The 55,060-nt window shown below is 69.3% G+C and carries 58 protein-coding genes and 1 pseudogene (1 of these 59 running past the window's edge); 38 read left to right on the top strand and 21 right to left on the bottom strand.

Annotated features, from left to right (window positions below; genetic code table 11):
- The first annotated feature begins 635 nt into the window (after positions 1–635).
- Positions 636–1,076 (top strand): CBS domain-containing protein, encoded by a 441-nt coding sequence (locus ACZ7MY_RS27520; protein WP_499605785.1) that lies wholly within the window; start codon positions 636–638, stop codon positions 1,074–1,076.
- 577 nt (positions 1,077–1,653) lie between these two features.
- A complete protein-coding gene (locus ACZ7MY_RS27525; protein WP_499605786.1) occupies positions 1,654–2,109 on the top strand; it encodes an HD domain-containing protein in 456 nt (151 codons plus the stop codon).
- A gap of 77 nt (positions 2,110–2,186) precedes the next feature.
- On the opposite strand, the gene ACZ7MY_RS27530 is transcribed toward ACZ7MY_RS27525, so the two are convergent.
- Together ACZ7MY_RS27530 and ACZ7MY_RS27535 are read right to left on the bottom strand one after the other, a co-directional pair.
- Positions 2,187–2,783, bottom strand: a complete 597-nt coding sequence (locus ACZ7MY_RS27530) for a hypothetical protein (RefSeq protein ID WP_499605787.1) — start codon at positions 2,781–2,783, stop codon at positions 2,187–2,189.
- Positions 2,746–3,282 (bottom strand): PP2C family protein-serine/threonine phosphatase, encoded by a 537-nt coding sequence (locus tag ACZ7MY_RS27535; RefSeq protein WP_499606025.1) that lies wholly within the window; start codon positions 3,280–3,282, stop codon positions 2,746–2,748. The genes ACZ7MY_RS27530 and ACZ7MY_RS27535 overlap by 38 nt, the downstream gene beginning before the upstream one ends.
- 265 nt (positions 3,283–3,547) lie before the next feature.
- Between ACZ7MY_RS27535 and ACZ7MY_RS27540 the strand changes: the two genes are divergently transcribed.
- Positions 3,548–4,480, top strand: coding sequence for an alpha/beta fold hydrolase (locus ACZ7MY_RS27540; RefSeq protein ID WP_499605788.1), 933 nt, complete (start codon positions 3,548–3,550; stop codon positions 4,478–4,480).
- Positions 4,481–4,508: 28 nt separating this feature from the next.
- Here the strand turns inward: ACZ7MY_RS27540 and ACZ7MY_RS27545 are convergent, their stop codons facing one another.
- Complete coding sequence (locus tag ACZ7MY_RS27545) at positions 4,509–5,282, bottom strand: PP2C family protein-serine/threonine phosphatase (RefSeq protein ID WP_499605789.1); 774 nt, start codon at positions 5,280–5,282, stop codon at positions 4,509–4,511.
- Between the two features lie 478 nt (positions 5,283–5,760).
- Here ACZ7MY_RS27545 and ACZ7MY_RS27550 point away from each other — a divergent pair, with 478 nt between their 5' ends.
- Positions 5,761–6,045, top strand: a complete 285-nt coding sequence (locus ACZ7MY_RS27550; protein ID WP_499605791.1) for a hypothetical protein — start codon at positions 5,761–5,763, stop codon at positions 6,043–6,045.
- Between the two features lie 82 nt (positions 6,046–6,127).
- Here the strand turns inward: ACZ7MY_RS27550 and ACZ7MY_RS27555 are convergent, their stop codons facing one another.
- Positions 6,128–6,757, bottom strand: a complete 630-nt coding sequence (locus ACZ7MY_RS27555; RefSeq protein ID WP_499605793.1) for a TetR/AcrR family transcriptional regulator — start codon at positions 6,755–6,757, stop codon at positions 6,128–6,130.
- Between the two features lie 526 nt (positions 6,758–7,283).
- Between ACZ7MY_RS27555 and ACZ7MY_RS27560 the strand changes: the two genes are divergently transcribed.
- The 5 genes from ACZ7MY_RS27560 to ACZ7MY_RS27580 all read left to right on the top strand — a co-directional run bounded on the left by ACZ7MY_RS27560 (position 7,284) and on the right by ACZ7MY_RS27580 (position 11,355).
- The gene (locus tag ACZ7MY_RS27560; protein WP_499605796.1) at positions 7,284–8,327 is read left to right on the top strand and encodes a zinc-binding dehydrogenase; all 1,044 of its coding nucleotides are present in this window, start codon (positions 7,284–7,286) and stop codon (positions 8,325–8,327) included.
- A gap of 257 nt (positions 8,328–8,584) precedes the next feature.
- Complete coding sequence (locus ACZ7MY_RS27565) at positions 8,585–9,499, top strand: NADP-dependent oxidoreductase (protein ID WP_499605798.1); 915 nt, start codon at positions 8,585–8,587, stop codon at positions 9,497–9,499.
- 99 nt (positions 9,500–9,598) lie between these two features.
- On the top strand, positions 9,599–9,940 hold the full coding sequence (locus ACZ7MY_RS27570; protein ID WP_499605799.1) for a GNAT family N-acetyltransferase: 342 nt from the start codon (positions 9,599–9,601) through the stop codon (positions 9,938–9,940).
- Positions 9,941–9,953: 13 nt separating this feature from the next.
- Entirely contained in the window at positions 9,954–10,583 is a 630-nt protein-coding gene (locus ACZ7MY_RS27575; RefSeq protein WP_499605802.1) for a TetR/AcrR family transcriptional regulator, read from the top strand.
- Between the two features lie 385 nt (positions 10,584–10,968).
- Positions 10,969–11,355, top strand: a complete 387-nt coding sequence (locus ACZ7MY_RS27580) for a nuclear transport factor 2 family protein (RefSeq protein ID WP_499605803.1) — start codon at positions 10,969–10,971, stop codon at positions 11,353–11,355.
- A gap of 66 nt (positions 11,356–11,421) precedes the next feature.
- On the opposite strand, the gene ACZ7MY_RS27585 is transcribed toward ACZ7MY_RS27580, so the two are convergent.
- Positions 11,422–12,168, bottom strand: a complete 747-nt coding sequence (locus tag ACZ7MY_RS27585; protein WP_499605805.1) for an SDR family oxidoreductase — start codon at positions 12,166–12,168, stop codon at positions 11,422–11,424.
- 359 nt (positions 12,169–12,527) lie between these two features.
- Here ACZ7MY_RS27585 and ACZ7MY_RS27590 point away from each other — a divergent pair, with 359 nt between their 5' ends.
- Positions 12,528–13,193 (top strand): GntR family transcriptional regulator, encoded by a 666-nt coding sequence (locus ACZ7MY_RS27590; protein WP_499605807.1) that lies wholly within the window; start codon positions 12,528–12,530, stop codon positions 13,191–13,193.
- 22 nt (positions 13,194–13,215) lie between these two features.
- Here ACZ7MY_RS27590 and ACZ7MY_RS27595 read toward each other — a convergent pair whose 3' ends face one another.
- Positions 13,216–14,265 carry a nucleotidyl transferase AbiEii/AbiGii toxin family protein gene (locus tag ACZ7MY_RS27595; protein WP_499605809.1) on the bottom strand — a complete coding sequence of 350 codons (1,050 nt, stop codon included), beginning with the start codon at positions 14,263–14,265 and terminating at the stop codon, positions 13,216–13,218.
- Positions 14,262–14,921 carry a hypothetical protein gene (locus ACZ7MY_RS27600; protein ID WP_499605810.1) on the bottom strand — a complete coding sequence of 220 codons (660 nt, stop codon included), beginning with the start codon at positions 14,919–14,921 and terminating at the stop codon, positions 14,262–14,264. Before ACZ7MY_RS27600 ends, ACZ7MY_RS27595 begins: the two co-directional genes overlap by 4 nt.
- Positions 14,922–15,137: 216 nt before the next feature.
- On the opposite strand from ACZ7MY_RS27600, the gene ACZ7MY_RS27605 reads away from it, so the two are divergent.
- On the top strand, positions 15,138–15,410 hold the full coding sequence (locus tag ACZ7MY_RS27605) for a Cif family virulence factor (protein ID WP_499605812.1): 273 nt from the start codon (positions 15,138–15,140) through the stop codon (positions 15,408–15,410).
- 117 nt (positions 15,411–15,527) lie between these two features.
- On the opposite strand, the gene ACZ7MY_RS27610 is transcribed toward ACZ7MY_RS27605, so the two are convergent.
- The 10 genes and pseudogenes from ACZ7MY_RS27610 to ACZ7MY_RS27655 form a co-directional block, all read right to left on the bottom strand.
- Positions 15,528–16,085: a hypothetical protein gene (locus ACZ7MY_RS27610; RefSeq protein ID WP_499605813.1), complete on the bottom strand. Its 558-nt coding sequence runs from the start codon at positions 16,083–16,085 to the stop codon at positions 15,528–15,530.
- 175 nt (positions 16,086–16,260) lie between these two features.
- On the bottom strand, positions 16,261–17,019 hold the full coding sequence (locus ACZ7MY_RS27615; RefSeq protein WP_499605815.1) for an SDR family NAD(P)-dependent oxidoreductase: 759 nt from the start codon (positions 17,017–17,019) through the stop codon (positions 16,261–16,263).
- 65 nt (positions 17,020–17,084) lie between these two features.
- Positions 17,085–18,434, bottom strand: a complete 1,350-nt coding sequence (locus ACZ7MY_RS27620; protein WP_499605817.1) for an MFS transporter — start codon at positions 18,432–18,434, stop codon at positions 17,085–17,087.
- A 115-nt stretch (positions 18,435–18,549) separates the two neighbouring features.
- The gene (locus ACZ7MY_RS27625) at positions 18,550–19,134 is read right to left on the bottom strand and encodes a TetR/AcrR family transcriptional regulator (protein WP_499605818.1); all 585 of its coding nucleotides are present in this window, start codon (positions 19,132–19,134) and stop codon (positions 18,550–18,552) included.
- 268 nt (positions 19,135–19,402) lie between these two features.
- Positions 19,403–21,034 (bottom strand): ABC-F family ATP-binding cassette domain-containing protein, encoded by a 1,632-nt coding sequence (locus tag ACZ7MY_RS27630; RefSeq protein WP_499605820.1) that lies wholly within the window; start codon positions 21,032–21,034, stop codon positions 19,403–19,405.
- A gap of 551 nt (positions 21,035–21,585) precedes the next feature.
- Complete coding sequence (locus ACZ7MY_RS27635) at positions 21,586–21,831, bottom strand: DUF2283 domain-containing protein (RefSeq protein ID WP_499605822.1); 246 nt, start codon at positions 21,829–21,831, stop codon at positions 21,586–21,588.
- A 23-nt stretch (positions 21,832–21,854) separates the two neighbouring features.
- Positions 21,855–22,130, bottom strand: a pseudogene (locus ACZ7MY_RS27640) (hypothetical protein); the annotation flags it as partial.
- Positions 22,131–22,164: 34 nt separating this feature from the next.
- Complete coding sequence (locus ACZ7MY_RS27645) at positions 22,165–22,728, bottom strand: GNAT family N-acetyltransferase (protein WP_499605824.1); 564 nt, start codon at positions 22,726–22,728, stop codon at positions 22,165–22,167.
- A 99-nt stretch (positions 22,729–22,827) separates the two neighbouring features.
- Positions 22,828–24,930, bottom strand: a complete 2,103-nt coding sequence (locus tag ACZ7MY_RS27650) for a glycosyltransferase (RefSeq protein ID WP_499605825.1) — start codon at positions 24,928–24,930, stop codon at positions 22,828–22,830.
- Positions 24,931–25,374: 444 nt separating this feature from the next.
- Positions 25,375–25,920 (bottom strand): hypothetical protein, encoded by a 546-nt coding sequence (locus tag ACZ7MY_RS27655; RefSeq protein WP_499605827.1) that lies wholly within the window; start codon positions 25,918–25,920, stop codon positions 25,375–25,377.
- A 332-nt stretch (positions 25,921–26,252) separates the two neighbouring features.
- Between ACZ7MY_RS27655 and ACZ7MY_RS27660 the strand changes: the two genes are divergently transcribed.
- Both ACZ7MY_RS27660 and ACZ7MY_RS27665 read left to right on the top strand, forming a co-directional pair.
- A complete protein-coding gene (locus ACZ7MY_RS27660; RefSeq protein WP_499605828.1) occupies positions 26,253–27,611 on the top strand; it encodes a helix-turn-helix domain-containing protein in 1,359 nt (452 codons plus the stop codon).
- A gap of 92 nt (positions 27,612–27,703) precedes the next feature.
- Complete coding sequence (locus tag ACZ7MY_RS27665; protein WP_499605830.1) at positions 27,704–28,297, top strand: hypothetical protein; 594 nt, start codon at positions 27,704–27,706, stop codon at positions 28,295–28,297.
- A 181-nt stretch (positions 28,298–28,478) separates the two neighbouring features.
- On the opposite strand, the gene ACZ7MY_RS27670 is transcribed toward ACZ7MY_RS27665, so the two are convergent.
- Entirely contained in the window at positions 28,479–29,318 is an 840-nt protein-coding gene (locus ACZ7MY_RS27670) for an SMI1/KNR4 family protein (RefSeq protein WP_499605831.1), read from the bottom strand.
- Between the two features lie 147 nt (positions 29,319–29,465).
- Here ACZ7MY_RS27670 and ACZ7MY_RS27675 point away from each other — a divergent pair, with 147 nt between their 5' ends.
- The 10 genes from ACZ7MY_RS27675 (at position 29,466) to ACZ7MY_RS27720 (ending at position 36,555) form a co-directional block, all read left to right on the top strand.
- Entirely contained in the window at positions 29,466–29,684 is a 219-nt protein-coding gene (locus ACZ7MY_RS27675) for a hypothetical protein (RefSeq protein ID WP_499605833.1), read from the top strand.
- Positions 29,668–30,039, top strand: coding sequence for a fic family toxin-antitoxin system, toxin component (locus ACZ7MY_RS27680; protein ID WP_499605835.1), 372 nt, complete (start codon positions 29,668–29,670; stop codon positions 30,037–30,039). Before ACZ7MY_RS27675 ends, ACZ7MY_RS27680 begins: the two co-directional genes overlap by 17 nt.
- A 183-nt stretch (positions 30,040–30,222) precedes the next feature.
- A complete protein-coding gene (locus tag ACZ7MY_RS27685) occupies positions 30,223–30,414 on the top strand; it encodes a hypothetical protein (protein WP_499605836.1) in 192 nt (63 codons plus the stop codon).
- Positions 30,415–30,562: 148 nt separating this feature from the next.
- Positions 30,563–31,000 carry a hypothetical protein gene (locus ACZ7MY_RS27690; RefSeq protein WP_499605838.1) on the top strand — a complete coding sequence of 146 codons (438 nt, stop codon included), beginning with the start codon at positions 30,563–30,565 and terminating at the stop codon, positions 30,998–31,000.
- 130 nt (positions 31,001–31,130) lie between these two features.
- Complete coding sequence (locus ACZ7MY_RS27695) at positions 31,131–31,724, top strand: SMI1/KNR4 family protein (protein ID WP_499605839.1); 594 nt, start codon at positions 31,131–31,133, stop codon at positions 31,722–31,724.
- 221 nt (positions 31,725–31,945) lie between these two features.
- On the top strand, positions 31,946–32,575 hold the full coding sequence (locus ACZ7MY_RS27700; protein WP_499605840.1) for a cysteine hydrolase family protein: 630 nt from the start codon (positions 31,946–31,948) through the stop codon (positions 32,573–32,575).
- Between the two features lie 19 nt (positions 32,576–32,594).
- Positions 32,595–34,865, top strand: coding sequence for an FUSC family protein (locus ACZ7MY_RS27705; protein ID WP_499605842.1), 2,271 nt, complete (start codon positions 32,595–32,597; stop codon positions 34,863–34,865).
- Between the two features lie 193 nt (positions 34,866–35,058).
- A complete protein-coding gene (locus ACZ7MY_RS27710) occupies positions 35,059–35,427 on the top strand; it encodes a GNAT family N-acetyltransferase (protein ID WP_499605844.1) in 369 nt (122 codons plus the stop codon).
- A gap of 259 nt (positions 35,428–35,686) precedes the next feature.
- Positions 35,687–35,992 (top strand): DUF427 domain-containing protein, encoded by a 306-nt coding sequence (locus ACZ7MY_RS27715; RefSeq protein ID WP_499605845.1) that lies wholly within the window; start codon positions 35,687–35,689, stop codon positions 35,990–35,992.
- An 89-nt stretch (positions 35,993–36,081) separates the two neighbouring features.
- Entirely contained in the window at positions 36,082–36,555 is a 474-nt protein-coding gene (locus ACZ7MY_RS27720) for a GNAT family N-acetyltransferase (protein ID WP_499605846.1), read from the top strand.
- A 72-nt stretch (positions 36,556–36,627) separates the two neighbouring features.
- Here the strand turns inward: ACZ7MY_RS27720 and pdxR are convergent, their stop codons facing one another.
- The gene (pdxR, locus tag ACZ7MY_RS27725; protein WP_499605848.1) at positions 36,628–38,025 is read right to left on the bottom strand and encodes a MocR-like pyridoxine biosynthesis transcription factor PdxR; all 1,398 of its coding nucleotides are present in this window, start codon (positions 38,023–38,025) and stop codon (positions 36,628–36,630) included.
- A gap of 550 nt (positions 38,026–38,575) precedes the next feature.
- On the opposite strand from pdxR, the gene ACZ7MY_RS27730 reads away from it, so the two are divergent.
- The 12 genes from ACZ7MY_RS27730 to ACZ7MY_RS27785 all read left to right on the top strand — a co-directional run bounded on the left by ACZ7MY_RS27730 (position 38,576) and on the right by ACZ7MY_RS27785 (position 50,637).
- Positions 38,576–39,814: an MFS transporter gene (locus ACZ7MY_RS27730; protein WP_499605850.1), complete on the top strand. Its 1,239-nt coding sequence runs from the start codon at positions 38,576–38,578 to the stop codon at positions 39,812–39,814.
- A 276-nt stretch (positions 39,815–40,090) separates the two neighbouring features.
- The gene (locus tag ACZ7MY_RS27735) at positions 40,091–41,941 is read left to right on the top strand and encodes an AfsR/SARP family transcriptional regulator (RefSeq protein WP_499605852.1); all 1,851 of its coding nucleotides are present in this window, start codon (positions 40,091–40,093) and stop codon (positions 41,939–41,941) included.
- Positions 41,942–42,071: 130 nt separating this feature from the next.
- Entirely contained in the window at positions 42,072–42,566 is a 495-nt protein-coding gene (locus ACZ7MY_RS27740; protein WP_499605854.1) for a DUF5709 domain-containing protein, read from the top strand.
- A 296-nt stretch (positions 42,567–42,862) separates the two neighbouring features.
- A complete protein-coding gene (locus ACZ7MY_RS27745) occupies positions 42,863–43,486 on the top strand; it encodes an RNA polymerase sigma factor (RefSeq protein ID WP_499605856.1) in 624 nt (207 codons plus the stop codon).
- 113 nt (positions 43,487–43,599) lie between these two features.
- On the top strand, positions 43,600–44,517 hold the full coding sequence (locus ACZ7MY_RS27750) for an NADP-dependent oxidoreductase (protein ID WP_499606027.1): 918 nt from the start codon (positions 43,600–43,602) through the stop codon (positions 44,515–44,517).
- 131 nt (positions 44,518–44,648) lie between these two features.
- Complete coding sequence (locus tag ACZ7MY_RS27755) at positions 44,649–45,032, top strand: MmcQ/YjbR family DNA-binding protein (RefSeq protein WP_499605858.1); 384 nt, start codon at positions 44,649–44,651, stop codon at positions 45,030–45,032.
- Between the two features lie 52 nt (positions 45,033–45,084).
- Complete coding sequence (locus tag ACZ7MY_RS27760) at positions 45,085–45,972, top strand: SDR family oxidoreductase (RefSeq protein WP_499605860.1); 888 nt, start codon at positions 45,085–45,087, stop codon at positions 45,970–45,972.
- 516 nt (positions 45,973–46,488) lie between these two features.
- On the top strand, positions 46,489–47,043 hold the full coding sequence (locus tag ACZ7MY_RS27765; protein ID WP_499605862.1) for a carboxymuconolactone decarboxylase family protein: 555 nt from the start codon (positions 46,489–46,491) through the stop codon (positions 47,041–47,043).
- A 114-nt stretch (positions 47,044–47,157) separates the two neighbouring features.
- Positions 47,158–47,982 carry an isocitrate lyase/PEP mutase family protein gene (locus ACZ7MY_RS27770; protein WP_499605864.1) on the top strand — a complete coding sequence of 275 codons (825 nt, stop codon included), beginning with the start codon at positions 47,158–47,160 and terminating at the stop codon, positions 47,980–47,982.
- A 58-nt stretch (positions 47,983–48,040) separates the two neighbouring features.
- On the top strand, positions 48,041–48,688 hold the full coding sequence (locus ACZ7MY_RS27775) for a nitroreductase family protein (RefSeq protein ID WP_499605866.1): 648 nt from the start codon (positions 48,041–48,043) through the stop codon (positions 48,686–48,688).
- 201 nt (positions 48,689–48,889) lie between these two features.
- Positions 48,890–50,275, top strand: a complete 1,386-nt coding sequence (gene lpdA, locus ACZ7MY_RS27780) for a dihydrolipoyl dehydrogenase (RefSeq protein ID WP_499605868.1) — start codon at positions 48,890–48,892, stop codon at positions 50,273–50,275.
- A 131-nt stretch (positions 50,276–50,406) separates the two neighbouring features.
- A complete protein-coding gene (locus ACZ7MY_RS27785) occupies positions 50,407–50,637 on the top strand; it encodes a hypothetical protein (RefSeq protein ID WP_499605870.1) in 231 nt (76 codons plus the stop codon).
- Between the two features lie 91 nt (positions 50,638–50,728).
- Here ACZ7MY_RS27785 and ACZ7MY_RS27790 read toward each other — a convergent pair whose 3' ends face one another.
- Complete coding sequence (locus ACZ7MY_RS27790; protein WP_499605872.1) at positions 50,729–51,868, bottom strand: NADAR family protein; 1,140 nt, start codon at positions 51,866–51,868, stop codon at positions 50,729–50,731.
- 220 nt (positions 51,869–52,088) lie between these two features.
- Between ACZ7MY_RS27790 and ACZ7MY_RS27795 the strand changes: the two genes are divergently transcribed.
- The 3 genes from ACZ7MY_RS27795 to ACZ7MY_RS27805 all read left to right on the top strand — a co-directional run bounded on the left by ACZ7MY_RS27795 (position 52,089) and on the right by ACZ7MY_RS27805 (position 54,428).
- Entirely contained in the window at positions 52,089–53,024 is a 936-nt protein-coding gene (locus tag ACZ7MY_RS27795) for an SDR family NAD(P)-dependent oxidoreductase (RefSeq protein WP_499605874.1), read from the top strand.
- Positions 53,025–53,222: 198 nt separating this feature from the next.
- Positions 53,223–53,888, top strand: coding sequence for a TetR/AcrR family transcriptional regulator (locus ACZ7MY_RS27800; RefSeq protein WP_499605876.1), 666 nt, complete (start codon positions 53,223–53,225; stop codon positions 53,886–53,888).
- A gap of 150 nt (positions 53,889–54,038) precedes the next feature.
- On the top strand, positions 54,039–54,428 hold the full coding sequence (locus ACZ7MY_RS27805; RefSeq protein ID WP_499605878.1) for a hypothetical protein: 390 nt from the start codon (positions 54,039–54,041) through the stop codon (positions 54,426–54,428).
- Positions 54,429–54,553: 125 nt separating this feature from the next.
- On the opposite strand, the gene ACZ7MY_RS27810 is transcribed toward ACZ7MY_RS27805, so the two are convergent.
- On the bottom strand, positions 54,554–55,060 hold the 3' end of the coding sequence (locus tag ACZ7MY_RS27810; RefSeq protein ID WP_499605880.1) for an ROK family protein. 660 nt of this gene lie beyond the right edge of the window; only the last 507 of its 1,167 coding nucleotides appear in the window; its start codon lies off the right edge, out of view; the stop codon is at positions 54,554–54,556.

Genomic DNA, 55,060 nt, shown 5'->3' on the forward strand with positions numbered 1-55,060 from the left:
GGCGACGACGATGCGCGCGGGCGTGAGCGGACGAGTCGTTGTGCATCGAACCGGCACGTTGACTGGGCCGCACCCAGCGCAGTCTCGTGTGACAGGTCAGATTGCGGCGATGACCGTTGCTTTCGCTGCGAACGTGGATTGATCGCCAGGGGGGTGCGCTCCTGCGGCTGGGTCAGGAAAACTCCGCGGTCGGGTCGAGGGAGTAGCAGGCGCCGGGCCCTGCGAGCTGCACTTGGCGGCAACGGACGCCCGTGCGCCAGGCAATGGCGGAGCGGCTGCGCCGGCGCTGGCAGCGGACCTGCCCGACAGCGCCGTCGCGCTGACCATCAGGCGCTTGGCGACCACCGGCCGGCCGCTCCGCGTCAAGTACGGCTGACGGCCTGACGTCCCTGGCATCTCCTGTAGATGCGGGCCGCGGGTACGAAGCCGATCCTGGATAGAGGGGGATGCCCTACAGGGCGCCCTTTGCAACAACGACAGGTCGCAACGGGCCAGGTACACGCTGGGGCGCCGAAACGATCGACGAGTCTTTCGGCACCCTCGCAAGCATTCGCTCTCGCACCCGACCCGGCAGCCAGAACCGCAGGCACCTCCAGCCCGAAGCACGGGCCGCCAGCAGGTGAAGGAGAGAATCTATGACGAGCAAGGACAAACTCACGGCGAGGGACATCATGTCGAGCGGAGTCCAGTGCGTTGGCGCGCACCAGTCGCTCAAGGAGGCGGCTGTGATGATGCGCGATCTGAACGTCGGATGTCTGCCCATTTGCGGGGACGACAACAGGCTCACCGGACTGATCACCGATCGCGACATCGTGGTCCAGTGCGACGCAGAAGGCATCGACCCCGCCACGGTACAAGCAGGGACACTTGCCGGTGACCTGCAATGGATCGACGCCAGCGCCGGTGCCGATGAGGCACTGCGGTTGATGGAACAGCATCAGATCAAGCGCCTGCCGGTGATCGACACCGAGCAAGGCCATCAACTGGTCGGCATGATCAGCGAAGCCGACCTCGCACGTAACCTCACGGACACCCAGATAGCCGAATTCGTGACCCGCGTGTACGTCCACTCCTGAAGCGGGCGGCCGCTGACTCCGCACTGGACCTTCGAAGTCCCCGAGTGGATCGCCCTGGGGAGGAGGGGCACGCCGGCGTGAAGGCTGCCGCACGTCACGCCGGCGTGTGAGTCAGCGCCTGGCCCCGGCTGTGCCCAGCCTCGTGGGTGCGTGGATACGAGCCCTTGAAGCCACCTACTCAAGGCGCGACTTGGACCGAGCCGGGGCATTCTGGGTGAGTCGAATGATTCTCCCACCGCCTTCGATGAGCGGCGGCCGCAGCGCCCGAGCAGCCACGGAGGATGGCCCCCTCCAGTGAAGCGAGCGCACCGGCCGGAGGAAAGAGGCAGGCCCCCGTCGCTTCGCCGCGGCGGGTGCTTCCGAGATGGGTTGGACCGCATTACGTGCCCAAGGCCGGAGGGTCCGTCCAACGATCGACTCCGATGCGTAATCGATGGTCGCGCTGAGTGTCGATTACTGGAGAAGGCCGTGTAGACGGTCCATAAGAAGCTCGCAAACCGGCACGTGCCGTTGGCGGGGGACAGGCGGGCGCGTTGTCCTCGGGCATCCCTGGCCCGGTGCTCGTAGAGTCGTACATATGCCGGACCTTACGCTCGAGCAGATCGAGGGGATCGCCCGCGAAGCCCACGCCCAGCAGAAGGACAAGTCGGGACGGCCCTATCTGGAACATGTGCAGGCGGTGGTCGCCGGAGTACGGGAGCGGGGCGGCTCGGAAGAACAAATCGCCGCCGCCTGGCTGCACGACACGATCGAAGATGAGAAGCTCTCGTGGGGATGGCTTGCCTCTGCGGAGCTTCCTCAGCATGTGAAGGACTTGGTCGATGCCATGACCAAGCGACCGGGGGAAAGCGACGAAGCCTACACGCAGCGGATCCTCGCAGTGTCGGGTGCTCGCCTCATCAAGGAAGCCGACCTCGCGCACAACGCTGATCCGGACCGGCTCGCCCTGATCGACGAACCCACCCGGCGCCAGCTCAGTGACAAGTACGCGAGGCTGAGGCGGCTGCTGGGCCTCACCGCGGGTGATGTCTGATTGGGTCAGCCGGGCGCTCGCACGGAATGTCTCGTGAACAGGGCCGGCGGCCGCATAGCCATTGGCTACGGTCTCCGTCAGTGCTTCAGGTGCCAGTCCGGGGTGGCGGGCAGGTGGGGAGCAAACGATAGGGCGCGTTGCCACATTCCGTGGATCTGCTGGGCGGGGCGCTGTTGTTCGTTGTGTACGGCGTTGAGGACCAGCAGTCCTCCCGTCAGGGCCGGGACCGCCCATTGCATCAGAGCGAGATGCCGCTGTGCCTTGTCGACTTCGATGGGATGCTTGGCCGCCTTCTCCGCATCTTCGGGACGGTCGGAGCAGGCAAGTTCCAGTTTCTTGCCCAGGACGCGGCTGTAGACCGTGGCCGCCAGTGCCGCTCCGGTCAGGACGGTCTTGGCCAGGGTCGAAGCGGCTACTCCCTGCTGTGCCACGACCCGGGCAGCGTTGACTGCTAGCAAGCCACTGCTGCCGACGAGGTGGGTGCCGATCGCTGTGGCATTTACCGGGCTCCAGTTGGACCAGCCGGAAGAGGCGATCCGGGTGGTCGACTCCCACGTACTGCCCTCCGACCGAGCCGCGCCGTTCAGCCCGACCGCGCCCATCAGGGAACCACCGAACCAAGCGGCAAGGCCCAGGTCATGCAGGCTGCGCAGCACGGTATTGCGTTCGGGCATCGCTCGACTCCTCGGTGAAGGTACAGGGCTCGGAAGGCCAGCCGGTGCATCCCACCGTTCCCGCTGGACATCTCTTCTGCCATTCCAGGTAGTACGAACGGGCCAGGTTGCGTCCTTGGAAGTGGTGTAGCGGGTTGGACCTGATGCGGGGGTTTGCTCCGGCGTCTGGGGTGGTGCCCGCATGGACAAACGGCCACCGGCTGATCTTCGAAGTGTCGAAGCCTCGAAGGAGATCAGCACGATGACCGCACCTGACAGTGTGCCCCTGCACGCGCTTGCCGAGGAGAACCTCCCGACCACGCCGTCGGTGACCATGACCAGTGCGTGTCAGCACTGTTCCTGGCGCGGGTTCGTGGGCGGCGATCGCGCGCATGGACGAGCGCACCTGACCCATGAAGACCGCTGCGTCGACGTCGTGCCCTTGGGCGTCGCCGATCTTCAGGGCGACCGCGCCGTCGGGCAGGAAGAACGCGTCGTACCAGTCCCCGCCGATGTCCAGCCCGTCCCTGCTGGGCTGGTAGCGGCCGCCCTACCTCCAGGCCCGGCAGATGCTCGGGCAGCGTGGGGAGCATGCTCTGCTGGACCGCGGTGGACAGCTCGACGTGCGCCTGCTGCGACCTGATGCGCCTGAGGGCCTGGCCGGCCGGATCGGCCCGATCGGCCGGAGTGGTCATGAAGGCGCGCTGCCGGACAGATGGGTGGCCTCGCCGTACCTGCACGTCTAGTGTGGAATGACGAGAGCGCGACTCCGAGTAGGTGCATCAATGAGCATCGGAACAGGAAAGAGCAGCTCGAGGGTGGACCCGGCGCCGTCGTATTATCCGCAATCTCAACCACCCGCCGGCTTTCATTCGAAGTACGCGGAAGTTAATGACTTCCGTATGCACTACGTGCTGGGCGGCGACGGCTCGCCCGTGGTGATGATCCACGGATTCCCGCAGACCTGGGCCGAGTGGCGGCAGCAGATGGGCCCGCTCTCCGGGATTCACACCGTGATCGCCGTCGACCTGCGTGGCACCGGCGAGTCACAGGTCACGAAGAGTGGCTACCAGGCCGTGCAACTGGCTCAGGACGTGCACCAACTGCTGAAGCAGCTGGGACTCGACGACGGCATCCAGGTGGTCAGCCACGATGTCGGCGTGTGGGTCGCCTACGCGTACGCGGCGCAGTGGCCCTCGGAGGTGCGCCGCATGGCGGTGATGGAAGCCCCCATCGCGGATGGCGGCGCCTACAGCTTCCCCGCCCTGAGCCCTGACCCGAAGCGGCCCTCACCGTGGCACTGGGGCATGTTCCAGATGCCTCTCGCCGAGCACCTCATCGCCGGTCACGAGCGTGTCTTCGTCGAGGAGATGATCACCGCGTACCTGGTGGGCAACAGGTCACCGTTCACGCCGTCGGACTTCGACTACTACGCCCACTTCCTCAAGGAACCCGGCCGCACGGAGGCCTGGATGAGCGTATACCGTGAGTTCCGTGCGAACATTCAGCAGAACAAGGAATTCCTGGCCCGCGGCAAACTGAAGATGCCCGTCCTCGCCGTCGGCGCGCAGGATTCCTTCGGTGGAATAGTCGTCGACCAATGGCGTGATTACGCCGAGAACGTGGACGGGCGAATCCTGAAGAATTCGGGACACTTCGTGACGGAGGAGAAGGCACAGGAAGTGACAGCCATGCTGCAGTCCTTCCTGCAGGTGTAGCTTTCTCGAGCCGGAAGACGTCGTGCGATCACGCGCGCCGGATGACCAGCACGGCCACGTCGTCGAGGTGGTCCACGGCGACGACGGCGTCGAGGATGACGTCCGCCATCGCCTCGGCGTCGAGACGGTCGTGGAGGGCGCGGCCGGCCAGCGTTCCCGCTCGTTCCAGTCCGGCTTCCAGTGTCAGGCCCGGCCCTTCGACCACACCGTCGGTGACCATGACCAGCGCGGTGCCCTCTTCCAGGGTGAAGGTCTCCTCCGGGTAGTCGACATCGGGCAGGACTCCGAGGACCGGCCCACCGGGTAGCGTGCGGATGCGGTGGCTGCCGTCGTCGCGTGCGTGGAGCAGCGGAACGTGGCCCGCGCTGGTACCGATGACCTGACCGTCGCGCGGATCGATGTGGAGCATGGTGCAGCTGGCGAAGCGTTGTGCGTCCATTGTGTTCAGCAACGTGTTGGTGCGTGTCAGCACTGTTCCTGGCGCGGGTTCGTGAGCGGCGATCGCGCGCATGGACGAGCGCACCTGACCCATGAAGACCGCTGCGTCGACGTCGTGCCCCTGGGCGTCGCCGATCTCCAGGGCGACCGCGCCGTCGGGCAGGAAGAACGCGTCGTACCAGTCCCCGCCGATGTCCAGCCCGTCCCTGCTGGGCTGGTAGCGGACGGCTACCTCCAGGCCCGGCAGATGCTCGGGCAGCGTGGGGAGCATGCTCTGCTGGACCGCGGTGGACAGCTCGACGTGCGCCTGTTGCAACCTGATGCGCCTGAGGGCCTGGCCGGCCAGATCGGCCAGAGTGGTCATGAAGGCGCGCTTCTCCAGGGATGGAGGGCGTTCACAGTCGTGCGTCACTGCCCAGGCCCCGAGTGGCCGGTCGCCCGGCGGGCTGAGAGGAGTGATCGACATGGCGACATCGGGGCCGGAGGGTGCCTGGACGACACTGGTGTCACTCAGCCAACACCGTGCGAACTCCTCCTGGTTGGCGATGAATTGCGGCTGACCCGTACGGATGGCACAGGGCAACGGCCGGTCCTCGTATCTGTCATGGGGCAGGTCGCGCGTCCACGGTCCGCGCACCCACGATTCTCCCTTGCGGGTCACAGTGTGTGCGTTCAGGATGGCGAGCGGACTCTCGCTGGACCGTTTCGTCCACTTCGTCTGAACGTGTCGCGCCCGAGGCCGGGGCCGGGGCCGGCGGGTGTTCACGCCGAATCTGCGGGTGGCCGAAACCTCATAACGGCAGCCGACGTGCATATTCTCAGGCGCGGAATCGTCAGTGGTGGTGAGCGACAACGAGAAGGAGCGTCGGCACGAGACACCCGTTGCCGGTGAGGCGGCCGGCCATATGGGTTATCGGGTGATTGGCGTTTCGGCACGTATCGATCTACACGGTCATCTGCGACGCTTTCCGGGGGCGCGGTCTTTCCAGCGTCCCCATCAAGAGCATCCTGGACTTTCTGTGCAGCAACGGAAACAGCATTTCAGATTACCGTCCGATCGTCGACAGGTTCATCCGCAAGAATCCGAATACATCGACCTGGTCGACGCGAAACATTCAGGTACCTGACTCTCGCCCTCATGGAGCTGACCAACCCGCCGCCCGCCCGCCTGTCCGCCCGCGTGGTGAGGCATCGAGCCGCGGAGCCGGCTCAGTCCACGACGAAGGAGCGTACGTAGGCCAGCGCCATCTGCATGGAGAGGCGCATCGGCTCGACGTTCTGCGCGGTCTGCGCGAGCAGGTAGCCGCCCTGCAAGGCGGCCATGACAGCAGTAGCGAGCTGCTCCGGGTCGGCGTCCTCGCGCAGCGAGCCGTTCTCCTGCATGCGCTTCAACCCTGCCGAGATGAGCTGCTGCCACTCGGCGAACGTGTCGGCGAGCTTGCTCCTCGACGTCGGGTCCTGTGCCGCCCGCGCGCTGACCAGCGAGCCCAGCGCGCACCCGTAGGCGCCGTTCTGCAGGGAGTTGAGCTGGATGAGCTTGTCGCTCCATCGTTCGAGCGCGCGAAGGGAATTCATCCGCTCCAGCATTTGGCGATCACGGTTCAGGACCTGATCGGTCCGCAGCGCGATGACACTGTGGACAAGCTGGTCCTTGTCCGCGAAGTGGCGGTAGAGCTGGGATTTACTCGTCCCGCTTGTCGCTCGTACGTCGTCGAGGGAGACCGCGTCGACGCCCCTCACGTAGAACAGGTCGGCAGCGGCCTCAACAATGCGGTCGCGGGTGACAGCCCCACGCGAGGTCAGGCGCCGCTCTTGCCTGGGAGCATCGTCTACGGACATGTAGCCGATATTACTACGCGCGATCACCGGGGCCGTCGAAGTGCCGAGAGCCTGCCGCCCCACGCCCGGGCGGATGAGTCGACTGCTCCCTGCCCACGGGGTGTCGAGCGCATGAGGTGTGGCCTTCGCGGGTGCGCGTGACCCGCCTGTCACGTGAACCACCGCCACAACTTCCGGGGTGGCGGCTTGCGCCGGCACGCATCGGGTTCCCGTGAGCACGGTGAGGACCTTAACGATGGCGACATCCGTAGGGGACCATCATATGGACTACATGGTCCCTTCATGTGTGCTATTACGGAAGGAGACGCTTGGTCCACGTCTGATGGAGTAAATAACCGGCGATCAACGGCGGCGCTCCGACACCGACGAGTGCGCGTCGAGAATCCCGGCCGCGTCATCAGTCGGAACACCGAACGACTCTGTTTCCGCAATCGGCGCTTCCACTGTGCGTGACGCGGTGGCGCTGCGTGGCCGGTCGATACGCACTGTCATTCCCGCCGGCGCCACCTGGAAAGTGAGTATCACGATGCGTGCAGCACTCATGTACGGCGCCGGCGACGTCCGCGTCGAGGACGTGCCCGACTCCGTCATCAAGCACCCGACCGACGCCCTGGTGCGGATCACCGCATCCTGCGTCTGCGGCACAGATCTGTGGCCGTACGCCTCGCTGAAGCCCGAGGACGGTCCCGCACGGATGGGCCACGAGTTCATCGGCATCGTCGAGGACACCGGCGCGGAGGTGACCACCGTCGAGCGGGGTGACCTGGTCGTCTCACCCTGGAGTACCTCCGACAACACCTGCGAGTTCTGCCGTCAGGGTCTGACCAGCTCCTGCGTCCACCCGCAGGCGAACTTCTGGGACGGCGAGGCGGAGGAGGGCGCCCAGGCCGAGGCCATCCGCGTCCCTCTGGCCGACGGCACCCTCGTCAGGCTCCCCGTTGCCGCGGACTCGGCGCTCATTCCCTCCCTGTTGACGCTCTCCGACGTCTTCTGCACCGGCCATCACGCTGCCGTGTCGGGCGGAGTCGACGAGCGAACCCGTGTCACCGTGATCGGCGACGGGGCGGTCGGTCTGATGGCGGTCCTGTCCGCCAGGCGGCTGGGCGCCGAGCAGATCGTGCTCATGGGCCGGCATCAGGCGCGCACCGACCTCGGCCGTGAGTTCGGTGCGACCGACGTCGTCCCCGCCCGCGGCGAAGAAGGTGCCGAAGCGGTCCGCGAGCTCACCGGCGGGTACGGCCCGCACGTGGTCCTGGAGGCCGTCGGCACCCGGCCCGCCTACGACCAAGCCCTTGGCATCATCCGACCGGGCGGGGTCATCAGCCGTGTCGGCGCCCCTCAGTACGAGGAAGCCCCCATCGGCATCGCCAGCCTCTTCCGCCACAACATCCGCCTGGCCGGCGGCCCCTCACCGGCGCGTGCCTATATCGAAGACCTTCTGCCCGACGTCCTCGGCGGCACCATCGATCCCGGGAAGGTCTTCGACGCCATCACCGACCTCGACGGCGTCCCGACCGGCTATCAGGACATGGCCGACCGCAGGAGCCTGAAGGTGCTCATCAGGCCCTGACCTCGGACGACGGGGGTGGGGTGTGGCCTGTCCACCACCCTGCCCTGGGAGGCCCAACTGCAGGCGCCGGCGTGGCCGGCCCGCTCCCGGGATGACGTACGCAGCGAACATTAGGGGACTATCTCGTCCAGTCTTGGACTTGAGTATGCTGTTGGAGTGCAGATGGCAACCATGTTGTGGACTATTAAGTTCACTTTTGAAAGCTCTCAGCGCCCGCACGCGGAGCGTTGGACGGCGAGATGCAGGAAGGTAACCCGATGAAGGCGATCGGTGTGACCGATCAGGCCGCGGGGACGGCCGGGATGAGGCTGGCGGAGCGCCCCATACCCGAGGCGGCTGGGAACGATGTGCTGGTCGAGGTTCACGCGTCCGGGTTCACCCCGGGGGAGCTGACGTGGCCCTCGAACTGGACGGACCGCCTCGGCCGCGACCGCACACCGTCGATCCCCGGCCATGAGCTCGCCGGAGTGGTCAGTGCCCTGGGCTACGGAACGAGGGGACTGTCTGTGGGGCAGCGGGTCTTCGGCCTCACGGACTGGACGCGTGACGGCACACTGGCGGAGTACGCGGTCGTCGAGGCACGCAACCTCGCGCCGCTTCCCGGCGACGTCGACTTCACGGTCGGCGCGAGTCTGCCGATCTCGGGCCTGACGGCGTGGCAGGGGCTGTTCGAGCACGGTCGGCTTCAGCCGGGGCAGAGCGTCCTCGTGCACGGCGCGGCCGGTGGGGTCGGATCGATCGTGACGCAGCTCGCCCGCGAGGCGGGTGCTCACGTCATCGGTACCGGACGTGCCGCCGATCGTCCGGCGGCGCTCGACCTCGGCGCGACGGAGTTCGTCGACCTGGACGGCGACACGCTGGAAGACGTCGGTGGCGTGGATCTGGTGTTCGACGTCATCGGCGGCGACATCGGGAAGCGGTCCGCAAGCCTGGTCCGCGCCGGAGGAACGCTGGTGACCATCGCAGGCCCGCCGGGGGCGCGACCTGTGGACGGTCTGGCCGTCGACTTCGTCGTCGAGGCGGATCGCGTCCAACTGCGCGAGCTGGTCCAGCGGGTGCGGGACGGGCGGCTGCGCACGGTCATCGGCCACGTGGCGACGCTCGATGACGCCGTCGCGGCCTTCAATCCGGCGGAGCGGGTCAGGGGAAAGACCGTCATCCGCGTCCGCTGAAGGCTCACCAACCTTCAAAGAGGACGACCTCGTCCACTGGTGAGCGAGAGGAGTGCCCCGTCGACCAGGCGGGGCCGGCACAAGGTGACAGGAACGGCGATGCCCAAGGTGCTGTGGACTGACACGAGCGGCTCGATCAGAGTCCTCAAGGACGACGACAACAGGTTCTACGAGGTTCAAGAGGACGGCAACTACGCGGGGCTGCTCGCGTACGAGCGCAAGGGCACCCGGTACAGCCTGACGCACACGTACGTCCAGGAGGGTTACCGTGGCCGCGGCCTGGGAACCGCGTTGATCCGTGAGGCGCTGTGCGACCTGGTGAAGGAGCGCGCGGCAGTCACCAACCGCTGCCCCGTCGTGGATCGCTTCATCGAGAAGCACCCTCAGTTCTGCGAGCTGCTCGACCTCGGGCGGCAGGCCGTCGACGACGTCCACGACTGAGACGCCCGAGCCCATGGCCGAAGATGACAACGCTCTGCCGAAGAGGCGCCTCACGGCCCGCGGAGCAGTAACACGTGATCGCTTGATCCAGGCCGCCGCAGACCTCTTCTACGTCAAGGGTGTCAACTCGGTGACCTTGGATGACGTGCGAGCGGTGAGCGGGACCAGCAAGTCCCAGTTCTACCGTCATTTCGCAGACAAGGACGAGCTTGTGAACAGTGTGATCGAGTTGCGTGCCCAACAGATTCTCGAACGCGACCGACAGTACTTGGAACGGATGAACTCCTTCCCTGCCCTGGAACGCTGGAGCGATGCGATCATCCGCTTCAATTCCCTCCAGGACGGGGCCTACGGATGCGCTCTGGGCGCACTGGTCGGATCCCGCGCGGCCCAAGACCCCGCGGCCCGGAACCTGCTCGCTGAGAAGTTCGGCGAATGGCAGGAGTTGATCGCCGCCGGCCTGCGCCGTATGCAGGAGAACGGCTCACTCAAGGAGGAAGCCGATCCCGCGAAGCTCGCACTGTCCGTGATGGCGGCGCTGCAGGGAAGCTACTTGCTCGCCCAGATGGCACGCGACGTCGAACCCATGCGGATCGCCATGGACATGGCGTTGGCCCACGTGAAGACGTACACCGTGCGCTGATGCGAGCCCGTCGGCTCGCCGGCTCCGTGGTCCAGCGCGGCAAAGGCGCCGGGGCCGTCACGCGGGGGGTATGCCGACCGCGGTCGTCTCCCCATTGGCAATTCCATCATCAAGAGGACTTGACAGTCCCGTTATCGCTTGCGAGGCTTGATGGGAGTTCCGCCGTAATGGGTGGTTTTTGCCCGGAGCGGGAGCTGCCCGACTGATTCCCGGCGTCCGGGCCCCGTGAGGCGGTGGTCGAATGCCGGCTGCCCACTTGTTCAGATCGCGACGGCTGTTGCATTCCACGGCGAACGCGAAGCGTTCCCACATACGCGCGTACACGGCACCGGAGCAGCAGCCCACCTGCAGCGAACGCCGCAACACGCAGAGAAGGAACAAGAAAGTGAACGACACCAACACCAAACAGTCCAGTGAGGATCTGGCGATCCTCGAGCAGCTCAACGACGACTACGTCCACTCCGACCAGTTCAACGACGTCAAGCGCTTCAGCGAGCTGCTCGCCGAGGACTTCGTCGTGCAGACCCCAGGTGTCACGCGCAACCGTGCCGAGTTCCTCGACTACATCGCCGAGCCGCGGCCCTTCAAGGACCTCGCCGTCCACGACGTGAAGATCCGGATCCTCAGCGACGTCGCCCTGGTCCACGGCCGCGCCACGTACACCATGCTCACCGACGGAGCGGCTCAGGAAGCCCTCTACACCGACACGTACCAGAAGCGTGAGGGCGGCTGGGTCTGCGTCTCCGCCTGTGCTATCGCCCCGGGCACCTGAGCCGACCACGCGGTCGAGGCTGTCGCACGCCGGCGCGCCGTGGTTCGACAGCTGCCGGCGAGGCCGTCAGATCGCTCCGCCGTTGATGAAGAGGGTCTGGCCGTTGATCCAGCGGCCGGGCCCGGCGAGGAAGGCGACCGCCCCGGAGACGTCGTCCGGCTCACCGAGACGCCCGAGCGGTGGCTCGGCGGAGATCCGGTCGATCACCTCCTGGCTCTTGCCCTCGAAGAAGAGCGGCGTGGCGATGGGGCCGGGAGCCACTACGTTGACGGTGATGTCCCGCCCCCGCAGCTCGCGCGCGAGGATCAGGGCCATGGCCTGGACCGCGCCCTTGGTCGCCGCGTACGCGCTGTAGCCGGGCCGGCTGAACCTGGTGATGGAGCTGGAGAAGTTGATGATGGCGCCGCCGGAGCGGAGCCGTTTCGCGGCCTGCTGGTTCACCACGTACGTTCCCCGGAGGTTGACGCGCAGCAGCCGGTCGAGCTGGTCGAGGTCGAAGTCGACCATCGGGCCGACCGGCATGATCCCTGCCGCGTGGACCAGGACGTCGACGCCGCCGAACTCGGTCTCCACCTCGTCGAACATGGCCGCGACCGCGACCTCGTCCGCGACGTCCGCGCGCTTGGCCACGACCGTCCCGCCACTGGCGGCGATCTCCTCGACGGTCTCGTTCGCCTGCGCCTCGTTCCCGGCGTAGTTCACCACGACCTGGTAGCCGAGACGGGCGAGGTAGCCCGCCGTCTCCCGGCCCATGCCGCGTGTACCACCGGTGACGACGACCACGCGGCCGGCGCCTTGCCCTGTCTCACTCATGACGTGCTTGCCTCTCGTTTCTGTGCGAGGCCGCCGGCAGCCCCGTACCGTCGACGGTCGGTGACGCGGGCCGCCGAGGGGAAAGCCCGTTCCCCATGGCCACTGCGGCGCCCTGGTGGGAGCGCCGCTGTGCGCGCGGCCGAAACCCCGTCCACCGTCCCCTCATCCTGGTGGCAGACGTACAACGGCGCATGTTCACCGACGGTGCGCGGTGCCGGCCAGCGGCCCGTGCTCGGGACGACCGTGAGAGGGAATGAGGCCGGATCCACTTCTCACGCGTCGCCGACAGGTCGATACTCTGCCCAACGTCCGGTGAGGTCGACGCAGTAGGAACGTCCAGGGAACCAGTGGAGGCCGACATGCCGTTCAACGGGCTGCCGCAAGGATCCGTACCCAGGCTGCAGCGCCCCGGGCCCTTGCGGGAGCAGGTGTACCAGGCGCTGCTGGAGCTGGTCAGCTCACGGTCGCTGCATCCGGGCCAGCACTTGGTGGAGAGCGAGCTCGCGGCCCGTCTCGGCGTCTCGCGGCAGCCCGTGCACGAGGCGCTGCAACGGCTGAACACCGAAGGGTGGGTGGACCTTCGCCCCGCGCAGGGTGCCTTCGTCCACGAGCCGACCGGCGCGGAGACCGACCAGCTCTTCGTCGTCCGTGCCCTGCTGGAGACCGAAGGGGCACGCTTGGCCGCGGTCGGCTCGTCCGCCGACGGGCTCGAGCGGCTCGACGACCTGTGTACGACGGGCGAGGCGGCTGTCGCCGCCGACGACGTGGAGGGGGCGGTCGCCGCGAACGCCACGTTCCACGCCTGTGTCATGGAACTGGCAGGGAACGCCGTCCTCGCGGAACTGGCGGCACGCGTCGAGAACAAGGTGCGCCGCTACTACACGCCCGTCGTCCATCAGGCCTGGGTGGAGCACCGCGAACTGATCGCGGCCATCGCCGCCCGCGACGACACACGTGCCCAGCAGGTCATGCGTGCCCACACCGAGGACGCCAGGATCCGCTTCCCCCCGCGTCCGGTCCGCTGAGGTCCAGAGCAGTCGCGGTCCGTCATGTCCAGGTGACACGGTGTCTCGGATCCGGGTCCACCACCCGGGCGGGGTCTCGGCCGGTGGCCTTGTCGAAGGTGCGCGTGACAGCGCGGACGAGCCGGTCCGCGTATTCTCGTTCGGCGTTCTTGTACTGCGGGTATTCGGTGACGAAGTGTCTCCACTCCACGTATCCGACGGCCTCGGTGACGTCTTCGAGGAGGATGGTGTCGCGGTGGTACGGCCATTCGCCGGACAGCCGGAACACTTCGTGGAGGAGTTCGTAGGGCAGCGGGTGGCGTTCGGCCAGGAGTACGGCGTCGTAGAGGTCTTTGCCTTGCGCGTAGCTGTCGTTGATCAGCCACATCAGTTTCCAGGCCAGCGAGAGTTCCGGTGTGGCCGCCTGCACGACGGCCCCGCCGGGCAGTTCGGTCGGCTCGGGTGGCTGGGGCAGGTGCTCGTTGAAGACGAAGTCGAGCTGGACGTGGCCGCCGGGCAGCCCGGGTGAGCCCCACGGCAGCACCATGCGGCGGCCCGGGACCCGCTCGTAGGTCCAGATGCCCTCGACGACCGCGCCCCGTGCCGAGATCCCGACCTCACGGCCGCGCGCGTCGGCCAGCGACTGCGCCGCCGCGGCGATGCCGCGCAGCATCCGGTCCGTGCGGCCGTCGTCGATGCGCCAGGTGTCGGGGACGACGACGAAGTCCAGGTCGCCGGGCTCACGGGCGGCGTCCGGGAACCAGAGCGACATCAGCACGCTGCCCCGCAGCACCAGGGCGTCCACCCACTGCGAGGAAGCGATCGCGTCCAGCACGAGGTGCAGGGCCTTACGCCGGGCCGCCCGCCACGCCTGGCCCCGCGTCGGATCCGTGAACCGCGGGTCGGTGGCGCGGTAGGCGTTTCGGTGGTGCGCCAGCGACGGGTCGAAGACCGGGCGCTGCACCACGTCGTCCCCGGGCACCCACGCGAGCGTCTTCGGCAGGTCCTCGGCTCTGCGGGTGGCCTCGTCCAAGGGTTCGCGAGGCAACTCGGTGCTCCGCCAGCCGAATCCGTCCCATGCCGTCCCGCTCATGTCCGTGCCCCCACAGGCTCCTCGATCCAACCGTCGTCCACGGACAGGTCGCTGTCATGGAGCACGAACTCCCGCTCCACGCTCAGCACGACGAAGGCGTCCAGCTCCGTCAGCAACCGCTCCAGCGCCAGCCCGGCCGCCTCGGCACCCACCGAGCGGCATCGCTGCGTCACGAACCGCTCGTGCCGCGCACCGTCCCGCACCCGCAGGGCGTTCCACGACAGATGGGCGCCGTGCGGCACCACCTGCGCCGCGAGCGCGGCCAGGTCCGTGTCGGCGTCGAGCAGCAGCTTCACATGGTGCTCGAAGTACCGTTCGTCGTCCTCGGCGAGCCGCGCCGGCACCTCCGCGGCCCACGGCGTCGACTCGGTCTTCACCCGGACCGGTTCGAAGCCGTCCGCTCGCAGCGCCGCCACGACGTCGCGTACGCGCGCCGTCTGCTCGACGTACGACGAGGAACCGGACAGCGTGAGCATGGGCTGCTCGCGCATCCGGCCGCGCGCCAGCACGATGTGCGTCAGTTTCAGGCCACCCGAGGCCGCCCACCGGCGCAGCCGTACCCACTCGTCGGGGTCGGCGCAGCGGACCGTCACATGCGATTCGTACAGGGAAGCGGACACCCACGGATCCTGCCAGATCACGGCCGTGCGCGGCATCCGCGTTTCCCGGGGCGGTCACGCCGACGGCGCTCGGCGGATGCGGTGGGGCGGACCTGGGAACCCGGGTTCCGGCCGGACACGACTGGAGCCGGTCACCGCCGACGAGTGGCCGGCCTGCTTTGGTGGCCGCATCCGAATCGGCGGATCCAGGGGGGCTTTTCCCAGTACGGTCGTTCACACGAACCGGCCGCGACGTGTACCCAAGAGGTTCAGATGCTCTATCAGAGCCCTGCGGACTTTTGCACCGCGTACGCCAGAGCGCACGACCGCGACAGAACCGATGAATCCGGCGCCGTGTTCACACTGGAAGAGGTGACCGTCGTCAGCGAAACGCCGGACACGGCGCGGATCGAGGCGCTCTGGTTCGCCTATGGCCACGCTCCGGACTCCGGGTACTACGACGTTTTTGAGCGCACCGCCTTCGTCCTGGTCAAGCGGGACGGCGGGTGGCGCCTGCAGTCCGAAGACGTTCTCGGATACGAGTGACCACTGATGGGTCGTTCCGACCCCGCGACGCGCACGCCTGCGTCACCGCCGTCACCGGCCTGCTGCCCGGCTTGAAGATCCCGCGTGAGCGGATGGCTAGGACCTGGATGGACGACTTCACCATCCCTCTTCGCCCGGGCCGACGACGGCCTGTCCGACCTGTTCGGCGAGGTGGTGAGCTCGTTCGTCCTCGCCGGGGCGGACATGGACGTAGACCGCGTGTCCTACTGCCGGTTCGTGTTCCGCGGTCGTGTTGAGGCACATCTGCACGCCCGCCCGCGCGTACTCCACATCCAGTTCCAGTCCCGGGACGGCCGGCCAGCGAAGTCCCATCCACGCCAGCTGCCCGCGTGCTCCAGGCGCGGCAAGAGGCAGGAACCGGCCGAGGACATCCTCTCCGGCGATCCCGTCCACGCCGAGTTCCCCGGGTAGGAGCCGCGCGACCACGGCCCTGTCCGCGGGCAGCTCACCCGCGGGCAAACGGGTACCGGCGACGGAACACTCAGCTTCGGGGAACAGCTCACGGGCTTTCAGAGCATCCGCGGCATCTACCAGTTCAACGTCCACGTAGACATGGCCGTCCCATTCCCCGCAGTGCACCAGAGCCATAGCCACCGCCAAGGCCTGAATGGCATCAGAGGTCCGGAGAACCGGGTAGGCCACCGACTGCCCCATCAGGGTCCGCCCTCCGACTGGTTGCTCGTGCGTGGCGCGGTCCGAGCACGGCTTGCCTTCTGACCTGCGCTTCGTCTCGATCCAAGCAGGTGGATCATATGTGCTGCAGCCACAGCGACGTCCAGAGCGCCGGCGCTCGGCGTGCAGAGCGGCTCCCTGCTGCGTGAATCGTTCGTCAAGCCGAGGCTCCGCTGTCGATGACCAGGTCGGTGCCCACGACCGAGCCGGCGGCGGGGGAGGCGAGGTAGAGCACCGCGGCTGCCACTTCATCGGCTTCCGCGACCCTGCCGAGGGGGTTCTCCGTCTTCATCCGTTCCGCGCGGCCGGCCTCGGTCTCGCCCGGGCGCAGGGACATGGGCGCGTCGGAGGCGCCCGGGCTGACCGCGTTGATGCGGATGTTCTGGTGGATGTGGTCGAGGGCGGCGGCGCGGGTGAGCGCGGAGACCGCCGCCTTCGAGGCGATGTAGGCGGCGGCGTTCGGGATCCTCCGGTGTGCGCCCAGGTTGGCGGAGATGTTGACGATGGCGCCGCCTCCGTTGTCCTTCATGTGGGCCATCTCGTGCTTCATGGCCAGCCACACACCGGTGACGTTGGTCCGCAGGACGGCTTCCCAGTCGTCTTCCTCGATGTCGCCGGCGGGTACGGCGCCGCGGAAGGTGCCGGCGTTGTTGACCGCGACGTCCAGACTGCCGAAGCGGGCGACGGTCTCGCGTACGAGGTCCCGGAGCTGCGTCGAGTCGGTGACGTCGGTGGTGATGGCGGCGGCGGTGCCGCCTGCGGCCTCGACGAGGCCGACCGTCTCGTCCAGAGAAGCCGCGGTACGGCCCGCGGCGACCACGGACGCCCCTTCGGCGGCGAAGGCGATCGCGATCGCCCGGCCGAGGCCGGAGCCCGCGCCGGTGACGAGGACGGTCTTGCCGGTGAAGCGGCTCATTTCGGTGACTCCTTGGGGTGTGAGGACAGGGTCGTGGGTGAGGGGTGGGCGGTTCGTTCGAGCGGCTACGTGGTGCGGTGGTGGTGCAGGAGGGCCACGACGGCCAGCAGGGCGCCGGTCGCGGCCAGGGACAGTGCGTCGGTGCCGAGGGTGAGCAGGACGGCGAACAGGACGGTGGGGCCCAGTTCCATCGCGGTGTTCAGGACGCCGCCAGCGAGTCCGCTCTGCCGCTGAGGTACACCGTCGGTGGCGAGCACGGCGGATCCGGCGAAGGAGGCGGCAGCCCCGAGCGGCAGCAGGACGAGGCCGGGCAGCAGTCCGTACGCGTACGGAGCGTGCACGTCGAACGCGGTGAGGGCGAGGAGGACGAGCCCGGCCGCGGCTGTGCCGAGACCGGCGGCCGCGACGGTTCGGGGCCCGTACCGGCTGATCAGCGGACGTGCCGCGCGTCCCGAGGCGATCAGCGCCACGGCGAACGGCACGAAGGCGGCGGAGGTCTGCAGCTGCGACCATCCGCGGTCCTGCTGCAGGTGCAGGGAGAGGACCACGAACGTCATGCCGGTGCCGCACGCACTGAGCGCGGTGGCCGTCAGAGCCAGCGCCCGCCGGCGGTCGAGGAGGAAGCCAGGGGGCAGCAGCGGGTTCCGGGCCCGGCGCTCGACGAACCAGAACGCGGTCACCAGCGCGGTCCCGCCCAGCAGCGGCCCCAGGGCACCCGCCGACAGCCAGGGCCGGGCGTCGGTGACGACGAATCCGTAGCTGGCGAGGGTGATCCCGGCGGTGGCGAGCAGCGCGCCCGGCAGGTCGAGCGCCGTGTCGCGGTCCGGTGTGTTGCCCGGCAGCAGCTTGGGGGCGAGGGCGAGTGCCGTGACCGCCACCACGAGGGGCACGCCCAGGGCCCAGCGCCACGAGAGCTGGGACGCGATGACGCCGGAGAGCAGGTTGCCCGCCGTCGCCCCGAGCACGGACAGCCCGCCCCAGGTCGCCATGGCCCTGCCGTAGGCGGTGGGTGCGGGGAAGACGGTGCGCAGCACGGCCATGGCGGCCGGCGCGACGATCGCCGCGCCCGCACCCTGGGCGAAGCGGGCGACGAGCAGGACCCCGATGCCCTGGGCGAGCGGGGCGACGGCAGAGGCCGCGGTGAAGAGGACGAGTCCCGCGGTGAGAGCACGCCGCCCGCCGTAGCGGCCGGCGAGATTTCCGCCGAAGAGGACCAGTCCCGCGAAGGACAACCCGTAGGCGGCACTGAGCAGGATCAGGTCGGCGTGGTCGAGGCCGAACTCGCGGCCGATCTCGGGCAGGGGAACGGCGATGGCGGAGAGCGTGTAGATCAGCGTGGTCTGCGCGCCGGCGAGGAGCACGAAGGCTCGTCGGTTCCACGAGGCGGGGGCGCGGGTGGTGCTGGGGGCGCTCATGGATCTTCCCTAGATATTTGACCGATCGGTTCAATTTGCGGGCGTGCGGAGAACGAGCGAGTACGGCCACACGCTCTGGCGATGGACCGTCCTGACGCACTCGACCCAGGTCGACCTAGTCCAACAGCGTCAACGCCTGTTCGGCCGCGCTCTGCACCCGCGTGTGATCGTTCGACGCCTTGCCGACGACCCGCATGCCCTGCATCAGGACGAGCAGCATCCGGGCCAGCGCACGCGGATCACGGTCCTCCGGGAGCTCGCCCTGGGCCTGGGCCCGTACGAGGGCGGAGTACAGCGTGGTCTCGACATGCTCCCAGCTGATCTCCACCCGGCGGGCGGCCGCGGGATCGCGCGGGGCCAGTTCTGCGGCCGTGTTGGTCACGAAGCAGCCGGTCAGCCGTACTTCTGGCGAGGTGGCTTCCGCGGCGAAGCGGCGCACCACGGCGCGCACCGCCGGCAACGCCGGCCCCGGCTGGGACAGCTCCTCGATGACCGGTGGGTCACGCATCTCGACGTACCGATCCAGTGCCTTCAGGTACAGCTCGTGCTTGCTGCCGAAGGTCGCGTAGATGCTCGCGCGGCCGATGCCGAGATGCTCGACCAGGTCGGCCATCGAGGTCGCTTCGTAGCCGCGACTCCAGAACAGCTCAAGAGCCGACTGCAGCACGGCGTCCGGATCGAATTCCTTGGTCCTTCCCACACTCCGAAGGTAGACCTGTCTGGAACGATCGGTCAAATAGCTGGGAGGGTGACTGGATGTGGCAGGACCGCCGTGATGCGCTCGGCGGCAGGAGCGGGGACGGTGGGGGGCTCCGTCACCGACGGCCGTGCACCGTGCGGCCGCGCCCTGGCCCCCCGGGCCCCTTCGCCCAACCAAGGGTCGGGCGAAGGGGATTCCCGCTCATGCCCGGGTGCCGTACCTGCCCGGCGCACAGCCTTGGTGACGCAGCCGCTTCACGCGGTGGCGATCACACCGCCGGTGCCGCCTCTTCGAGCACCCCGTCGGCCAGCCGCAACCAACGGTTGATCCCGATCTCGGCGAGGAACCGTTCGTCGTGGCTGACCACCATGAAGGCGCCCTGGTACGAGTTGAGCGCACTCTCCAGTTGCCCCGCACTGACCAGGTCGAGGTTGTTGGTGGGCTCGTCGAGCAGCAGCAGATGCGGGGCCGGCTCCGCGCACAGGACACAGGCCAGCGTGGCGCGTAGCCGTTCGCCGCCGGAGAGCACTCCCGCCGGCAGATGGGCCCTGGGGCCTCGGAAGAGGAACCGGGCGAGCAGGTTCATCCGCTCCGCCTCGGGCCGCTCCGGCGCGAACGCGGCGAAGTTCTCCGCCACGGTGCGGTCCAGGTCCAGCAGGTCCAGACGCTGTGACAGGTAGGCGATTCTGCCGTCATTGCGCTTGATCTCCCCGCCGAGCGGAGTGAGATCACCGGTGACCAGCCGCATCAGTGTGGTCTTGCCCGCGCCGTTCGGACCGGTCAGCGCGATGCGTTCGGGACCGCGGACACTGAGGTCGACGCCGCCCGCCGCGAACACGTCCCTGTCACCGAGGCGGGCCTGCATGCCTGTGCCCAGGAACAGGTTGCGGCCGGCGGGCACCTGGGTGCCGGGCAGTTCCAGCGTGAGGCGCTGCTCCTCGCGCAGCGACCGTCCTGCCTCGTCGAGGCGTGCCTTGGCCTCGCTGACGCGGGAAGCGTGCATCGTGCCGGACCTGCCGGCGGCCTCCTGCGCGCCGCGCTTCATGTTGCCCGCGAAGATCTTGGGCAGACCGGCGTTCTTCAGGTTCTTGGCGGCGTTGCTCGCCCGGCGCTCGGCACGTTCTCGTGCCTGCTGCAGCTCCCGCTTCTCTCGTTTCAGCTCCTGCTCGGCGTTGCGGACGTTCTTCTCGGCGACCTCCTGCTCGGCGCGGACGGCCTCCTCGTACTCGCTGAAGTTACCGCCGTACAGGCGGAGTTCGTCGCTGCCGAGTGCGGCGATCCGTTCCATGCGGTCGAGCAGTGCGCGGTCGTGGCTGACCAGGAGCAGGCAGCCGTTGAAGTCCGACAGCACGTCATAGAGCTTGTGCCGGGCCTGGAGGTCGAGGTTGTTGGTCGGCTCGTCGAGCAGGAGGACGTCTGGACGCTTGAGCAACTGGGCGGCGAGGCCGAGGGAGACGACCTGCCCGCCGCTGAGCGTGCTCAGGGTGCGGTCCAGAGCCAGGTCGGCCAGGCCGAGACGGTCGAGTTGGGCGCGGGTGCGCTCCTCGATGTCCCAGTCGTCGCCGATGGTGGCGAAGTGCTTCTCGTCGACGTCCCCGGACTCCACGGCATCCAGGGCGCGGATCACCGCGGCGACGCCGAGCACCTCGGCGACGGTGAGGTCGCCGGTCAGGGGCAGGGTCTGGGGGAGGTAGCCGAGCGTGCCGTTCACCGACACCGAGCCGGCGACGGGCTGCAGCTCGCCGGAGATCAGCTTGAGCAGGGTGCTCTTGCCGGAGCCGTTGGGCGCGACCAGGCCGGTCCGGCCGGGGGTCACGGAGAAGGACAGGTCGTTGAAGACCGGGGTGTCGTCGGGCCAGGCGAAAGAGACGTTCGAGCAAACGACGGCAGCGTCGGACATGGGAGAAACCTCGGAGGTACTGAGGGCAGGGCGTAGACCTCTGCCCTGGGCAGACATGGAAGAAAGGGGGACGACGAAAGAGGCCACATCGGCAGCGCTCCCGAGCGCAGGCCGGCGGCCGTCAGATCCGGATCTCACCCGGAGATGTCGTCTTCACCCACCACGTCTATGACTCCTCTGGATACGTTCCTCGGTCACCGATCAGCTTAACAACACGCTCGCGACTTCTGTCCACCGTCGCCCTCTCCGTGATCGCGACCGGCGCTCATGTCGCTGCCATCGCTCGCGGCTTGCTGTGTGGTGCGCTTGTTGCCGAAGCGACAGTTGGTGCATGCGGGCCACGGTGGCGACGGCCCCGCCACCACCACCGCGCCGGACGGTGAAGGTACCGGCGGAGGTCTATGAGCGCCGACTGCTGCAGAAGAAGCGAGGCGGGCGACGAAGCGCGGTCGCACAGCAAGCGACTGGATCTGACGCGTCCTCCGGAAGCTGCTGTGGCCCGACCTGCCGCCATTCGTACCGCGGTCCCCGCCAGGGCGGTACCAGCCTGTTCAGGAGCCTTCGATGTCCAGCCGCTCCGCGGACTGGAGCAGGTACGCGGGCAGTTTCGAACTGGCTGCCAGTACCTCGATGCCAATGAGGCGACCCTGTTCGTCGAAGTCGAGGTTGATCATGCCGTCGACGTCCACCGGATCGCAGGGATACGTGCGCGCGGACTTCACGCGGGCCCGCGGTTCGGTGAGGTACACGTACGCTGCGTTCACGGTCTTGTCGTAGGTCACTCTGACATCTGCCACGCGAGGGGCTCCCTTGCTGTCGCTTACTGGCGGCGCTGTCCTGGACGAGGCTCCAGGCCGCACGCTGCGCAGGCTGACGGGGCGAGGCGTACGGCCAGGACGGCCCTGACGATGCCGGTGATGCGGGTGGCGCTGCAACGGAGTTCGCTAAGGACCCGCCAACTCTCCGGGGCGGCGTCGGCCCGCTCGCCGACGGCGCGGACCTTGGCGTAGAAGAAGGTCACCGCCTGCTTGCCGGCTGGGCGCGCGCTCCATCGGCCCCGATAGGGCACCCGGATCGTCCCCCGTGCTGCCCGATACCACTGCTGCTCTTCCGCACAGGGGCACGTCACGCTAAACGGGATAGGTGAAGAGGCGGTACTGCGAAACCTCGACGAAGCCGAGTCGCCGGTACAGCGGTTCGCCGGCCGGGCTCGCGGCAAGTGCTGCCAGCCGCATGCCGCGATCCTGTCCCACGCGGAGCGCCGCCGCGGTCAACGCCGTGCCGATGCCGAGTCGGCGGTGCGTCTCGGCCACATGGACGATGAAGATCCCGGCCACGTCGTGGGCCGTGATCACCACGGTCGTCCCGACGACACGGTCCTCGAGGACCGCCGCCAGGCGGACGAGGTCCGCGTTGTCCCGACGTTGTGACTCGATCCGAACGATGTCGGACTCGAGGCCCGGGGCGACACCCATCGAGGCGCTGTAGGTGCGGACCAGTTCCCGCAAGCGGTCGTCACCGGTCACCACTTCGATCCGCAGGCCGGGCGACGGTTCCACCGGCTCCACCACCTGGTCGAGCGGTCTGACCATCACCGGGATCGTCGTGAGCCTGCCAGGTGCCCCGGGCAATGCGGCACGGCCTACCGCATTGCCCGCACGGGCATCGAGTCCTTCACCAGGGTCGGCCGGCACCGTGGGTGGTCGAGGACCGTGTCACGGCCGGCCGCCGACGTCGGCATGGCGGGCGGCAGCCCTCATCGGCTACCTGGACCTCACCAGTGCGACGACCGCTCAGGCATCTGCGTTCTCAGCGGCGGCGTCCCTCACGCTCAGTGCCAGGTCGTTGTTGACGGTGAAGAACGGCTTGATGCGGGTGCTGCCTCGCTCGGCGTGGTCGAGCAGGACCGGCGGGAACGCGTCGGTCTTCTTGCGCTCGACGATGTCGCCCGTGATCCGCCCGATCGGCACGCTCCGGTCGGCCAGCTTCAGCTGCAGGTCCCACACGTCGTGTTCGGCGCTGCGCCGTTCCATGGTCTCGCCGTACGGCAGGACGAACTCGAAGCGGACGTCGTCCAGCGGGTGCACCGGTACCTCGAAGCTCTGGTCGGTGTCCTCCCGGGAGACGACGCGGACGGTGGCGGCGGCGATGTCCGCGAGCCGGGCGTCGCCCAGCAGCCCAACCGTGACGGTGGCCTGGTTCTCACCGATGGCGACCGACTCCACCTCGCCGTGTGCCGGGCGCAGCCAGCTCCGCACCGCGAGGAAGCCGTCACTGGTGGTGTACGGGATCCACGAGGAGGTGCCGTCGGTACCGACCACCGGCGCGAGCGGGATCAGCCGGGCCTGTTCGACGAGGTCGGCGGTGACGCGGTGGCGCTCCTTGGTGCCGCGGACGCGCACGTAACAGTCCCACCGGCCCTCGGGCAGCTGGTGGGCGGCCCGCTGGACGACCGCGGTCGCATGCTGCTCGCCCGTGGTGGCGGGCTCCAGCGGTACCCGGATCTGCCGGCGCTCGGGGTCGCGGCGCAGACGTGCGACGAAGTCCAGCGGCTTGGTGCGGGGGATGGTGTCGAGGTCGAGCCGGACCACGAATCCGCCGTCCGCCGTCGCGGCCGCGTGGCCGCGGGGGACGGGCGGCCGCTCGACGTCGGCCGGCTGCGGCTTGTCCTTCCTGCCCCCGGACGGGACCAGGGCCCGCAGCGAGCCGCGCAGCCGGGTGGCCAGCGAGCTCCGGCCGCGGCGCTCGCGCTGGAGGCGCTCGAAGAGTTCCTCGTAGCGTCCGGCGATAACGGCCGGGGCGTAGGTCGCGGCCTTCGCCTGTGCGGCGCTGCCCATACGCCGGCGCAGGTCGGAGTCGGTGACGAGGCGAAGCAGGGCCCGGGAGTACGCGTCGGGGCCGCCGTCCAGCGGCACCAGCAGCCCGTCCTGGCCATCGGAGATGATCTCTCCCGGGCCGTGCGGGCAGTCCGTCGCGACGACCGGGACCCCGCAGTGCATGGCCTCGACGATGGTCATGCCGAAGGACTCGCTGTCGGAGGAGACGGCCGCGATCGCGCCCTTGGCCCACTCGGTTTCGATCGGGGAGACCGGGCCCATCAGGAAGATGCGGTTGTAGAGGCCGAGTGCGTCGATCTGCTCACGCAGCGCGGCCCGCATCGGGCCGCGCCCGTATATTCGCAGGGTCCACTCCGGGCGCTCGGCTGTCACCTTCGCGAAGGCGTCGATCAGCCGGTCGTAGCGCTTGACCTGCACCAGCCGACCCGCCGCGATGATCATCTTGCTGTCCAGGGCGGAGGCCTCGACAGCGGGTGCCGGCACTCCGTTGGGGACGCACAGGACGCGGTCGGCCAGCTCCGGGAGAGCGGTGCGGTAGTCGGCGGCATCGGCTTCGGAGACGGTCACGAAGGCGTCGAGGCCGGATACCGCGGCGTTCTGGTCGTTGCGCAGCTGGTCGCTGTGGGAGTGGAGGGTCAGGTGCTCCTGCCCCACCTTGACGTAGTGGCCCTGCCCGTAGCGGGACAGGTACCCGTTGAGGATCGGGCGGGTGGCCACCACCACGTCGGCGTCGGTCCGGGCCAGGTACTCGGCTATTCGCCGGTCGTGCAGCCCGGTGTAGCGGAGCCGCCCGAAGTCCACCCCCGACTCCGGGAACATGCTGTTCGGCTGGTGGGTGAGCTCGTGTTCGCCCTCGTACGTCGGACTGTCCAGCCGCATGTCGATGAGCGACTCGAGCCTGACCCGCGGGTCGAGGGCGAGCGGCGGTTCGTCCAGGACGCGGTGGACGCTGACGACCTCCATCTCGTGCCGGTCGGCGAGGCCGGCCGAGAGGTTCGCGGTCGAGCGGATGGTGCCGCCGATGCCGTACGCGTTGTTGATCAGAAACGAGATCTTCATCCGTCCACCCTTGTCGCTGCCCCGCACCAAACGGTCCGTGAACGCCGGGCCACGACTCCATGGCCATTCGGGAGCTGTCAAAGAGTAGAGCATCGCTCCACGAAGAGGCCCACATTGGCATTTCCGAACGACTTCGGAACGTGGATCCGGGCGCGGCGGCCTCACCTGGGCGGCGTCACGCGGCGGGCGGCGTCCCCGAGGGCCGTGACGAGGGTCTTCGCGGCTCCGTCACAGCTACGTCGGGTAGCGAACCGGATACCCCCGGTCGCGGTGAAGGTGGTCCCCTGATTCCGCGCGGACGGCCTTGGCCGGCAGGGCGAGGTCACCACGGGTCCCGGACTGCGCCGGCCGGTGACCCCGCCGGCCGGACCGGCGGAGTCGCGGCCGGCCGAGGGCCGGCCGCGGCCCTGCCGGCGGTCTGCTCGTGGGCGGCGCGCTCCGCCGTCAGCGGGCGCTCGTCGTCTCGATGTCGACGATGTGGTCGTACCGCTCCACCAGCACGTAGAGCTTGATCTTCTGCGTCGTCTCCCCGCTGCCGAAGGTCAGGGTGACGATGACCTCGCGGCTGTGTCCCACGGCGCCGTTGTCGGTCACCTTCCACTGCGCCGGGACGTTCTGGGCGCGCAGGACGCCGTCCGCCCCGTTCTCCTCCTCCCAGGCCTCCAGCCGCAGGGCGAAGTCCGCCGTCAGGTAGTGCTTGCGCAGGGCCGTGGCCAGCGCGGCGTCCGGGTCCGCGTAGTCGCCCTTGGCGTCGATGTACGCGCCGTAGAAGTCGGCGACCCGGGTCACCACGTGGCCGGGCGTGCCGGTGACCGACTGCACCGCGGCGGTGGACGCCTTCGCGGGGGCGTGGGCGGCGGCCTGTGCCGACGCGGTCGGCTTGCCACTGATCCCGCTCGGGGTCTGGGCGGTGGCCTGGATGGTGGCGCCGAGCCCGAGTGCGGTGGCGAGTACGCCGGCGGTCAGGGCGGTGCGGGTCCTGATGTGCATGTCGGTTCTCCCTTTACGAGTGATCGAGCGGTGTGACGGTGCCGGGGTCGTCGGTGCCGGCCACGTGCCCGCCCCGTCTCGGCCGGGCCCTGCTGCGCCGCGCAGGACGTCACGTCCTTGGTGCAGCCGTGCTTTGGGCATGGGTGTCCCCCGTGAGTGCCGTGATTGCGGTGAGTGCATGAGCCGCAGCCGCCGCCCGGCCGTCCGGCCCTGGCGGGGTGCGATACGAAGAGCATCGACGGTCACCGGAGCGCGGTGCAATGACCCGCGCCCGTCTGGCGACGGTGGAACCATCCCGGCCCATCTGACGTGCAGGGATATGGGTGCCTGGGATGCAGGACCAACGGTCGGACGACGGGGGAGCGGTGTCGATGCGCGACGACGGCGAGGAGTTCGCGGCGCTGTTGCGCCGGCTGAAGGACCGCACGGACCGCAGCTACGCCTCTCTGGCCCGCCGCATCAACATGAACACCTCCACGTTGCACCGGTACTGCGCGGGCGAAGCGGTACCGCAGGACTTCGCACCCGTGGAGCGGCTCGCGGCATTCTGCGGGGCGGGACCGCAGGAGCGGCTCGAGTTGCACCGTCTGTGGCTGTCGGCGACGGCCGCTCGGCAGGACGGGCGTACCGCCGGGTCAGCGCAGGCGGCGGCACCGGCTCCGGACGGGGACGGGGACGGGGAGGGGGGCGGGGGCGGCGACGGGACGTGCGTCGAAGAGGGCAGCCCCGCGGAGCAGCCGGGGGACGGCCCGGCCCCGGACGAGCCCGCTCCCCGTCCTTGGCACCGCCGACGGGTCCTGGCGTCCCTCGCCGGCGCCTGCGTGCTGGTCGCCGCTGTGGGTACTACCGCCGCCCTGTCGGGCGGGCGCTCCTCCGAGGCGGACACCTCCCGCAGCGCGGGCTCGCGGACGACCGCCCCCGGCGCACCCCACCGCTCGGCGACGCCGGCCACCGCGTTCCCCTCCCCTTCCGGGAGCGCCGCGTCGCCCGGTCGCCATGGCAAGGCCCCCGCCCCGACCGCCACCGGCAGCGGTCCTGCCGCGGCCGGGCAGCAGAGCACCGGCCTGCCCCTCACCTGGACCGTCGACTCCCTGGTCTGGGACAAGGGCTGCGGACACGACTACGTCATCGCCAAGCCGTCCGCACAGGTGCCCGCGCCGCCGGTGGAGCAGGACGCCCGGGCGTGGGCGGCGACGCAGGGCGCGGTGGACGGGCGGCAGACGAGGGTGCAGATCTCGGTGCAGGGGCGCTCGGACACGGCCGTGGTACTCGAGGCGCTCCACGTCCGCATCGTCAGCCGCGGCGGCCCGGCCGCCGGGAGTGCGTACGCCATGGGCCAGGGGTGCGGGAGCGACCTCACCCCCCGCGCTTTCGCCGTGGACCTCGACGTCGACCGCCCCGTCACCCGCCCGAAGGACGGCGCCGACGCCGATCACGTCATCCCCGCCGCGCACTTCCCGTACCGCGTCTCCGCCGGGGACCCGGAGGTACTGCTGGTCGACGCGACGACACAGACCCACGACGCCCGCTGGTACCTGGAACTCGACTGGTCCTCCCAGGGCCGCACCGGCACGATCCGCATCGACGATCACGGCCGCCCGTTCCGCACCACCGGCATCACGGCCGTGCCGCACTACTGGTACGGCACCAACGACGCGGGGGAGCGTGCCTGGGTCCCCTCCAGCACCTGAGGATCTGTCCGGGCGATCACGACGCTATTGCCCTCGCCGCTGTGACGGATCACGCCGGCCTCGCACCAGACCGTGGCCTGGGACACTGCTTCATGACCTCGCCCCCGGACGCCGTCCTCGCTCACGCCGCTGCCGTCTTCGACCTCGATGCCAGGGTGCCCAAGCAGGTCTTCCGGGAGCTCGCGGACGAGGCAGTGTTCTTCGAGTTCGACGTGCTGCTCACCCCGGACGCATGGCCGGCGCTCGCCGCGCTGGCCACGCTGCACGGTGACCGGCAGGTCGACCTGCTCGTGGTCGCGGAGGCGTACGGCATCGCCGGACCGGCACTGTCGCTGTCCGTCGAGGCCACACCGGACGACTACTGGGCCGAGGTCGGGTTCGGCTCGGCCCGGGAAGCCCTGGAGTCGATCACCATCGCGGCGCAGACCGTCGCACTGACCGGTCCCTCCGGCCGTTGGGGCTGCTGGGGCGAAAGGGACCCGGAGGTCGCCCTCGTCCGGGGCTTCCCGGACGAGGCCACGCGGCACGATTGGCGTGTGCGATACGGGCCGTGCGCCGACGCCGTCGGCGCGTCGGCATCCTGGCTGCCGCTGGCTTTCCACAACCAGCGCGTCCCAGATGTCTACGCCGCCGAACTGGTTGCCAACTACGGTGCGCCACAGCTGAACCGCGACCCTTCTGTCTGAGACTGCGACTATCGCCGGTCTCGCCTCGTAGGCCGGGGCATGGGACGGGGCGATCTGCCGGATGCTGAGTGGGACGGCTGCGGCCGTGCCTGCCGGTCAGCAACAAGCTCGTGTTGTCCCGGCAGGCCGGCCCTGACGGGCGGAGGCGCTCACGACGCCGCCGGCCCCCTTCGAGACCCGCTCAGGTCCTCACAGGTCGCCCAGGGTGTGTCGTGGTGGAGAGCACGTCGCAGCCCATCCGTCGGACCGCGTCCAGGAGGGTCGAGCGGACCTGATCCTCGTCCGCGTGCGGGAAGGCGACCCGGATCCGGTGCCCGCGGGCCGTCTCGTAGGTGAGCCTCCAGCCGTGGGCTGTGGCGGCGAAATGGTCCTGCCGCCGATCTCCTCCGGCGTACCCGCCTCGATCGGCGGTCGGAGCGAGCGCCTCGCGCAAGATCTGCAAGCGCTCGGGGTACGGCAGTTCGCCGTCGGTCAGCTTGATGGAGACGTGCTGGAGATCGCGGAACGGCTCGAACCACGGTGCGGTGCCGTACGTGTTGTCGGAGAAGACCGTGGTCGTGAGCGGACCGCTCAGCCAGCGCACGAGGAACTCGACCGCACCCACCCCGTGGGCGTCGTAATGCCACCCGCGTGGGTTCCATACGACGACGGTCCAATCGTCCGGCTGCCCTTCGGTCACCCAGCAGAGGCGGTCGTCGTTGTCGGTTCCGGCCCACTCGAGCAGCCCGCCGGGCTCCGGGTAGTAGCGGTAGGGGTTCTCGTCCGGGTGCTGATCACGGAAGGCGCGCTCACCGTCGAGGAGCCGTCGGGCGGACCGGACCAGCAGGTCGCGGGTGCCGAACGGGGTCAGCGGGGTGATGAAGTCGACGAACTGACCCAGCCCGTAGCGCCCGATGAGCGCCTTGAAATCGGAGGGGAGCGCCAAATCGAGGGCGGCTTCGACCTGATGCCAGTCCCCGGTTGCGTCGACGGGGTCCGAGGGGGGCGGGACCAGGCGCACGAGGTCGTCGATCGGCGTCATGGCCGAGAGGCTATCGAGTGCCGGGAAGGTCGACTGCCAACGCGTGCCGAGCGGAGCGCAGCAGCCCGTCCGTCCCGGGCCGGAACAACACCCGCACCCGGCGAGAGCCACTACCCATCAGTGGCTAGCGAGAGCTAGCATGACTGCATGGCCAAGACACAGCTGAACGTCCGCCTGGACGAGGACACGGTGGAGGCGGCCCGCCAGGCGGCAGGCAACCGGCACATGTCCCTGCAGGAGTACATCGAGCACCTGGTGCGGTCCGACACCGATCCCATCCGGAACACCTTCCTCGCGTCCGCGACGAACGTGATCGAGGAGTTCGGGGACCTCATCGAGGAGCACGTGCGTGAACCTCGCGGTTGACCTCAGCTGGATCCTGAGCGTCGCGGCTCAGGCAGGGGAAGACGATCCGGCCCCGGACGACTTCGGGGTGCCCCTGTCGGCGGTGGAGCGGCACAAGGCCCAGCTGTTCGAGCGGGACGTCTACGACGGGCCGGTGGCGCGCGCGGCCGCGCTGGCGCACTCGCTCGGGCGGCTGCGATGGCTGGAGCGGTCCAACATGACGGTCGCCGTGGCGGTGACCGTGGCGTATCTGCAGGCCGCCGGCCGCCAGGTGAAACCGACCTGGGACGAGGTGCGGGCCCTGGTCGACGAGCTGCGCGACGAGGCGTGCACGGTACAGAGCATCGCGGCGGTGCTGCGCGCCTGGCCGGCTTGACGTAGCCCTGAGGAGGACCCCGGCCCGGGAGAAGGCCGGGGTCCTCTGTCTTTTGTCGTGGTGCAAAGCGACGTCCACGGGGGAGCCGTCGGGGCCGGAGCGTCTTCGGGAACCGGCAGCTCGTGAGGCGCGTCCGCCAGATGACGGGTCGGCGGTACCCTCTGTTTCCGGAGAAGGAGAGACATGGTCGTTCTGGTGCTGCTCGGCGTGCTGGCGCTCGTCGTCGGCGGGTGCGTATGCGTGGTGTGGGCGGAGCGCGGCGGGCCCCGCTGGGTCCGCGTCGTTTCGACCGTGACGCTTGCCGCGGGCGAGTTGCTCCGCCGATCGGAAAGGAGCCGGCGCCGGAGCATGAGCCAGGCAGGCGGCGACGACTAGGAATCCCCGGACGCGACGGCAGGGACTGCGGTCGTAGCACCGCCGGCCCGGACACGTGGAGCGACCAGCCTGTTCGGCCGTGTATGTCCCTTGGCGGGAAGTGACCCACGGAGGGCCATCGTCGGTGGCGGATGTCAGAATCCGTGGCGTGCCGGACGCCGACTACTTCTCTGCCGCCGATGATGAGTCCGCCGTCGCCGTGATCGAGGCCGGCGGCCCGTCGCGTGCCGGGATGGACGTGATCTTCCTCAAGGACATCGATCCGGTCGATGCCATCGCCCAGGTCGAGGCGGTGATGACCGGCTGCGGTCACCAATACGCGAGCCGGCGCCCGGGAGTGGGACAGTTGCTGTCCTCTGAGGACCTCGACAGTCCGTTCGTCCTGACCGTGTCGGACACGCTGTGCGATGCCCTGGTCTCCGCCTCCGGGGATGACGTCGTGGCCGCGGCCGAGGCTTGGTCCGGGGCCGGTGGAGTCGTCGGACTCGACGCGGCGACGGCAGCGGTGGTCCTGGAGGCCCTGGTCGGCCTGGCCAGGCGGGCTCGCGCCGCGGACCTGCGCCTCTACTGCTGGTGGACGCTGTGACAGCCCCCGGCGGACGTCTCCTGGGAGCGTGAGGACCTCTACGAGGTGGACCAGGTCGTCGACTTGCCCTCCCCCGTCGACCGGATCGGCGGTCACCTTGAAAGACTCACGGGCATGACCTCGACTGATCATGAAGTGCACCGGTTGTGGGACCGCATCGACGCCTGGTTCCAGGACCATCTCCACAAGACCTCCGCAAGACCGGCTGCGGACGAGGCGACTGCGCGCGGCCGAGGCGGAGCTCGCGGTGACACTTCCCGTTGACGTGTTCGCGTGGTGGACCCTGGACCGAGTCCGTGCCGACTACTGGATTCCCGGCGCGTTCGCACCGATGTGCTGGGACGAAGCTCTGAAGACGAGAGAGATCTTGTTGCTGGTCGCGGAACAGGAAGGGGGCCCATCGGACGTGAACGACGAGCCGGAAGAGCGTTTCCTGCCCTCGTTCCTGCCGATCGCGATGAGCCCCGGCGGTGACAATCTCATCGTCGACCTGCGGCCTGGCGATTCGTACGGCGCAGTGTTCCTGTGGGACCACGAGACCTGGGTCCTTGGAACGGAGCTGTGGAGTTCGGTGGCCGACATGCTCCGGGACGTCGCCGTTGCTCTCGAGTCGGGGACGCCGGCCCTGCTCCGGCACGCTTCACTCGGCGGGACCGTAGAAGCCTGCGTCGCCGCCGTGGACGACGCAGGCGATCTGGACTGGAATGCGGCAGAACGCCAGTAGCAGACGCCCCTGCCGAGGAACGTCCGTCATCCTTCCCGAGGCTATGGCGCGCCTGGCGCGGTGAGGACGCGGTGGCGAGGTCGCCGGGCCCCTGGCCGGCCGTTCGACGCGCTCTGCGGTCGGACGGGGCGCATCGTGGAAACCGCGGGTCCGTGGTCCGGGGTCCGTGGTTCCCGGATCCGGGGTGCGGCGATCGATGACCTCTGCGCTGGAGGTTGATCATGGCGAGCAGCTATGAACGCGGCCGAGTGGGACTGCTTCTCATCGACCTCGTCAACGAGAACTTCGCGAGGGACGGCAAGGCCTATGCCATCTACGCGCCGGAATACGAGAGGCTGGGCACGATCGACGCCCTGGCCAGACTCATCGACGGGGTGCGACGGCACAAGGACGTGCCCGTCTTCTACTCGACGACCGCGTTCACCGGCGAGGACTACTCGACGTGGAAGCACGTCTGCGGGGTGCACCGGGCGATGTTCGACCGCCGGATGTTCGAAGCCGGGACCTGGAACACCGACTTCTACGAGGATCTGGCGCCCCGGCCGGGTGACGTGGTCCTCGCCCCGCACAAGGGCCTCGACGTACTCCACCACACCGACCTCGATTTCCTGTTGCGCAAGCGCGGCGTCGAGTACCTGGCGATCGCCGGCGTCTCCGGGATCATGGCCGTGGAGTCGACGGCCCGCACCGCGATGGAGCGCGCCTTCCACGTCACGACGTTCACCGACGCGATCGCCGCTCCCGGTGGCCTGGTCACGTACCAGGCGATGATGCGCGGCCTGAACATGATCTCGCACAGTGTGGTCGGCGTCGACGAGTTCGTGTCCGCGCTCGACGCCCTGGGCCCCTGAGCCTTCCACCATCCGCGCGGTGAGGAGGGCAGCCAGGATGCAGCGGGCCCGTACGGCCTTCGCGGATGTCCGGGACCGGTTCGCGGCATCCGACCCCGGACTGATCCGGTTGGTGTCCGCGCTGAGTACGGTCTGCGCGGTGCTGCTGACGCTCGGCGTCCTCGCGGCCCTGCACGCCCCCGTTCCGGTCCTGGTGACGGGCGCCCTGACCGCGATCGTCAGCACCGTGGCGGTCACCGAGTCCCGGCCGCACGACCAGGCGCTGACCCTGGCGGCCGGAGTGCCCGTCACGCTGGCGACCATGGCGGTCGGCAGTGCGCTGACGCCGTACCGGATCGCGGCCGACGTGGTGTTCGTGCTGTTGATCTTCTCCGCCATCTACATCCGGCGGCTGGGCCGGCGCGCGACCACGTTGGGCATCTTCGCCTTCCAGCTCTTCTTCGTGACCCAGTTCGCGGAAACCCGCGTGGAGCAGCTGCCGCAGCTGTCCCTGGCCGTTCTGGTGGCGTTCGGCAGCTGCGCCCTGGTCCGGTTCGTCGTCCTGCGCACGCCGCTGGAGCGTACGCGGGCACGGCTGCTGCGGTCCTTCCGGCTGCGTCTGGTGCTGGTGCTCGACGCGCTGATCGAGGTGGCCGAGGCAGGACCGCCGGCTCCACGGGCCGAGCGGACGGTCGACGATCTGCGCCGGTACGTGGCCCGCCTGCACTCGGCCGCGTTGATGATCCAGACCCGGCTCGGAACCGGAACGCCCGACGAGCGCACCGCCGGCGCGATCCAGCGACGCGTCGCGGAAGCGGAGACGGCCGTGGAACGGCTGTCCGTCCTCGTGCTGCGGGTCCTGTGGCCCGCTGCCGGCGTCGACAGCCTCACCCCCCATCTGACGAAGGTCCGGCGTTCCGGACCGCCCGACGACCCCCGCGACGCGATGACGCTACCCGTACTGGTCTCGGAGCTGCGCGCACTGCGCACGGTGATCGGCCCGGACCGGCTCCGGCCGGCGGGCACCGATCCTGAGACGCGCGACCGGCTGCTCGGCTACCGCGACGACGAGGACCTGCCCGAGGCGTCCCCGGCGATGCTGGACGTCTTCCGCTCCGCCGGGGACTTCGCCGGCGCCCTCTTCGGCCTGCGCCAGGCACTCGACAGAGACACCCCGACATCGCAGGGCACCCCCGAGGCCGCACTCTCGCGGGAGGAACCGACGGCTCCGACGGCTGAGCACCCCGGCCCGCCGGAGGACAGTGCGCCCCTGCGGGACGGCCCCCGTATCCGGCCCACCACGAGGACGGCGCTGCAGGTCGCGACCGGGTCGGCACTGGCCGTCGTCGGTGGTGAACTGCTGTCGCCGCAACGCTGGTACTGGGCGGTGTTCACGTGCTGGGTGGTCTTCATCAGCACCACCTCCACCGGCGAGGTCCTGGTCAGGGGCTACCGGCGGCTGGTCGGCACGGTGGTGGGCGTCGTCGCCGGTCTCGCGCTCGCCGCCCTGATCGGCGACGACCCTGTGCTGGCCTTCACCTTCGCGATCCTCAGCGTGTTCGGCATGTACTACACCACCGCGGTGTCCTACACGCTGATGTCCTTCTTCGTCACCACCATGATCGGCATGCTGTACTCGCTGCTCCACGCCCTCACCCCGGGTGTGCTGATCGTGCGGATCGAGGAGACCGCACTCGGGATCGCCTGCGGGCTGGCCGCCGCTCTGCTCGTACTGCCCGTGCGGACCGGGGAACGCACGGACCAGTTGCTGCGTGACGCACTGGAGCGCCTGCGCGCGGTGCTCTCCCAGTCGCTGGCGCGGCTGAGCGGCGAGCCGGGCCGGGATCTCCTCGGTCAGGCCCGTGCGCTGGATTCGGCTGTGGACAGCCTGCGCCTGTCGGTGCAGCCGCTGATCACCCCACTCAGCCCGTTGCGTGCCCGGCGGCGCGACGCGATCCGCGTGCTGGGGCTGCTGGAGACGGTGGCCCTTCACACGCGCAGCCTGGCCGTCACGGTGGAAGCGATGCCGGCGAGCGTGCGCATCGGCACCGATCCCGGCCTCGTGCACGAGGCCGGCCGGATCGACCGCAACCTGGCGACCCTGATCGGCCAGGTCGCCGCCCGAGGCGAGGACGAGACCTCCCTCGAGCGCGGTCGCGGCGTTCCCACCGAGCTCGCGGTGGGTTCCTGCGGGGCGCGTGCCGTGGACGTCCACATGACGCGCCGTGTGCTCCGGCACCTGCGACTGGTGGACGTGAGCATCCAGAACCTCGGTCGGACCCTTGACCTGCCCGTCCGCGAGATCGACTGACGTGGGCGCCGCGGTGGCCGTCCGGTGGGGCGGGCCGCAGCACGCTGCTGCCGGCACTCAACGTCAACACCTGAAGGGACTGTATAGTCCAACTTGCCGTGGTTTCCATTGGGAGATGGCAGCATTCTGGACTATATAGTCCAGTGTGTCTTGTTCACATACTCGGCGTGACGACCATTGGAGAGGTGAAGCGATGAGCAGCGAAGAGCACGTTCCGGCGACTGAGCAGCTGATCGACAACATCGAACTGGGCCGCTTCGAGCTCAGCCGTGATGACGACCTGGCCGGCTGGCTCTACTACACCCGCCTGAAGCCCAACCGGTACGCGCTCCGGCACACCGAGGTCGAGGCGAGTCATCAGCACCAGGGTGTGGGGGGCGCGCTGGTGCGGCGGGTGTTCGACGAGGTTCGCGCCCGCGGAGGCACGATCACCGCGATCTGCCCCTTCGTGGTCGGCTACCTCTCGCGGACGACCGCCCATGCCGATCTGGTCGACGCCCGCCACCCGGGCTACTCCGATCGTGCCACTGCCGAGGCGGCGCTGACAGCGGCCGGCGGTTGAGACGATCAGGCCAGGTGAAACGGCGCGCGGCCGGCCGACACCGATGAGCGCACACTGGTAAGAAGCGGGGTGCGCCCGACGCCAACCTCTGGCCGCATGTGCGAGCCGGCTGACCGCACCGACGTGACGTCCTGTGAGGGCGGCCGTCGCAACCGGTGAACGGACGGACCGGGAAAGCCGGCGCGCAATAGATGGTGCCTTCGGGCGGACCCGAGGGCGGATCAGGCCCAGTCAAAGGGATCGACGAGGGGAAAGACCGATGAAGGCAGTGGTTGGGGAGACCGTCGTGGCCGAGGCCGCGAGTGAGGCGGTCATCCGCATCGAGGGAAACGTCTACTTCCCTCCGGACTCGGTTGCGGTCGGCGCGCTCCGCGAGAGCCCGACCCCCTACACCTGCCCGTGGAAGGGGCGGGCGCAGTATCACGACGTCGTGGCCGGTGAGACCGAGGTTCGGGACGGGGCCTGGTCCTACCCGGACATCAAGGAGTCGGCGGTCAGCCGTGTCGGTCGCGACTTCAGCGGTTACGTCGCCTTCGACGCACGCCAGGTCCGGATCGAGGTCTGAGACGGTCACCGATCGCACCCGGCAGCACAGATGAAGGTCGAAACGCATGAAGATCGGCCACGCCGTGGTCCACAACGGAAAGTGTGACAATGACGTTCGATTTCGAGGCCGAGGCGTCCGCCCGTGAAGAGAACAACGCCGCGCTCATCGCTGCGTTCGACGAGGCAAGCCCGGGCGAGGCGGAGTCCCGCTGGGTGCTCGACGTCCTCAACGACGCGGAGCACGGCCGTTGGATCGCCGCGCTCGGCGATGTGGGGATCGCCGAGCTCTCGTACCGGTTCGTGGGCGGCCGCGTCGTGCTGTTGACGACCTGGGTCGACCCTGCCTACCGCAAGAACCGGGTGGCCACGGAGCTCATCTCTCGTGTGCTGGACGAGATCCGCGAGAGCGGGAAGAAGATCACCGTCATCTGCCCGGTGGTGGGTGAGTTCATCGACCGCAACCGTGAGTACGCCGACCTCATCGACGAGGTCCATCCCGGCGCCGGCGCGTACCCCGGGCACCAGCCCGTGAAAGACCGTCACGAACGCGAGATCACCGCGATCGAGCACGACTTGGCGTAGTTCTCCGGCATCCCGGACAGGGGTCACTCTGCACGAGACCGGGCGTGAGGTGGCGCCGTACTCACCGAGAGATCAGTCCGAGTGCCGGGAAAGGATCCCCACGAGTGCCGAGAGTGCCTGAGGCCACGCGGCGTCCGTGGGCACCCCGTATCCCACGACGAGGGCATCGGCCAGGGCATTCGGGGACCTCTCGTGCCGGTATAGCGACAGACCGGTCACCGCGACGCCCTGCCGGGCAGCCTCCTGAAGGACCCGCTGCTCGGCTCCGGGTGGCAGACCCAGCACGGTGTGCAGCCCGGCCGCCGCTCCCATGACGCGCACCGTTGGGGCATGCTGAGCCAAGGCCGTCACGAGAGTCTCCCGTCGATCGCGGTAGCGCCGGCGGACAGCGCGTACGTGACGGTCGTAGGCGCCGGAGGTGAGGAATTCCGCCATCGTCAGCTGGCTGAGTACCTCGCACGAGTCGATCTGCCCCTTGGCCGCCACGGCTTCCTCGGCGAGTGCGGGAGGCATCGCCATCCACCCCAGCCGCAGGCCGGGAGCCAGGGTCTTGCCGGCGGCGCCCAGGTAGACCACGCAGTCGGGGTCGAGTCCCTGGAGCGCGCCGACGGACTGGCGGTCGAACCGGAACTCACCGTCGTCGTCGTTCTCCAGGACCAGCCCGCCGGTCCGTTCGGCCCAGTCCACGACGGCTGCCCGGCGATCGCCCCGCAGCGCCGTGCCGACAGGGAACGGGTGTGCCGGGGTGAGCAGGACCGCGTCCGTGCCCGCCGGCGGTACCGGGTTCGTCCCGTGGGCATCGAAGGGAAGCGGCCGGGTCTCCAGCCCTGCCGCCGCGAGCAGGTCCCAGTACCGGGGCAGGCCGTAGGACTCGACGCCGACGTCCGACGCCCCACGCCCGGTCATCACTCGGCTCAGGATCCGCAGGCCGTGAGAGACGCCGGCGCAGATCAGTATGTGCTCCGGACTCACGAACACCCCGCGGGTCCGTGCGAGATGCTCCGCGAGTGCGGCCCGTAGTTCCGGCCGGCCGCGGGGGTCGCCGTAGCCGAGCGCGTCGTCGGGGGCCGCGGCCAAGGCGCGGCGTGCGGCCTTCAGCCACGCCGTGCGGGGAAAGGCGGCGAGGTCGGGGTTACCCGGGATCAGGTCGTGACGAGGGCCGTCGGACGGATCGACGGCCGGGCGCGCCACGATCGGCCGGGTGACCATCCTGTCGGCAACCACCGTGCCCGAGCCCCTGCGGGCGGTGAGCCATCCCTCCGCGACGAGGTCGGCATAGGCGTCGGCCACCGGGTTGCGGGCGAGTCCGAGGTCGCCCGCGAGCCGGCGGGAGGAGGGCAGCCGCGTTCCTGGTGCCAGGCGGCCGGTGCGGACAGCTTCGCGTACGCCTTCGACCACCGAACGGCGCACACCTCGTCCCGCTCGTATCGCACCAGGGGCGATACCCGAAGCAGCCCAGAACACCGACATGGGCGAGTGCAGTGCTTGCGAACCGCGGTGGTCGTCACGGGCCGGCATCACGATCGGGCAGAGCCAGCGATAGGTGCGGTCGTGCCGACAAGCCCAACTGACATGGTTTCGGGTTCCCTTCGGGGATGCGCGGGATGGGCTCTCCGTCGCCCCGTGGAGCACCACGCGACGTCGATGTGCGAGCGGGAAGCCCTACCGGATCGCGGGTGCGCCTGTCTTATGTGCGTCGATCCGTCGTGCCGTCTTGCCGACATCACGCTGTCGCGGTTGTTCCTCGCGGCCCTCACGCCTGTGGATCAGCGTGGCAAGACGTCGAGCGGGACGGCGCGAGGAACAGGGGAGGCCGCGTTGGTAAGGCGGCGCCGCTGAGCGCCGCTAATCACACGCAGCGGGGCACTGTTGTGCCTCCTCCCTGACACGTGTCGCCTGCTGCGCCGTGTGACCGGGTGCGCCGGCCTGCCCCTGCTCGGGGTCGGCCCCTTGGGCGGAGTCCCAGCCCGGACAGCCTGGAACCTCCTGGTGATCCAGAACGATGGAAAGGTACTGCTCGATGCACGACGTGGCACCGGTGACCCACCTCGCCCGCCGGGGCAGATCGCTCAGGCCGGCATTCCCCTCCGCGGTGGTCTCCCTGGTGGCCTCGTTCGCCGCGTCGGCCGCACCGATCCCCCTGTTCAACACCTACCGGGCCGAGGACGGGTTCACCAACGCCGGCGTCTCGCTGGCCGTGGTTTCGTACTCCTTCGGCACGATCGCCGCACTGCTGACCCTGGGCCGGCTGTCCAACCATCTGGGTCGACGGCCCACCGCGATCGCCAGCCTGGGCATGCTCCTGCTGGGTTGTCTGCTGCTGCTGAAGGTGCACGACATCGGCGCCCTGATGGCCGGTCGGCTGTTGATGGGCGTGGGCGCGGGCTTGGCCAGCAGCAGCCTCACCTCCTACATCGTCGACACCGCACCGGCCAGGCCGGAATGGTTGGCCTCCGTCGCCTCCAGCCAGGGGCCCATGCTCGGCCTCACGCTCGGCGCCGTCACCTCCGGCGCCCTGGTCCAGTTCGGCCCCTGGCCCCGCGACCTCGTCTACCTGGTGTGCGCCGGTCTCCTCGTACTGTCCGCCGCACTCCTCGTCATCAGCCCGGAAACCGCGAAGCCGACGCCGGGCGCTTGGCGATCACTGATACCCCGCGTCCGCGTACCTGCCCGGGTCAGGCACCTGCTCCCGGTCGCCGCCGCGCTGTACCTGGCCACGTGGGCGACCGGGGCGTTCTACCAGGCCTTCATGCCCGCGCTGGTCGCAGACCGACTCCGGACCCACAGCCCACTCGTCCTCGGGCTGGTGTTCGCCGCCTACATGGCCCCCAGCGTTCTCGGCGCCCCCATCGGCGGCCGGTTCACCTCCGCGGCGGCCCAGCGCATCGGCATGACGATCTTCCTGGCCGGATGGATCGGCATCATGACGGCGATCACCATCGGCGGTCTGGCGTTGTTCATCACGGCGACCGTCGTCGCAGGCGGCGGTCAGGGCATCGCGATCAGTGCCGCCACCCGCGGCTTGCTGCACGACAGCACCCTGGCCGACCGGGCGCCGATCTTCAGCGCGATCTACCTCCTCTGCTACAGCGGCGCCGCCTTCCCCAGTCTCATCTCCGGCCAACTGTCGAAGGCTGTCGCGCTACCGGACATCGCCCTCGGATACGGCGCACTCGCTCTCGTCGCCACCGTGTTCACCGTCCTCGCTGCACGCAACCCGCGCACCGGCACGACCCCGGCCACCGCACACATGGTGTGATGACCTGCGGGCCCACCGTCACCGCGGAGCGGCTGCCCCGGACGGGCGAGGGCGGCCCAGCGGGGTGCGTTACCGCGGGAGGACGACTTCGTCCAATTTCGTGAGCGCTCGGTCGCCGCACGCGACCATCACCTGCACGGAAGTTACATCTCCCGACCAGGGCATGCGAGGACTATTTGGTCCTGAAAAGTGGTCGATCTGAGGTACGTTTGAGGAAGGCAGTTCCCCGCGGACAGCCACGCAAGCGTCACAAGGATCTCCAAGGCGGTAGGCACCATGCATGCAGGCGTCGAGTTCTCCGTGCTCGGCCCGGTCCGGCTCCACAAAGAGGGCGTCGAGGCCGCAGCCGGCCAGCCGAGGCAGTGCGCCGTGCTCGCTTCGCTGCTGCTCAGGGCGGGCAAGCCCGTGAGCCTTTCGAGGCTGGTGGAGGACGTGTGGGGCGACGACGCCCCACCGTCGGCCGTGGGCTCCGTGCGCACCTACGTCTACCGGCTCAGGCAGGCCCTGGGGGAGAAGAGCGACAGCTCCGTGAGCCGGGTCGACGGGGGCTACCTGCTGCGCATACCACCGGACGCCCTGGACCTGAACAGGTTCAAGGAGACGATGGCGAAGGCGAGGGAGGCCCGCCGCACCGGCGACCTGGAGGTCGCGGCGAGCCTGCTGGCGAAGGGCCTCGAGATGTGGAAGGGAGCGGCCCTCGCGGGGGTCCCGGGGCCGTTCGCGGACCAGCAACGCGGCGTCCTCGGCGAGCTGCGCCTCGCCTGTGCGGAGGAGCAGCTCGCGTGCGAGGTGGAGAGAGGGCGCTACACCGAGGCAACCGCAGAACTGTCCGCCCTGCTGGCGGAGCACCCGCTTCGGGAGCGCGTGTGCGGCCTCCTCATGACCGCGCTCTACGGTGCCGGACGGCAGTCCGAGGCCTTGACGATCTACCACACGACCAGCCACCTGCTGCGTCAGCGCCTCGGCGTCAGCCCGTCGACGGAACTGCAGCAGGTCCACGAACGCATCCTCTCCGGGCGGTTCCAGCTCCCACAGAGCACCGAGCGCCCGAAGGACACGACACGGACGCCTCGGCCCCACGTCCCGGCTCAGCTCCCGGCTGCCCTGCCGATCCTCGTCGGTCGCGGCAGCGAGCAGGCACAGGTCGAACGCCTGGCCGCCGAGGCGGAGGCGTCGTCCTCCGTGGCCATCTGCACGGTCGGCGGGCTGGCCGGGGTGGGGAAGACGGCATTCGCCATCACCGTCGCCCACCGGCTGGCCGACCGCTTCCCCGACGGCCAGCTCTTCGCGGACCTGCACGGAGTCGGACCGGAGCCGGAGCCGAGGGACCCGGCGCACGTGCTCGAGGACTTCCTGCAGGCCTTGGGGGTCCGCCTCGAGGACATGCCCGAGACCGCGCAGGCACGGGGTCTGATGTTCCGCGGCCTGCTGGCCAAGCGGCGCGTGCTCGTCGTGCTCGACAACGCGTCGAGCACGGAGCAGCTGAAGCATCTCCTCCCCGGCAGCGCCGGCTCCATGGCCCTGGTCACCAGCCGCATGCAACTGCACGCGCTCGTCGCCGCCTACCAGGCACTTCCCCTCACACTCATGCCCCTGAGCCTGAGCGACGCACGCACCCTCCTCGCGCACCGGCTCGGTGCGGCGAGGACGGCAGCCGAACCGGAGGCCGTCGACCGCATCATCCGCCTGGCCGGGCAGCTCCCCCTGGCCCTGGCCAACGTCGCCGCCCGCGCGGCGTATCGTCCGCAGCTGCGTCTGGCGGGCCTGGCCGACGAGTACGAGGTGCCGGAACACAGCACTCTCGACGCCTTCGCGAGCGAGGAGGACCGGGCGCTCGACGTCCGCGAGTCCATCACCCGCTCGTACCGCCTCCTCGACACGGAGACGGCCGCGCTCTTTCGCGACCTGAGCGCCTGTCCGGACCCCATGTTCGCGGCATCGCAGGTGGCGGACCTGGCCGGACGGCCCGAGGGCCGCGTCCGCCAGGTCTTGTCGCGCCTCACCCGATCGCACCTCGTCTCGGAGATCGGCCCCGGTCGGTACAGCTGGAACCGGCTGGTGGCCGCATACGCGGTGGAGCAGGCGGGGCAATGGTTCCTGGACCAGGGCAATCCGGCCCGGTTGTAGGGCGAGCAGGGCCGCGACGGCCGGGGTCGAGGACCTGCCTCCCGGGAGACCATGCCGGATAGACGCCGAGTCGACACCCGGCCGCTTGGATGGTCGTCACCCGCCGCGCCGTCGAGGAGTCGGCACCGAGATGCTGCGGGACTCCGACGGCATGGAGGCCGTGATGACTTCACCAGGTGACTTCCCGTCCTACGAAGACCTGGCCGAATCCAACCCCCTGCGCTCCCAGGAGGAGTACGACGAGGACGAGCTGGGAGAGGACGTCCTGGACCAGGGCTATTCACCGGCCGACGCGCCCCTCGCCGTCAACGACTGGGGCGTCACCGCGAGGGAGGGCGCCACCCACGAGGACCTCGCCCATCGGCTCAGGCGCGAGCTGCCGGACGTCAGCGCACCGGAGGAGGGCGACGGATTGGGCGACACGATCGGCACGGACGGAGAGCTCATCGACGACCAGGTCGGCGACGAGCGGGCGGGACGCCTCGTCGGCTGGGACACGGACGTTCTCGCCGCCGGATACGACGGCGACGACTACTGGGCGCGGGACGTGGGCATCGACAACGGCGCCGCCTCCGCCGAGGAGGCGGCCGTCCACGTGGTGCCCGACACCCGGGAAGGCTCCTGAGGGACCGCGGGCACCGGCCGGGCCGGGAAGCCTCGACGGAACGGCACCCCCGGCCGCGCGTGGGTCGCTCACCGGAATGCGAGGGAACCCCGGAACTCCCGGAGATGCGGGCCCGGCAAGAGAGAAAACAGCGACTTCGCGTAGACGGCCGGTAGATGGTCTCGTGCTGGGATTGTTCACACGAGATAACCTGGGGACTGAGAACCATGCGCTGTGCAGATGTTGGAAAAACGTGCCGCCCGGCCCTGAATGGACAGGCCGGAACCAGCGGACGTGCCCCGGCAGCAGCACCCGCCGTGAGCCGGGGGCAACTGGACCCGGAGTCCGCCGCCTGGGTCGATGCACTCGAGGGCGGCCGCGGGCCCCAGTACGAGCTGGCCTGTACGCGGCTCCACGAACTGCTCGTGCGGATCGCCCTGGACGAAGTGTTCCGCCGGGGTCCTCGTTACCGAATCACCGGGCCCGAGCTGAACGATCTCGCCCACCAGGCGGCAGCCGACGCGCTCATGAGGATTACGAAGAAGATTCGGCAATTCCGAGGCGATGCCAGGTTCACGACGTGGGCGTTCCGATTCGTCGTACTCGAGGTTTCCAACGCGCTGGGCCGCCAATTCTGGCGTGTTTCACATACCGGGTTCGACGTCGACGAATTGGCGCAAGTGCCCGACCGCTCCGGTAGCGACCCTGCCAGCCACTGGCAGGCGCGGGAGCTGGTCGAAGCCGCGCGCCGCGCGGTCGAGACGGCACTGACCGCCCGCCAGCGTCAGGTCTTCACCGCCGTCGTCAACGGGGTCCCCCTGGAGACACTGGCCGGCGAGCTGGAGACGAACCGCAACGCGCTCTACAAGACGATGTTCGACGCCCGCAAGAAACTGCGGGCCCAGCTGATAGCCGGCGGGCATCTGAACGCCGCGGGCTGAGGCGGCGGCGACGGCGGCCCGCTGACCAGGGGCCCGGACGGGCGTGGCACACCGACCCGCTCACCAGAGCCCGGTCGCCACAACCCCCACACCTACGAGGAAGAGGCATGTCGATGAAAGCCATTGTGGTCACCGACCAGGCCGCGGGAACGGCCGGGATGACGCTGACGGAGCGGCCCGAGCCGATCGCGGCGATCAACGACGTCATCGTCCGGATCCACGCGTCGGGCTTCGTTCCCACGGAGATGGAATGGCCGTCCACCTGGGCCGATCGCGCCGGCCGTGACAAGACACCGTCGATCCCCGGGCACGAGCTGGCAGGAGTGGTCACCGCCCTCGGCTACGGCACGACGGGGCTCACGGTCGGGCAGCGGGTGTTCGGCCTCGCCGACTGGCACCGCGACGGCACCCTTGCGGAGTACGTGGCGATCGAGGCGCGCAACCTCGCACCGCTGCCAGGCGACGTCGACTTCACGGTGGGCGCGTCCCTGCCGATCTCAGGGCTGACCGCTTGGCAGGGCCTGTTCCAGCACGGCCGCCTCCAGGCCGGCCAGACCGTCCTCGCCCATGGCGCGGCCGGCGCGGTCGGGACGATGGTGACCCAGCTCGCCCGTGAGGCCGGCGCCTACGTCGTCGGTACCGGACGTGCCGCCGACCGGGAGAAGGCGCTCGACTTCGGTGCGCACGAGTTCGTCGACCTCGAGAACGACTCGCTGAAGGACGTGGGCGGCGTCGACCTGGTCCTCGATGTCATCGGCGGCGACGTGCAGAAGCAGTCCGCCGCCCTCATCAAGGCCGGAGGAACACTGGTCTCCGTCGTCGGCCCGGTGGAAGCACGGCCCATCGACGGTCTGGCCGTGGACTTCGTCGTCGAAGCCGATCGCGCCGCGCTCGGTGAGATCGTGCAGCGAGTACGGGACGGACGGCTGCGGACCAACATCGGTGACGTCGCGAGCCTCGACGATGCCGTCGGTGCCCTCAACCCGAGCACGCGCCGCCTCGGGAAGACCGTCATCCGCGTCCTCCCGTAGGCAGTGGTCGGTCACCGCCCGACCCGGCAGGTCGTGGTCCTGGTCCGCGCCGCGGCGATCGGCCACCGACCGGCGCAAGGATCCGAACCGACACACGCCGGACACCCGAACCGGCAGAGGAGTTGATCATCTTGGACGGACAGGAAGTGCAGAAGATCGCCCGCGACTGCACCGCGGAACTCCCCGGCACCGACCAGGAGTTTCGTTTCGGCCCCGACTGGGAGCTCCACAAGGTGGGCGGCAAGGTCTTCATGCTCATGACCGACATGCCCGGACGCCCCGTCGTGATCCTGAAGGCCGATCCGGACGAGGCGACAGCCCTGCGAGAGCAGTACGCGGGCATCACCGCGGGCTACCACATGAACAAGAGGCACTGGATCACCGTCGAAGGCGGGGACGCCGTCGACGACAAGCTGGTGAAGGAACTCGTGACCGACTCCTACCGGCTGGTGGTCGGCGGGCTTCCCAAGTCCAGGCAACCCGTGGACCCCCACACCTACAACCGGCAGGCCTGACCCTCGGCCTGCCAACCTGCGACGCAGCGTCGCAGGAGTATTGGAGCCTCCCATGCGCGTTTTCGTCACCGGAGCCAGCGGCACCGTCGGCTCGGTCGTCGTTCCCGAACTCATCGCCGCAGGTCACGAGGTGCTCGGTCTCGTCCGCTCCGATGCCGCGGCCACGGCCGTCGCTGCCGTCGGCGGGACGCCGCTCCGCGGCGACCTCACCGACCTCGAAAGCCTCCGCGCCGGCGCCACGCAGGCCGACGGCGTCATCAACCTGGCCTTCAGCAACGACTGGAGCAACATCGAGCCGGGCATCGAGGAGGAAGCACGCGCCGTCAAGACCCTCGCCGCCGCACTCGCGGGCAGTGGCAAGCCGTTCGTGCACGCCGGCCTCACGCCGATGCAGCCGGGCCACATCTCCACCGAGGACGACCCCGACACCACCCACGGTCCGGTCGGCGGCCGCGGCCGCACCTCCCAGGAGGTGCTGGCCCTGGCCGCCCAGGACATCCGGTCCTCCGTCGTGCGACTGCCGCGCTCCGTACACCAGCACGGGACGACGTACGGCTTCTGCTCGGCGCTCATCGCCGCCGCGCAGGAAACGGGCGTGTCCGCGTACGTCGGCGACGGCACGCAGCGATGGCCGGCGGTCAACCTGCTCGACGCCGCCCCGCTGTTCCGCAGCGCTCTTGAGGACGCCGCGCCGGGCACGGTCCTGCACGCGGTGGCCGACGAGGGCGACACCATGAGGTCGCTGGCCGAGGCCATCGGCGGCGTCCTGGCGGTGCCGGTCGAATCGGTGCCGGCGGAGCGCTTCGGCCTCATCGGGCAGGTGTTCGCCCTCGACATGGCGTCGTCGAGTGCCTTGACCCGGGCCAGGTTCGGCTGGAAGCCCACCCACCCGAGCCTGATCGACGACCTCGCTGCCGGCGACTACCCCGCACTGGGCTGAGGGTCGGGCCCCGGGTGGCCCGGACGCGGGGGAGTCGCAAGGCGCTGTCCGAGGGTTGCAGCGTCTCCCATCTAAAAAGTGGACTAAAAAGTCCACGTGGGTGGTCGATCGCAGTGGAGGCATCCCTGGCTCCATGTGGCGTGAACGTCGCTCGCCCCGGCTGATCGGTCAGTTCGCGAAACGGCTGTAATGTGGCGATGAGCTGCATGTTCTTGTCCGGGTGCGACGTCGACCCGCGTGCAGTCGGCAGGGTCTGCCCGACCCGTCGGGAGGGGGTTTGGCGCCGTAATTATTGGTCTGTATAGTCCTTCTTAGGGCAGTGTCCCGGGTGAAGGCGATCCGGAACACGAGGACGACAGCGTCATCCCTCACACGTCAGGTCGCCAGGCGCCCGGCACAATCCGGCCACGTCGCGGCCGGTGCAGGAGAGGCCCCGCGACGGAGCGGGGGAAGCCCTCCGAGCCCGACGTGGACCCGCCAACGACTACTCACACCCCGACCGGAGGTCGGTTCGCCGTGTCACGACTGAAAGCTCCCGCACCAGAGGACGTCCCTGCCGGCGCGCAGCGGATACTCGACAACGTCGGTGCGCAACTCGGCTTCGTCCCGAACATGTTCCAAGCCATCGCGTCGAACCCGACCGTTCTCGAGGGCGTCACGACCCTGCAAGGCACCTTGAGCCGGGTTCTGGACGCGAAGACCCGGCACAGCATCGCGCTCGCCGTGTCCCAGGCCAACGGCTGCGACTACTGCCTGGCGATTCACAGCCACGTCGCGACCGCGTTCGGCGGCATGTCGGGCGCCGACATCGAGCTCGGCCGCAGCGGCAGCTCGGTCGATCCCCGGCGCGCGGCAGCCGCTCGCTTCGCGCAGCGGGTGGTCGACAGCCGCGGGCGTGTCAGCGATGCCGAGCTCGAGGAGGTGCGAGGCGCCGGGTACACCGACTCCCAGGTCCTGGCGATCGTCGCTGTGGCGGTGCAATTCCTGCTCACGAACTTCATCAACAACGTCAACCAGACCGACCTCGACATCCCCACCGTCGACTCGGTCGGCACAGCCGTGGCCCCGTGAGCACGCGCGCCCGGAGCGGACGACGCCCGACACGGCCGGCGGGGGCGCGATTCACCCCGCCCACCCGGTCGGCAGATCCCTCACCGACTCGACGATGATTCAGGAAGGCTCGACATGGCGGGCTCCGAACTCTACGAGAACTTCATGGCGTTGCACACCCGCGACGGTGGTCTCGTCATGCCGAACGCCTGGGACGGCCTCTCGGCGCTGATGCTGGCCGACGCCGGCTTCGAGGCGATCGCCACATCGTCGGCGGCACTCGCCTTCTCACTCGGCCGCCTCGACGGTCGTCACGAAGTCACCCGCGACGAGCACCTCGAGCATGCGCGGCTGCTCGGCCGGCTCACGCGACTGCCCGTCAACGGGGACTTCGAGGACGGTTACGGCGACTCGCCCGAAGACGTCGCCGCCACCGTTGAGGCCGCCGTGGCGTCCGGACTGGCCGGAATCGGGATCGAGGACACCTCGGGCCGTCCCGAACAGCCCATCCGTGACTTCGACGAAGCGGTCAGTCGCGTACGCAGCGCTGTCGTCGCGGCCAAGAGGCGGATCGTCGTCACCGGCCGCACCGACAACTTCATCCAGGGCCGGCCCGACCTCGACGACACCATCCGGCGGTTGACCGCCTTCGCCGAGGCCGGCGCCGATGTGCTCTACGCCCCGTACCCGCCCGACCTCGATGCACTCGTCGCGATCGTCACCGCGGTCGCGCCGACACCGGTCAACGTCCTCGTGTCACCGTCGGACACGGTGCTGACCGTCCCCGAGCTGCAGATGGCCGGGGTGAAGCGCATCAGCCTGGGACCGGCGCTCTACGCCCACGCCATGGGGGCACTCGAACAGGCCACCAAGGCACTGGTCGCCGGCGACCTCGCCTCGGCCACGACAGGCATGAGCTTCGACCGCATCCAGGAACTGCTCTCCGGCACCACGAACTAGCCCACATCCCACGGTCACCGGCTCCTCGCCCACGATCACCAGAAGAAGGAACGTCGCAATGGATCTCGACAAGCTCATGAGCAAGCACCTCACCAGGTACTTCGACCCCAGCAAGACCATCCCGGAGGAGACGCTCCAGCAACTTCTGAGGTTCCTGCGCTCGACGCCGTCGTCGACGAATGTGCAGCCCAACCACTTCTACGTCCTCGCGACGCCCGAAGGAAAGGAGCGGCTGGCGGCCAACCTGGGAGAACGGTTCCAGGACAACGGCGAGAAGATCCTGAACGCCTCACACACCGTCATCCTCACCACCAGGGCTGATCTTCCCGAAAGCCACCTCGAGGCGGTGTTCGCCAAGGAGCGGGGCGACGGACGGTTCCCCGACCCGGCGAAGCAGGCGCTGTGGGAGTCGATGACCCGCGACTTCCTCAACCTGCGCAACTACGGCTACAAGGACCTGAACCACTGGATGGAGAAGCAGACCTACCTGGCGATGGGTCTGACCATGATGGCGGCCGCCGAGCTCGGCGTCGAGGCCATGCCGCTCGAAGGGTTCGACCCGACCAGTGTCGACAAGGCCTTCAAGATCCGCGAGACCGGGCACACCACGACCGTGCTGATGGCCCTCGGCTACCCCGATCCGGCGAAGGTGTACACCAGCCCGGTCTCCCGGTTCGACCACGACCAGCTGTTCACCTTCGTCTGATCATCCCCGGCCACCGGACCTGCCGTGGCCGACGTGCGAAGACCCGCGGACACCTCGGTCCTTCATGCCGGCCCGCCCCGGACCACCGGGCCGCCGACCGGGGCCGCCGGTCATGACGACCCGCCCGTGACCGGGCGGGCCGTGACATGCCGCGCAGTGGTCGGCTCCATCCACACAGTCAATGCGAAAGGGAGGGCCCTCATGTCGGGAGCCACCGAAAGTTTCGATCTCGTCGTCCTCGGCGGCGGCAGCGCGGGCTACGCCGCTGCTCTTCGCGGTGCCCAGCTCGGCCTGCGCACGGCGATGGTCGAGAGACACAAGCTGGGCGGCACCTGCCTGCACAACGGGTGCATCCCCACCAAGGCCCTCCTGCACGCGGGCGAGATCGCCGACCAGGCCCGCGACGCGGAGTCGTTCGGGGTGAAGGTCTCTTACGCGGGCATCGACATGGCGGCCGTGCAGCGCTTCAAGGACGAGACGGTCGACGGCCTCTGCCGGGGCCTGACAGGATTGGTGAAGGCGCGCGACATCACCTACATCGAGGGCGAGGGCCGCCTGTCCTCGCCTACCTCCGTCGACGTCAACGGCCGGCGCATCGAGGGCCGCCACATCGTGCTGGCGACCGGGTCCGTACCGAAGTCCCTGCCGGGGCTGGAGATCGACGGCAACCGGATCATCTCCTCGGATCACGCCCTCGTCCTGGACCGTGTGCCGAAGTCGGCGATCATCCTGGGCGGCGGTGTCATCGGTGTCGAGTTCGCCTCCGCCTGGAAGTCGTTCGGAGCCGACGTCACGGTCGTCGAGGGGCTCGGACACCTCGTGCCGCTCGAGGACGAGAACTCCTCGGACCTCCTCGAGCGCGCGTTCCGCGAGCGCGGCATCAAGTTCAACCTGGGCACCTTCTTCTCGAAGGCCGAGTACACCGACGACGGGGTCAAGGTCACCCTCGCCGACGGCAAGGAGTTCGAGGCGGAGATCCTCCTCGTGGCGGTCGGCCGCGGCCCGGTCTCCCGTGGCCTGGGCTACGAGGAGCAGGGCGTCGCCATGGAACGGGGTCATGTCCTGGTCGACGAGTACATGCGGACGAACGTCCCGACCATATCCGCCGTCGGCGACCTGGTCCCCACGCTCCAGCTCGCACACGTCGGCTTCGCCGAGGGCATCCTGGTGGCGGAGCGTCTGGCCGGCCTGAACGTCGTTCCGATCGACTACGACGGTGTGCCGCGGGTGACCTACTGCCACCCTGAGGTCGCTTCCGTGGGCCTCACCGAAGCCAGGGCCAAGGAGGTCTACGGCGCGGACAAGGTCGTTTCGACGAAGGTCCCGCTCGGCAGGAACGGCAAGAGCCGGATCCTGAGGACCGCGGGTGAGATCAAGCTCGTCCAGGTCGAGGACGGAGCCGTGGTCGGCGTCCACATGGTCGGCGACCGCATGGGCGAGCAGGTCGGCGAGGCACAGCTGATCTACAACTGGGAGGCGCTGCCGGCCGAGGTCGCCCACCTCATCCACGCCCACCCGACGCAGAACCAGGCGCTCGGCGAGGCCCACCTTGCCCTGGCAGGGAAGCCCCTCTTCACGCACGACTGAAGCAGGACGGGGCGTAACAGGTCCTGGGACCCCGCCGGCCCGGTGGACAGCGTCGTCGTCAGCAAGGCCACCGTCACAGGCAGGCAGACCATTCCCGGCTGCCGTGGACAACAGATACCGCGAGGTCAGTCATGCCGCAGCCATCACCCAGGCGTCCGCACATCGTGGTGCACAGCCCGGCCCTGGACGGCTCCCGCCGGGTCACCAACGGGGACGTGATCGTGGGCATCGCCTCCCACCTGGATGACGTCATCGAGATCCTGCGACTCGCCGACCTCGACCGGATGGCGGTCGAGGAGAGCGACCTCATCGAGTGGCAGGGAGGTGGACCGGACGAGTGGCCGGGACTTTCCGAACCCTAGTCACATACCGTGCCGCATGCGGGCGTCCGCCCAGGCGTCACCGCATCGGCACGCCCGCCCCGGCGATGCCTGCGCGGTTGCCGGGGTGTGGCTACTCTCCCTCGTCGACCACCCGATCCGCCAGGAGTTCCGCTCGGGTGAGTTCGAGCAGGCGACCCACCCAGTTCCGGCCTTCCCGCGGACCGCGGTCGGTCCAGTGCGGCGACTCCGAGATGCCGGTGTAGCTGATCCGGGCGTCGCCCGTGGACAGCAACACCTCGGCGAGCTCGGGGTGCTGGGTGAACTTCGCGCGCAACAGCGCGGCCATCATGGCGGTGCGGACCAGGGCCCACTCGGACCGTAGTGGGATGCGGCCGCCGGTCTCGTGAGCCTCGCGGACCGTGGTCGCATCGCGGATGGCATCGTGGTCGGAGCGGTCGGACGCAGCCAGGGCCCAGTAGCCGTGCAGCACCGTCGGATATCGCTGCCCTCGGTAGCGGAACGGCGCCGGGAACTCGTTGCGCAGGACGAAAAGGTCCAGTCGTTCGGGCGGCTCGCTCGGTGGGTTGCCCCGTTCGTTCGACGTGATCGCGGGAGTCCCCGCCTCTTGCGCATCATCGGCATGCAGCACTCTGCGCAGCTCACGGCTTTGTTCCTCGCCCCGGTCGCCGGCTCGGAAGTACTCCAGCACCTCGCGGTGCATCTCCGCCGTGGCGATCGGGCCGTCGCCGCCGACGGGCTCGCCGAGATCAGTGACCAGCTGCCGCAAGGGGATGTCCTGCCGGTCCATGTCGCCCAGTACGTAGACCCGCCGATGCGCCGGAATGGTCAGACACGCCGCCCGGACACCCTTCCGGTTGTCCTCGGTGGGCTCCTGCTGGTAGCGCCTGATCGCCTCCCAGCACCGGTCCGAACTGGTCGGCCGCCCGCTCAGCGACTCGATCTCGTCCCGCACCTCACCGACGAAGCCCTCGTCCGTCAGCGGTTCCGGATATCGGGCGGACCACCGGGGAGCCTCCCGGGTCGGCGATGGGGCCGGACGCTCGGGGTCGCTCAGAGCGATCGATCCGGACGCCAGCCGCTCCCGGAGCCCCCGTACATCCATCTGGCCCCCGCAGCGGATCGCGCCGTCGGCGTAGACGAAGAGATCAGCCAGGTGGTAGCCCCCGTACGACGTGGTCCACACGTGGCACCACGCCCCGTCGACCCGTTCCCCGTCCACCAAGCGGTACGTCGGCCTCGTCCATGCCATCCCCGCAGCGTAGCCCGATCGATCTTCACCCGAACGGGCGGGCCGCCGTGTGGCGCGGATCACGTCAAGGGGGTCCGGACCGCGTGCGGGCCGCCGCTGCCGGACCAGAACGCGAGTCTGAACACCGTGTATGGTTTTGTTCGTGATGCCTCGGCCGAAGCTGTGGGGGACCCCACCGGCCGGGCAAGGAACCAGCTCTTTCTGAAGGCAGGGCACAGCCATGACGCTCACAACCACGTCGTTCGGGATGCGGGCCACCGCCGCCGAGGTACTTGACGGAGTCGATCTCAGCGGGCGCCGGATGATCGTGACCGGAGGGGCGTCCGGTCTCGGTGTCGAGACGGTGCGCGCGCTGGCCGGTGCGGGAGCGGAGGTCACGATCGCCACGCGGAACCCCGCTGACGCGGAGCCGCTGGTCAAGGAGCTGCCGGGCACGCGGGCCGTCGCAGTCGACCTCGCCGACCTGGCTTCCGTCCGCGCCTTCTGCGACGACTGGAACGGGCCGCTCGACGGCCTCATCGCCAACGCCGGCGTGATGATGCTCCCCACGCATCAGGTCAACGCACAGGGGTGGGAGATGCAGCTCGCCACCAACTACCTCGGCCACTTCGCCCTCGCGGTCGGCCTGCACACCGCCCTGCGGGCTGCCGAGAAGCCGCGCGTGGTCGTGCTCAGCTCCGGTGCTCAGCTGCGGGCCGGGTTCGACTTCGACGACCCCCAGTTCGAGCGACACCCCTACGACCCGTTCGTCGCCTACGCGCAGTCGAAGACCGCGGACGTGCTGCTCGCCGTCGGGATCAGCCGCCGGTGGGCCGAACACGGCATCACCGCCAACGCCTGCGCGCCGGGCGTGATCCACACCAACCTGGCTCGCCACATGGACCAGGCGACCATGCAAGCCTTCGGTGCCATGGACGCGGACGGCAACCTGGTCACCCCCGACCACTTCAAGACCCCGGCCCAGGGAGCTGCCACCACGGTGCTGCTGGCCGCCTCCCCGCTCGTCGACGGTGTGACAGGGCGGTACTTCGAGGACAACCAGGAATCGCCCGTCGTCGACGGGGGCCCCGAGGTGATGGTGGGCGTCGCGAAGTGGTCGGTGGACCCGGCCGCCGCGGACCGGCTGTGGGACTACGCCCTGCCCGTGGTGCGCTGATCAGGAAACCTCCGGGCACAATGGGGGGCCGGCCCCGCGGCCGCACGAAGCCGCCGGCAGGCCCCCCATCGGCACGGGTCCGTTTCCACCTCGGGAAAGGTGGGGCGCGCCGCTCCGGAGGATCCTCGCCACCATCGCGGACCTCCTTCGCGCGAGCCCGGGTCGATGCGAGGCACGACACACACTGGAGGACGCCTGATGCGACCCACGACCCGACGCCAGGCCGACAGCTACGCCGCGCGTTCGGCTGCGACCCGGGCTCAGGTGACGTCCACCCTGGAGCGGATGCTCGCTTCCGGCACGGCCTTCTCCGACATCAGCGTCCAGAGGCTCCTGGAAGAGGCGGGTGTGTCCCGCGCCACGTTCTACGCCCACTTCCCGAGCAAGTCGGACGTCCTGGTGCGGCTTGCCGACGGTCTGCGGGAGTCACTGCTCGCGCTGGCACGGCAGTGGGACCCCGCCGCCGGCGAGGACGGGGCCGACCGCTTCGCCCGGTTCTTCGAGGAAGTCATCAGGATCCACCGCGCCCATCAGGGCGTGCTCACCGCGGTCCGGGAGGCGGCGGCCTACGACTCCGCGGTCAGCGACTTCTACGCGGCCAACCTCGAGGGCTTCGAGGAGACGACGCTGCGCACCGTACTGTCCGAGCAGGCCGCCGGCACGACGCCGGCCGGCGTCGACGCTGTCGCCGCGAGCCGGATCATCGTCTGGGGCGGCTCCCAGGCGATCGCACACCACATCAGCGTCGACGACGGCAGCCGTGACGCCGCCTTCGCCCGGGAACTCGCACGCATCTGGTGGTACGGCGCCTATCGTCGCCCCACCCACAACGAACAGGGCCTCGACCCGACTGAAGTGCCGTAGCCGTTTCCGACCCGGGGCGGCAGCAAGGAGGCTCGCGCGTTCGTGGGCCTCGGCCCCGGTCAGGGCGAAGGCGATGAGCAGGCCCTGGAGCGCTCTTGGGCATCCTCGTCTCCGCAGGCACCCCTCGGACCACACCACCAGGAGGTACCGGTGTCACACCCGCAACGGCTCACCCCCGAGGAGACGCTCGCCGATGCGAAGAAGCTGTTGAGCCTCCCGCGTATCGTCGTGATCTGCGGCTCCACCCGCTTCATGGCCGAGATGACCGAGGCCGATCTGCGGGAGACCGCAGCCGGAAGGATCGTCGTGAAACCGGGCTGTGACATGAAGTCGCCGCACGAACTGTGGTCCGATCCTCTCGAGGCCGAGGCGCTGAAGGTCCGACTCGACGATCTGCACCGGGCGAAGATCCGGCTCGCTGACGAGGTGCTCGTGGTCGGGGACTACATCGGAGACAGCACCCGGGCCGAGATCGCCTACGCCCGGTCGCTGGGCAAGCCCGTGCGGTTCACGCACCCCGAAGTCGACCCCGACGCCTGACCGACCGCTGCGCCGGATGGGCAGTGGGTAGGGCACTGGCCTGACTGCCGGGCACCCCGCACGTCGGCGCCGGCCGCGGGCAGTTCGTGTTCCCGGTGGGGTGGCCGACGGACTCGCCCTGGTCGTCAGAGATGGTTCTCGAAGTCGAGTTCGCTGGCCAGCAGTGCCGCGCCGGCCACTCCGGCGCGCGGGCCGAGTTCGGACAGCACGATCTGCAGGTTCCCGGTGGCGAGTGGTAGCGAGCCCTTGTAGACGACGCTGCGGATCTCGGCGAGCAGCAGGTGGCCGAGCCCGGAGACGCCCCCGCCGATCACGATCATCGACGGGTTGATGAAGCTGACCAGCGTGGCGAGGACCTGTCCCACCCGGTGGCCGCCGTCCCGGATCAGGTTGACGCACGTGACGTCGCCGCCGGCCGCGCACTCCGCCACGTCCACCGCGGTGAGGAGGCCCTCCGCGGCGAGGCGTTCGGCCAGCGCCGGCGACTGCCCCGAGCGGGCGGCGGCGGTGGCGTCCCGGGCCAGGGCCACACCGCCGAAGAAGGCCTCCAGACAGCCGGTCTTGCCGCACGCGCACGCCGGTCCCTCGGCCTCGACCTGGATGTGGCCGATGTCGCCCGCGGATCCCTCCGA

The organism is Streptomyces sp. NPDC111520 (genome assembly GCF_055635295.1).

Bases quoted from the DNA above. Each gene is read 5' to 3' on its own strand.
- ACZ7MY_RS27520 (WP_499605785.1), top strand. From the start codon at position 636: ATGACGAGCAAGGACAAACTCACGGCGAGGGACATCATGTCGAGCGGA.
- ACZ7MY_RS27525 (WP_499605786.1), top strand. From the start codon at position 1,654: ATGCCGGACCTTACGCTCGAGCAGATCGAGGGGATCGCCCGCGAAGCC.
- ACZ7MY_RS27530 (WP_499605787.1), bottom strand. From the start codon at position 2,783: ATGCCCGAACGCAATACCGTGCTGCGCAGCCTGCATGACCTGGGCCTT.
- ACZ7MY_RS27540 (WP_499605788.1), top strand. From the start codon at position 3,548: ATGAGCATCGGAACAGGAAAGAGCAGCTCGAGGGTGGACCCGGCGCCG.
- ACZ7MY_RS27545 (WP_499605789.1), bottom strand. From the start codon at position 5,282: ATGACCACTCTGGCCGATCTGGCCGGCCAGGCCCTCAGGCGCATCAGG.
- ACZ7MY_RS27555 (WP_499605793.1), bottom strand. From the start codon at position 6,757: ATGTCCGTAGACGATGCTCCCAGGCAAGAGCGGCGCCTGACCTCGCGT.
- ACZ7MY_RS27560 (WP_499605796.1), top strand. From the start codon at position 7,284: ATGCGTGCAGCACTCATGTACGGCGCCGGCGACGTCCGCGTCGAGGAC.
- ACZ7MY_RS27565 (WP_499605798.1), top strand. From the start codon at position 8,585: ATGAAGGCGATCGGTGTGACCGATCAGGCCGCGGGGACGGCCGGGATG.
- ACZ7MY_RS27570 (WP_499605799.1), top strand. From the start codon at position 9,599: ATGCCCAAGGTGCTGTGGACTGACACGAGCGGCTCGATCAGAGTCCTC.
- ACZ7MY_RS27575 (WP_499605802.1), top strand. From the start codon at position 9,954: ATGGCCGAAGATGACAACGCTCTGCCGAAGAGGCGCCTCACGGCCCGC.
- ACZ7MY_RS27585 (WP_499605805.1), bottom strand. From the start codon at position 12,168: ATGAGTGAGACAGGGCAAGGCGCCGGCCGCGTGGTCGTCGTCACCGGT.
- ACZ7MY_RS27590 (WP_499605807.1), top strand. From the start codon at position 12,528: ATGCCGTTCAACGGGCTGCCGCAAGGATCCGTACCCAGGCTGCAGCGC.
- ACZ7MY_RS27595 (WP_499605809.1), bottom strand. From the start codon at position 14,265: ATGAGCGGGACGGCATGGGACGGATTCGGCTGGCGGAGCACCGAGTTG.
- ACZ7MY_RS27600 (WP_499605810.1), bottom strand. From the start codon at position 14,921: ATGCCGCGCACGGCCGTGATCTGGCAGGATCCGTGGGTGTCCGCTTCC.
- ACZ7MY_RS27605 (WP_499605812.1), top strand. From the start codon at position 15,138: ATGCTCTATCAGAGCCCTGCGGACTTTTGCACCGCGTACGCCAGAGCG.
- ACZ7MY_RS27610 (WP_499605813.1), bottom strand. From the start codon at position 16,085: ATGGGGCAGTCGGTGGCCTACCCGGTTCTCCGGACCTCTGATGCCATT.
- ACZ7MY_RS27615 (WP_499605815.1), bottom strand. From the start codon at position 17,019: ATGAGCCGCTTCACCGGCAAGACCGTCCTCGTCACCGGCGCGGGCTCC.
- ACZ7MY_RS27620 (WP_499605817.1), bottom strand. From the start codon at position 18,434: ATGAGCGCCCCCAGCACCACCCGCGCCCCCGCCTCGTGGAACCGACGA.
- ACZ7MY_RS27630 (WP_499605820.1), bottom strand. From the start codon at position 21,034: ATGTCCGACGCTGCCGTCGTTTGCTCGAACGTCTCTTTCGCCTGGCCC.
- ACZ7MY_RS27650 (WP_499605825.1), bottom strand. From the start codon at position 24,930: ATGAAGATCTCGTTTCTGATCAACAACGCGTACGGCATCGGCGGCACC.
- ACZ7MY_RS27655 (WP_499605827.1), bottom strand. From the start codon at position 25,920: ATGCACATCAGGACCCGCACCGCCCTGACCGCCGGCGTACTCGCCACC.
- ACZ7MY_RS27660 (WP_499605828.1), top strand. From the start codon at position 26,253: ATGCAGGACCAACGGTCGGACGACGGGGGAGCGGTGTCGATGCGCGAC.
- ACZ7MY_RS27665 (WP_499605830.1), top strand. From the start codon at position 27,704: ATGACCTCGCCCCCGGACGCCGTCCTCGCTCACGCCGCTGCCGTCTTC.
- ACZ7MY_RS27670 (WP_499605831.1), bottom strand. From the start codon at position 29,318: ATGACGCCGATCGACGACCTCGTGCGCCTGGTCCCGCCCCCCTCGGAC.
- ACZ7MY_RS27675 (WP_499605833.1), top strand. From the start codon at position 29,466: ATGGCCAAGACACAGCTGAACGTCCGCCTGGACGAGGACACGGTGGAG.
- ACZ7MY_RS27685 (WP_499605836.1), top strand. From the start codon at position 30,223: ATGGTCGTTCTGGTGCTGCTCGGCGTGCTGGCGCTCGTCGTCGGCGGG.
- ACZ7MY_RS27695 (WP_499605839.1), top strand. From the start codon at position 31,131: ATGAAGTGCACCGGTTGTGGGACCGCATCGACGCCTGGTTCCAGGACC.
- ACZ7MY_RS27700 (WP_499605840.1), top strand. From the start codon at position 31,946: ATGGCGAGCAGCTATGAACGCGGCCGAGTGGGACTGCTTCTCATCGAC.
- ACZ7MY_RS27710 (WP_499605844.1), top strand. From the start codon at position 35,059: ATGAGCAGCGAAGAGCACGTTCCGGCGACTGAGCAGCTGATCGACAAC.
- ACZ7MY_RS27715 (WP_499605845.1), top strand. From the start codon at position 35,687: ATGAAGGCAGTGGTTGGGGAGACCGTCGTGGCCGAGGCCGCGAGTGAG.
- ACZ7MY_RS27720 (WP_499605846.1), top strand. From the start codon at position 36,082: ATGACGTTCGATTTCGAGGCCGAGGCGTCCGCCCGTGAAGAGAACAAC.
- pdxR (WP_499605848.1), bottom strand. From the start codon at position 38,025: ATGTCGGTGTTCTGGGCTGCTTCGGGTATCGCCCCTGGTGCGATACGA.
- ACZ7MY_RS27730 (WP_499605850.1), top strand. From the start codon at position 38,576: ATGCACGACGTGGCACCGGTGACCCACCTCGCCCGCCGGGGCAGATCG.
- ACZ7MY_RS27735 (WP_499605852.1), top strand. From the start codon at position 40,091: ATGCATGCAGGCGTCGAGTTCTCCGTGCTCGGCCCGGTCCGGCTCCAC.
- ACZ7MY_RS27740 (WP_499605854.1), top strand. From the start codon at position 42,072: ATGCTGCGGGACTCCGACGGCATGGAGGCCGTGATGACTTCACCAGGT.
- ACZ7MY_RS27750 (WP_499606027.1), top strand. From the start codon at position 43,600: ATGAAAGCCATTGTGGTCACCGACCAGGCCGCGGGAACGGCCGGGATG.
- ACZ7MY_RS27760 (WP_499605860.1), top strand. From the start codon at position 45,085: ATGCGCGTTTTCGTCACCGGAGCCAGCGGCACCGTCGGCTCGGTCGTC.
- ACZ7MY_RS27770 (WP_499605864.1), top strand. From the start codon at position 47,158: ATGGCGGGCTCCGAACTCTACGAGAACTTCATGGCGTTGCACACCCGC.
- ACZ7MY_RS27775 (WP_499605866.1), top strand. From the start codon at position 48,041: ATGGATCTCGACAAGCTCATGAGCAAGCACCTCACCAGGTACTTCGAC.
- lpdA (WP_499605868.1), top strand. From the start codon at position 48,890: ATGTCGGGAGCCACCGAAAGTTTCGATCTCGTCGTCCTCGGCGGCGGC.
- ACZ7MY_RS27785 (WP_499605870.1), top strand. From the start codon at position 50,407: ATGCCGCAGCCATCACCCAGGCGTCCGCACATCGTGGTGCACAGCCCG.
- ACZ7MY_RS27790 (WP_499605872.1), bottom strand. From the start codon at position 51,868: ATGGCATGGACGAGGCCGACGTACCGCTTGGTGGACGGGGAACGGGTC.
- ACZ7MY_RS27795 (WP_499605874.1), top strand. From the start codon at position 52,089: ATGACGCTCACAACCACGTCGTTCGGGATGCGGGCCACCGCCGCCGAG.
- ACZ7MY_RS27800 (WP_499605876.1), top strand. From the start codon at position 53,223: ATGCGACCCACGACCCGACGCCAGGCCGACAGCTACGCCGCGCGTTCG.